This window comes from Pseudoalteromonas sp. NFXS39 (genome assembly GCF_040148775.1).
GTDB classification, from domain to species: domain Bacteria; phylum Pseudomonadota; class Gammaproteobacteria; order Enterobacterales; family Alteromonadaceae; genus Pseudoalteromonas; species Pseudoalteromonas apostichopi.
Genome location: NZ_JAGDEC010000014.1, coordinates 1 through 57,671 on the forward strand (window position 1 = coordinate 1; position 57,671 = coordinate 57,671).

The following is a 57,671-nucleotide window of genomic DNA, read 5'->3' on the forward strand; positions in this document are numbered from 1 at the left end:
GTTGGTCACTCAGTTCAATTGAGACTCTAAATTTGTTTGCGTCATCTAGCGAACTAGAATCTGCTGTTAGAACTCAATCTGTACGAGTGCCCACACAGATGATTGCTTTATATTGTTAAAGAACGTTGCGACGTTGTCGCTAGGGATGCGTATAATACATCCTTAATTTTTCGAGTCAACACTTAATTTCAAACTTTCTTTCGACAATTTGAAACCGAAGTTTCACTTAACTCTCTGCTACGTTGTTCAGCGTCTTTCGTTGCTGCCCGCCGTGTCAGTGGGGTCGCATTATAGGGAGATGGATTTTTTACGCAAGCACTTTTTTCAATAAAATTTAAAAAAATGTACTGTTCGCTCAGCTTTTGAACTAAACACCCTGAAACTGGGTGTTTTACAATCAAATTAGTGGCCTTTTGATGTATTTCTTTACTTCGCTGTTACACTAGACTGAGCGCATTTTTAAAATTTAAGGTGAATTTATGACTATCCGTTCTTATAAAGGGATCACTCCGACATTCGATAATAGTGTTTATATTGATGAGTCATCAGTTTTAGTAGGTGATATTTCGCTTGGCAAGGATTCAAGTGTTTGGCCTCTTGTTGCTGCGCGTGGTGATGTTAACTATATCCGTATTGGTGAGCGTACGAACATTCAAGACGGCAGTGTTTTACATTTAACTCGTGCCTCTAAGTCAAATCCAGATGGTTACCCTCTTATAATTGGAGATGATGTCACTGTTGGCCATAAAGTCATGCTACACGGCTGCCAACTTGGTAATCGTATTCTTGTGGGGATGGGTGCAATAGTGATGGACAATGCAATTGTTGAAGATGATGTGATCATTGGTGGTGGTTCATTGGTCCCACCTAATAAGCGTTTAGAGTCAGGTTACTTATATGTAGGTAGTCCGGTTAAACAGGCCCGCCCTTTAACAGAACAAGAGCGCGCCTTTTTAAAAATTTCTGCTGACAATTATGTTCAGCTTAAAGATGAATACTTAGCTGAGGGCTAAAACACCTCGGTTAATTCAATTTGTCCTGCCGAGTTATACTGTTCATCTTCGATCAGTTTCTCGGCGAGCTCTTCGTAATCGAAACGATAAGATTCAAAGTAATTAACTGCGCTGCTTTGGGCGGCAAAATCATACTTGCTGGTATCAATAATACACTCCACCATCAAGCCACTTACTTGAGCAAAGAACACCAACTGCTTTTCATCGGGCTTAAATTCAAGTCGGTCGATAAATTGGATAGCTTGATTCACGCAATTTCTCCTGCTTTAAGCGCGTTCACAATGGGAAGAATTTCTGGCATTTTATTGCGCCATACAAAATAAGCTTGTGCAGCTTGGCCAACCAGCATGCCACAACCATCGAGTGTTAAACATGTTGGGTTAATCGACTTAACCCATCTAATGAATGCCGTATCATCATTCGCGTAAAACATATCGTATGCGCACTGACACTTTGTAACGTGCTGCTGTGCTATACCTGGCAAGTCTCCAGTTACACTACTTGATGTAGAATTGATAACCACATTATAGTTACTTGCTGGGATATCATTTAAACCACAACCTTGCACATCTATCTCCCCCTTAAAATGACTTGCAAGTGCTTGCGCTTTTTCAACGGTACGGTTGGCTATTGTTAAGCTTTCGATTTGTTCATTCAATAATGGTTGAATGACACCTCTCGCCGCACCACCCGCTCCAATAAGAAGTACTCGCTGACCTTTTAAAGTGACATTATTGGCTAAAAGGTCTTTAACCAGCCCTACACCATCGGTGTTATCACCGAGTAAGCGGCCATCTTCGAGTTGTTTAATGGTATTAACGGCCTCGGCTATTTTTGCTTGTTCTGTTAGTTCATCTACCATGGCAAAAGCCTGCTCTTTAAATGGCAAAGTGACATTAGCCCCTTTACCACCAGCAGCGAAAAACCCAGTGACAGTTTTTTCAAATGCATCTGTTGGTGCTAAAATGGCGCTGTATTCGATTTGCTCGTTTAATGATGCAGCAAATTGTGCGTGTATTGCGGGTGATTTCGAATGTTTGATTGGATTTCCAAAAACCGCGTATTTGTCCATAGTGAAGCAACCTCTTCGCCCTGTAGAGCTTTATTAATATTATGATTAAACGACTTTTTTCTAGATCGAAACCAATGCCTGAAACGCCTACCCCAGAAAAAACACCTTATGAAATTATTGGTGGTGAAGCAGGAGCTCGAGCAATTGCAAATCGATTTTACGACATAATGGCCACTGATGAATACGCCAAACCATTATATGATATGCATCCTCAGCCTTTAGATAGAATTCGCCAAGTATTCTTTGAGTTTTTATCTGGCTGGCTGGGCGGCCCCGACCTATTTGTTGAAAAATATGGTCACCCGATGCTAAGAAAGCGTCACATGCCTTTCCCTATTGATCAAGACTTACGTGACCAATGGATGCATTGTATGAATAAAACGCTCGATATCGAAATTGATAACCCACTACTTCGCGAAGGGTTAAGACAATCTTTATCGCAACTCGCCAGCCATATGATCAATCAAAACTAACTAAGCTTTGCGCTATATCAATGTACGCTTTTTTTAAATAAAGATAATAAATTTTCCTTAATTTAGAAAAAGCGTCGTCGCATGAAATCAATCCAATTTAAAATTTATGCCCTGTTGGCACTGACAGGCGTATTGGTATTATTTGCCAGTATATTCAGCAGCGCCCAGCAACAACATGAATTAGCGCAAGATACCGTTGAAAGTAACATAAAACTGCTTGCCGATAATTACTTTGATTCTATTAACACCATGATGCTAACTGGCACTATGGCTAATCGTGAAATTCTGAGTACTAAATTAAGAAGCCACCCTAATATTGAAGATGCCCATATCATACGTAGTCCAATCGTTAATAAAATTTATGGGTCAGGAAATGCCAACCAGGTTGCGACTAACGATACTGAGCGAAAAGCACTGACAGGTACTGAAGCATTATTTATTGATAATCAAAATAGCACGATGACCTATCTGAAGCCTATGTTTGCTCGCAGTGATTATAAAGGCACTAATTGCTTAGGCTGCCATCAAGCGCAGGAAGGTGATGTATTAGGAGTAGTAAAAATTAGTTATTCGTTGGCTGATATTGAGCAAGAAGTATCACAAAACACCTTAATGAATACACTGCTATTAACTGCTATTTTCATTTCTGCATTTTCACTGCTGGCAGTGATGTTTAGAAAAGTATTTATTAAACGCTTGAAAGTCATTAGTCATACTATGCACTTAGCAACCACCAATAAAGATTTAAGCCTCACTGTAGACGACAGCAATAATGACGAACTGAGCTCACTTGCCACCAGCTTTAATCACATGATTGGCGCCTTTAAGGATAATATTGCGCAGGTTTCCCACTCTTCTAAGGTATTGATCCATTCAGCCGAAAGCATTTATGCCTCAGCAGATGCCACGGAACAGGCTATCTTAAAGCAAAAGCAAGGAACAGACTCTGTCGCTGCCGCCATCAATGAACTCGAAAGTTCATCAAGCGAAGTTAAAAACACCACGCATTTTGCTTCTGAGAAATCAGAACACAGTAACCAACTTGCACAGCAAAGCTTGCATGTTGCAGAACACACTGAGCAAAGTATCAATCAACTTGCGGCTGATGTTAGAGCGGCCGCCGAGCAAGTAACTCAATTACAAACCCAAACGTTAGACGTTGGTAAAGTACTTGAGGTGATCAGTAGTATTGCTGAACAAACTAACTTACTTGCGCTCAATGCGGCTATTGAAGCCGCCCGTGCTGGAGAAGCTGGTCGAGGATTTGCCGTTGTGGCCGATGAAGTGCGCACTTTGGCAACCCGCACCCATGACTCAACCGACGAAATTCGCCGCACTATAGACAAATTACAAAGTGAAGCGGCACACACCGTTAATACTATGAATAACTCTTGTGAAGAAGCAGACGAGCGTGCAGTCCAAGTTAAGCAAGTAGCTAAAGCATTACGTGATATTTCTTCACAAATGAGTGAGATAAATCAGCTTAACGTGCAAATTGCTGATGCCACTGAACAGCAAAATTTGGCGGCTGAAGAAATTAACCAAAGCGTTATAGCAATTAGTGATAATGCCGAGCACTCATTAGTCGATGCGCATGAAAACCAAAAAGTCAGTGAAGAGCTGTTGTCGTTAGCACGTTCACTGGATGAGCAAGTAAGGCGCTTTAAATTAAGCTAAATTGCACGTTTTTTATGCAACTGCTAGAGTTGTTATGAGTATTTCATAGTAAATAAGGATGTTTAAATGAAATTTATAACAACTCTTTTAGTCTGCATTGGTATTAGTGCGGCGCTACTATTGACCTATCAGTACAGCGTGAATGATTCCGCTAATCAAATAAGCACTATTAATGAATATATTTATCATGACGATATTCAGCAAATTGCTCAATCACTTCTCAGCCAAGGTAAAACGTCACAAAGCGATAAGCTTGAACAAAGTATTGTTGATGGTTTTGATAAGCTTATTCAGCACCCTGAATATTTTGAAGTGAAACTTGATTTCTATGCCTGTGATATCAGTCAGTGCTTAACACAGGTTAGCGCACCTATTGATACAACATCTGATCAGCTAGAGATATTAAAAGCAGAAGTGCTATTTAGTGTATTGGCAGAGCTGCCTAACAGTGACAGTGTTGCCACCCTAGTTGAGGGTGACAACATAATGTTGATTAGAGTGGTTTCAATACTTGATTAAAGCTGCCACTGGCGTGCAACTAGATCAGATTCTTTGCTATTTAACCAGTCTTGAGGGCGTAAATAGTACTGATACAGCTTAGCCTCTGGGCTGTCTGCAGCTGGTACATAGTTATATTCCCAACGTGCTAGTGGTGGCATCGACATTAAGATAGACTCAGTGCGTCCACCTGTTTGTAAGCCAAATAATGTTCCGCGGTCCCAAACAAGATTAAACTCAACATAACGACCACGACGATACAATTGGAAGTCGCGTTGTTGCTCAGCTATTGGCGTGTCTTTACGGCGCTCAATAATAGGTAGGTAAGCATCTAAATAACCATTTCCTACCGCCTGCATGAAAGCAAAGCTTTGTTCAAAGCCAAGCTCATTTAAATCATCAAAAAATAAGCCACCAACACCACGTGTTTCGTCGCGGTGTTTTAAATAAAAGTAATCATCACACCAGTTTTTATATTTGTCGTAAACCTCTGCACCAAATGGCTGGCATAAATCGCTTGCCACCTGATGCCAATGTTGTACATCTTCAAATACAGGGTAAAAAGGCGTTAAATCAAAACCGCCACCAAACCACCAAATTGGCTCTTCGCCTTCTTTTTCGGCAATAAAGAAACGCACGTTGGCATGGCTAGTTGGAATATGTGGGTTATTAGGATGGATCACTAATGACACACCGCATGCATGAAAGCTACGACCAGCGAGCTCTGGACGATGCGCTGTTGCTGATGCTGGCATTGAAGCACCAAACACATGCGAGTAATTCACCCCACCCTGTTCAATGACATTGCCACCTTGGATAACACGAGTACGGCCACCGCCGCCTTCTGCACGTTGCCAATTATCTTCAACAAACTTTGCTTTGCCGTCGGCACTTTCAAGGCCCTGACAAATTGTATCTTGCAAGGCCATTAAATAGGTTTTAACTTGTTCGAGTAGCTCGCTTTGCATGTTTATCCTCTAAATACTTTTCCGGTCGCTGCGTCTTTGATCACACTTGGTTGGCTGTTGCCACCTAACGGCTCATCAACATAAAAATCTACCGTATCAGCAAATTCGCTTTTCGCTTGTGCGATAGTCATTACCGTTTCTTGACCAGTTAAGTTTGCACTTGTTGAAACCAAAGGCTTACCAAATTGCTGACACAAAGCTTTTACCGTCGGATGATCAGTAACACGCACAGCAATAGTATCAAACTGACCTGTTAACCACTTTGGCGTTTCTTTTGCAGCTGGCATCACCCAAGTGATAGCTCCTGGCCATTGTGAAAAGATATCAGCACGTTTATCCATTGGGATTTTGGCATCATCTACATACTTTAATAACTGGCCATAATTGTCAGCAATTAAAATTAAGCCTTTTTCTACAGGGCGTTGTTTGATGGCTAAAAGCTTTTCAACCGCAGCTTGGTTATCAGGATCGCAACCAAGACCAAAAACAGCTTCGGTTGGATAAACAATCACGCCACCTTGCTGCAAAGCATCAATTGCATTGGTTGGTTGTGCAACAGGATCAGACAAAGAAACTCTCCTAAAAAACGAATTACAAGTACATTAAGACTCGACTAACTTATGCATACACGACTTCTGAGGGCATTGTAACACAACACCTGAAGCTGTTTTCTTTTCGGTCATAATTGGCCAATGACAGGCCGGACACTCGGTCGCCACGGGTTTATAATTAAGTGTATATTTACAACGCGGATAGCTATCACAAGAATAAAAGGTTTTGCCAAACTTATTACTACGCGCAACCAGCTGACCTTTTTTGCATTTAGGGCAAGTAGGTAATTTAGGGGCATCGTCAGGCTCTTCATCATGAGCAATATAATGGCATTCTGGGTAACCAGTACAACCGATAAACATGCCATAACGGCCATTTTTAATTACCAATGGTTTGCCACACTCAGGACAGGCACTGTCTTCGAGAACTTTTATTTGTTGGCTATCATGATGTGCTAAAGAACGGATGTAGTCACACTTGGGGTAACTGGCACAGCCTAAAAATGGGCCTGACTTTGAGTTGCGCATAACCAATTCAGAACCGCATTTAGGGCAAACCTCATACTCTTTTTCGAGTGCATGTTTATCTGCAGAAAAAAGAGAATGGTCGATTTTACTCATAAGATTCCTTTGGGGTTGGCTAATTTTCGCCTAATATACCCAAACTCAACAAAGATACAAGCAAAGTCGAACTAATGTAATACATCCGCTGGTTCGTCAAATATTAAGTCTTCCATTTGCGCGTAAGCTTGCTCTGAGCCCGGCACATTAAATAACACCATAAGGACCACCCACTTTAGATCTTCCAAAGAAATATACGGTTTATCCAAAGCACACAGTCTGTCTATAACCATTTCACGAGTTACGGTGTTAATTACACCAATTTGCTCGATAAACATTAAAAAACCACGACACTCAACACTCAGCATTTGGCATTCACTATCGGTGTAAATACGCATGGCATGTTGTGGCTGGGCATTAAGGTATGGATAGATGTCGCTTTGTTGCAAATCAGCCAGTTGCTCTAACCAATCAAGGGCTTTGTAGATTTCAGGTTTATTGAAGCCAGCACGAACTAACTCATCGGTAAGCTCATTCTCTTCAGTAAAGATTTCAGCTTCACTATGGATATAGTTTTCAAAAAGATACATGAGGATGTCAAACATGTTTATGTCCTCCTAGTCTTATATAACCATCGAGTACTCGTTCGATTTTATCTGCGAGCTCTAAGTCGAGTAACCGAGCTTGTACTTCGTTTACTGGTAATTGGCTTCGCTGTGTTATTTGATCAACACTTGTAACCTCATACCCTATACTTTTGAACACTGGGCAGTCGGGTTCATCTGCAATAGGCTGTTCTATACTATATAGACTGTTTTCACAGAAAAAGCTCACTTCATCAAGAATATCACTAATATTTTCTGTCAATTTAGCGCCTTGCTTAATTAAAAAATGACTTGCTTCTGAAAGTGGACTTTTTATCGAGCCTGGCACTGCAAACACCTCTTTATTCTGCTCAAGCGCATAGCGTACCGTTACCAGTGAGCCACTTTTAATTTGCGCCTCAACAATCAGTACTCCTAATGACAACCCAGAGATAATACGGTTTCGGCGCGGAAAGTTCGCTGCATTAGCAGCCGTGCCAGGTAGGAATTCAGAAACCAACAAGCCCCGCTCTGCAACTTGTTTGATAAGTAAGCTATGGCGTCTTGGATAAGCAATATCGATACCCGTGCCAAGTACAGCTATGGTATTGCCTGAGCCCGCTAATGCGCCTTTATGAGCAGCGCCATCAATCCCCATAGCCATACCTGATGTAACTGTCATTCCAACAGAACAAAGTTGATGGGCAAACTCGGCGGCTACTTCAATTCCTGTAGGTGTTGCATTACGGCTACCAACAATAGCTATTTGCGGTGACAGTAATAGTTCCGTGTTACCTAAACAAAACAATAATATAGGAGCGCTGGCTATTTGCTTGAGTAACGGCGGATAGCTGTCATCAAAATAACTAATGACCTTGATTTGCAGCTTAGCTATCTGCGCTTGATAGTGTGCAACTAACTGCCAGTCAGTATTAACTAAATTATCGGCTTGGCTCTTTGATAAGCCGAGCTGCTGCAGCTCTGAGGTAGTTAATGTAAATAACTCTCCCAGCGGCTGTTTTTGACTTAATGCAAGAAGGCTTTTGATCCCAAGCCCTTTACATAAATAAAAGGCAAGCCAATGGGATAGCTTGCCTGAAACCTGTGCCATGCTCCCTCCTTAGAGCGCCCAATTTGTGAGTTAGTTTATAACTGCATAATCTCCAACTCGGATCGGATGCTGATTTTTCACTATCAGTGCATAGCTAACGTTGTCATATACCTTAAACACCATTAGCTCACCGACTTTTTCCTTTGGCATATGCCATACATTACTGTCTTCATCACTTTCAATACCGAAAAGCTCATTTGCATCAGTCATGAACTTCTCTAGGCTGTTAGAATCTTCGCGGTAACGCGGACCATTGCGACCGTCATACACTTCTGGTGATTGACGTTGAATATCAAGTACAAAACCTGGCTTCACTTGGTCAGCACCTAAGTTTAGTACAACAATATCCATGGTACTAAATTCACGCATTTCATTAGCTGCGGCGATAATAGTGCCATCTAAAGCAACTTCTGGGCGCTTCATAGTGAAATAGGCAGGCATCATTTGACCTTCCATTGCTGGCATTAAGAAGTCATTAGGCTTGATCTCTTGTTTTACCAACTCAACCTTGACAGAGGCAGGTACACCGTTTTCCGCATCACCGCTTCTAAATGCTCGAACAATCGCCACAAGCTCCGCTTTGTTCGCCAGTACTTCATTTGTATTTGGATCGACAAGGTCATTACCTTTACGGTATACACCATAAGCCTCGTTTAGTGTTAAATCACCTTTAACGTAAAGAGTGTGACCAATAGTGTTCATTTTGGTATTAACGCTGGCACCTAAAATATACGGCTTTTGTGCAATAATATCGGCGCTAATTGCTTGCTCATAAGTCAAATATGGGCGTAACAACTCCAAAGGCAACGTTGGCACAGCTTGCTTACCCTTTGGTGTAATTCGCCCTTCAGGAGAGAGCTTTTTATAACGCGGATTTTTAACTAAACGTGGATTTCCGTCTTTATCGTAAATTAAACTGAGCGCATCACCCGGGTATATTAAATGCGGATTCGCGATTTGCGGGTTCATCTGCCACAAATCAGGCCATTGCCAAGGCTGGTCAAGATACACGCCAGAGATATCCCAAAGCGTGTCACCTTTTTTTACAACATATTGTTTTGGCGCATCTTTTTTAATTGTTAAGACATCAGCAGCTACCGAAAAAGCACAGCTAAAGGCTAACAAAGCCGCAACTAGTGGGTATCTCATTTGGCTTCCTTGAGTTGTTTTTAGATTATTATCGACCAAAACCTGTTAAAGGTGAACACGAATGGCTAAAATAAGAGCATACAATACCCTAAATGAATCACAAGTGTAAAAGGTAACTATGGCTAGGTTAGAAGTTTTGAGATTTCCGGATGAGCGTTTGCGTACAATCGCGAAAGAAGTACCAGAAGTAAACGATGAAGTTCGTCAAATCGTCAAAGACATGCTTGAAACTATGTATGACGAAAACGGTATCGGCTTAGCAGCAACGCAAGTAGATATCCACCAGCGAATTGTGGTGATCGACGTATCTGAAGAGCGCGACCAACCGTTAGTATTAATCAACCCAGAAATCACTAAGAAAGATGGCTCAACAGTCAGTGAAGAAGGCTGTTTATCAGTCCCTTATTCATACGCAAAAGTTGACCGCGCAGAAACTGTTACTGTTAAAGCGCTTAATGAAAATGGTGAAGAATTCAGCTTAGACGCTGACGAGCTATTAGCGATTTGTATTCAGCATGAGCTTGATCACCTTAAAGGCACTCTTTTTATTGATTATCTATCGCCTTTAAAGCGCCAACGTATCCGTAAAAAGCTTGAAAAAGAAGCTAAGCTGGCTGCTAAATCATAAGTTCATCAATAGGAATATCTGTGACACAACCATTACGCATTATTTTTGCTGGTACGCCGGACTTCGCTGCGCGCCATTTACAAGCACTGATTGACTCAGAGCACGACGTTGTTGGTGTTTATAGCCAACCAGATCGCCCTGCGGGCCGAGGTAAAAAGCTAAAAGCCAGTGAAGTTAAAGAGCTAGCACTTGCCCATGACTTACCTGTATTTCAACCGCAATCACTAAAATCTGATGAAGCGCTTGCAGAACTTACAAGCCTAAACGCAGATATCATGATTGTGGTGGCATACGGCTTATTATTACCAAAAGCTATTTTAGATGCTCCGCGCTTAGGGTGCTTAAATGTGCATGGTTCTATTTTACCTCGCTGGCGTGGTGCAGCGCCTATTCAGCGTGCTATTTGGGCTGGCGACCGTGAAACAGGTGTAACAATAATGCAAATGGATGAAGGCTTAGATACAGGCGACATGCTGCATATCAGCCGCTGTCCGATTGATAGCACAGAAACCAGTAGCTCTTTATACAATAAACTAGCTGCGCTAGGTCCTGATGCACTGATTAGTACTATTAATCGCCTTGCTGCAGGTGAAATCACGCCAGAAAAGCAAGATGACACGCAAGCAAATTACGCGAAAAAGTTATCTAAAGATGAAGCCAATATTGATTGGTCAATGGATGCTGAGCAAATTGAGCGTAATATCCGAGCCTTTAACCCATGGCCTGTTTGCTTTACCGAAATGGCAGGACAAACAGTAAAAATTTGGCAGGCAGAAGTTGTATCGCAAAGTGCGCAAGCAGGTGAAATCATTGCTGCTGATAAGCAAGGTATCTTAGTCGCCTGTGGGCAAGGTGCACTTAAAATCACCCTTCTCCAACCACAAGGTAAAAAACCAATGGCTGTTAGTGACTTTCTAAATGGTCGCAGTGATTGGGTTGAACCTGGCTCAGTATTAGGTCAAAGCAATGAGTAATGTAAGAGCACTTGCTGCTGAAACCCTCTACAACGTAGTCGATAAAGGTGCATCACTTAATCAAGAACTACCTTTTGCAAGCCAAGGATTATCACCTAAAGATAAAGCCCTGCTGCAACAGATTTGTTACGGTGTGCTGCGCTATTTACCTAGCCTAGAAAATTATTGCCAGCAACTTTTAGATCAACCGCTAAAAGGCAAGCGCCGTATTTTTCAATTCTTGTTGTATGTGGGTATTTACCAACTTCAACACATGCGTGTACCGCCTCATGCGGCAATCAGCGAAACGGTTAATGCGCTTCAGCAAATGCGCGCTCTTGGTTTAAAAGGCCTGATTAACGCTATTTTACGCAGTTTCCAACGTGAACAAGCTGAGCTTGAAGAAAAAGCACAGCAAATTCCTGTTTGCAAATTTAACCACCCAGGTTGGTTTATCAAACAAGTAACCGCTGCCTATCCTGATAATTGGCAAGAAATCCTTGAGGCGAATCAGCTTCAAGCTCCTATGTGGTTACGAGTAAATCAAGCGCAATACAGCACCCAAGAATACAGTGAGATGCTTAAAGCGAATGATATTGAGCATACCCTCAATGCGAATTTTCCTGATGGTATTAAGCTAGCAAAACCTTGTGATGTATACGCATTACCAGAGTTTGATACTGGCGCCTGCTCAGTACAAGATGCCGCGGCACAATTAGCTGCGCGTTTCCTAGCACCAGAAAATGATGATGTCATTTTAGATGCATGTGCAGCGCCAGGTGGTAAAACGTGCCATATTCTAGAGCTTGCTGATGCCGACGTATTAGCACTTGATAGCGACAGCGAACGCCTAGAACGCGTTAAACAAAACTTAGTGCGTATTGGCTTAACTGCTGATCTACAATGTGCAGATGCATCACAGCCACATATTTGGTGGGATGAACAGCAATTCGACCGTATTTTGCTTGATGTGCCCTGCTCAGCAACGGGCGTAATCCGTCGCCACCCTGATATAAAATGGCTACGTCGTGCATCTGATATTGAAGACCTCGCTAATTTACAAGGCGATATACTAAATAGTATCTGGCCTCTACTTAAGCCTGGTGGTACGTTAGTTTATGCAACCTGCTCTGTATTACCGCAAGAGAACCAACAACAAGTTGCTAAGTTCCTTGCCAATAATCAAAGTGCTGAACACATACCTTTGCATGAAAACGACACCCCTACTTTACCTGGCCTACAATTACTGCCTGGTGAAAGTGATGGTTTCTACTACGCAAAGCTAGTTAAAAAACACTAATAAGAACAAGCTATGAAAATAATCATACTCGGTGCCGGACAAGTTGGTGGCACATTGGCAGAAAACCTCGTCGGTGAGCAAAATGAGATAACCGTTGTCGATATCGACGGTAACCGTTTGCGAGAGTTACAAGATAAGTATGACTTACAAGGTGTTACTGGCCACAGTGCTCATCCCGATGTATTGCGTCGTGCAGGTGCCGAAGACGCCGATATGATTATTGCCGTAACCAGTTCTGACGAAGTGAACATGGTTGCTTGCCAAGTGGCCTATAGTATTTTTAATACACCAACCAAAATTGCCCGTATTCGCTCAGAGCAATACTTAAAGTATCGTGAGAAGCTATTCCATAACGATGACTTACCTGTTGATCACTACATTGCTCCTGAAGCGTTGGTGACTAAATATATTCGTCGCTTAATCGATTATCCGGGTGCTTTACAAGTATTACAATTCGCTGATGGCATGTTATCGCTGGTTGCGGTGAAAGCGTATTACGGTGGCTTGCTGGTTGGTTATGCACTTTCGGCCTTGAAAGAACATATTCCGAATGTCGAAACCCGTGTAGCGGCTATTTATCGTCAAGGTAAAGCTATAAAGCCGCTTGGCACAACCGTTATTGAAGCTGACGATGAAGTATTCTTTATCGCAGCAACCAAGCACATTCGAGCAGTAATGAATGAACTTCAAAAACTCGAACGTTCATACAAAAAGATCATGATTGCCGGTGGTGGTAATATCGGTGCGGGTCTTGCTCGTTCACTTGAGAAGAACCACAGCGTTAAACTGCTTGAGCGCAATAAAGAGCGTGCTGCGCAGCTATCTGAAATGCTTGATAACACCGTGGTGTTTTGTGGCGATGCCTCTGATCAAGAGCTGTTATCTGAAGAACATATTGAACAAGTTGATGTATTCATCGCAGTCACTAACGACGATGAAGCAAACATTATGTCTGCGATGCTGGCAAAGCGTATGGGCGCACAAAAGACCATGGTGCTTATTCAGCGTGGCGCTTATGTTGATTTAGTTCAAGGTGGTGAGATTGATATTGCTATATCGCCCCAACAAGCAACAATCTCGGCGCTATTAACACATGTTCGCCGTGGTGACATTGTTAATGTTTATTCGTTACGTAAAGGTGCAGCAGAAGCAATTGAAGCTGTCGCTCATGGTGATGAGCATACTTCTAAAGTTGTTGGCCGAGCAATTGCAGATATCAAGCTACCAGCAGGAACAACTATTGGTGCTATTGTGCGTAACGATGATGTACTGATTGCCCATGACGATACCGTTATTCAGTCTGGTGACCACGTAATCATGTTTTTGATTGATAAAAAGCATATTACGGTTGTTGAAAAGCTGTTTCAGGTAAGTGCGATCTTCTTGTAAACGAGAGCTTATAAACGAAAAAAGCAGCCATAACGGCTGCTTTACGACTCTTGAAGTGAAAGTACCTAACTTTTCAAAAAGATTCTATTGAATCTGTGCGAACTCTTCTTTCGAAAGCTCGCCATTACCATCGCTATCTAGCTTTGGAAATAACTTTTCAAGCTGCATATTTGCAGACGCTTCTTCTTTACTGATCACGCCATCACCGTCGGTGTCAAAAGTTGCAAAGCTTACACCTTGTGCAAAAGCTGCCGATGATGTTGCTAGTGCTAAAATTGCGATTGTTGTGCTTAACTGTTTCATAATAATTACCTTAAAATTTGAAAAGAGTGAAATCCGTTTCTGAGATCCTTGTTTAGTGGAAACTGGTTTATTACGAGTTAATTACGTTACTCTGCTTCTGAAAATTCTGCTTCAGTAAGAACACCGTCACCATTCACGTCTAAGGTTTTAAACTGCGACATAATTTTTGCATCAACGGCCGCTTCACTTTTACTGATCACGCCGTTACCGTCTACGTCTAAGGTGTCAAAGTCAGTTGCTGCAAAAGCCGCTGAAGAAGATGCAAGTGCGATTAAAGCTAATGTTTTGTTTACTGTTTTCATAATGATATTCCTTCAATATTAAGAGTGTTAGCTGATCGCACTTCCAGTGTTGTCCTCTTTCATGGATTCCCTTATCCACTTAGGCTGTCTTTGGCAGCTCAGAACTAATCAGCTAGATAAACTGGTTTTGCTTAATCACATTAAGCTTTAGAAAATTCTTGTTTCGATAACTCACCGTTACCGTCAGTGTCTAATTCACTGAATTTGCTCATTAGCTCTGCATCAACAGACGCTTCGCTTTGGCTGATAACACCGTTGCCGTCAACATCTAGGGTATCGAAATCACTCATTGCAAATGCTGCTGATGAAGATACAAGTGCCATAAGTGCTAATGTTTTATTTACTGTGTTCATAATGTCATTCCTTCAAAGTGTGTAGTCTTGAGTTAGGAAGTCCTTTTCAATGTGTCCTTACAATGAAATTAAGCTTTAGAGTACTCTTGTTTAGACAGCTCACCATTGCCGTCTGTATCAAGCTCTTTAAATTGGCTCATTAACGTTTCGCTTACTGATGCTTCGCTTTTGCTGATAGCGCCATCGCCATTCACATCGAGTGTGTCAAAATCAGCGGCAAACGCTGCTGATGAGGTTGCAAGAGCTACAAGTGCTAAAGTTTTGTGTAACGTTTTCATAATCACTATTCCTTCAATGTTGTCTCAACTGTGATAGAGGAAATTTTCCTGAATCAGTTTTTCTCTGTGTTCGCTTAGACTATTTCAACTTCAATGCCAAAGTTAAAAAGAATAATAAAATCAGTATCTTGAATTGAAATTTCGAGAATTTATGATGAATAGAGCGATTTATTTGTTGCTGTTTTGCAACAGGCTCAGTGATTGGTTTTACGCTCCCTTTAAAATCAATAAGTTATAAAGATTAAAATGGAGACAATAACGATTAACTCGGATTAGAAAACAAAAAAATGAGGTGTTCGAAAATAAACTCTATCTGAACAACGAAATTTAAAGAAAAAAATCGAAATTAATTTAACTCATAACACATTGATTTTATTGATTGTTTGAATTTATTTATAAATTAATTTTGATATTTATAGGGTTAAATCGGGGAAAATAGCCATTTTGTTGCAAAATGGCGAATTGGTAGCCGGAATTAGCTGTCTAATACCGAAAGGTCAATTAAGTGCTCTTTCATAAACGCTTTCATCTCATCTTCACTTGTATCAAGCTGCACACCCAGCATAAAACCACCCGCTCTTTTGCGAACGCTACATACTGTGCCACTAAACTCTCGTTTACTGAGTGTGATTTGACAGCTTTGTCCTTTAAAAGCGGTTAAGTCGTTACTGCTATTAATATCAAACTGCACGCCCGTAAGTGAAATATCTTTAATAAGTCCCGCCAGTGTTTGCTCTGCAATCACTAAGTTTGCAGGGAATAACGTAGGAATACGCGCTTCACTACGCAAGCTATAAAGCTGTACTTGCTGAGGAAAGTCGAGAAAAATTAAGCGATGTGGATGCGATGCCAAGGCGTTTATTTGCTGACGAAAAGCAATCACTTGCCCACCTCCCGCTTCAAGTACGGCGCGTATAACGACCATTACACCGTCTTTAATGACATCACTACTATTCGCTAAACGCTTTGCTGATGGATAGTTAAGAATGATGTACTGATCATTCATCAAACCAATAAATTCTGTTTTTACCCGTTTACTGTCGGTTGGTGTGGTAATTTCAACATCCACCAAGCTACCTGCAGGGATACAGGTTAGTTTCTCAAGATTGCGTTGTTTTTGAGTTTTTGGCACAGTAATGCCTCCACTTCTTGATAATCACCTTGCTTTGGTTAGCCTCGCCAGAAGGTAGGCGTAAACAGTACTAGTAGGGTGAATATTTCTAAACGACCAAATACCATTGCAATAGTAAGTAGCCATTTTGCCGTATCTGAAATCGCCCCGTAATGAGCAGCGACTTCACCTAAACCTGGGCCTAAGTTATTTAAGCAAGCAGCTGTAGCAGAGAATGCACTGATGTTATCCATACCAGTGCCCATCAGCGCCAACATGATAATGACAAACACCAAAGCATACGCAGAGAAGAACCCCCAAACCGCTTCGACAACTTTATCTGGCAGTGCCTTTCGGCCTAATTTAATTGAGTAGATAGCACGAGGATGCACAAGGCGGTTAAGCTCTCGAATGCCTTGCAAGTATAACAAGAACACGCGAACTACTTTCATACCGCCACCGGTAGAACCTGCACAGCCGCCAATAAAGCTTGAAAAGATAAGTAAAATTGGTAAGAACAGTGGCCATGCCGAAAAGTTATCGGTCGCAAAGCCTGCTGTTGTACTCATTGACACAGCTTGAAACATGGCTTGATCAAGAGTCTCATCACCATCCGCATAAATATTATTTGATGACAACACTGTAAAGCAGACAATTACCAATGCTAATTGAATCAATAAAAACACTTTAAATTCCGGGTCTCGTAAATAGGCCCGAATGCTGCGTGACGATACCGCCGCATAGTGAAGCGAGAAGTTAATTGCCGCAATAAGCAAAAACACCACACAAATAAAATTAATTACAGGGCTATCGAACTGCCCCATTGATGCGTCATAAGTAGAAAATCCACCAATCGCGATAGTAGAGAAGGCATGACAAATTGCATCAAACCAATCCATTCCTGCAGCCCAATATGCCAGCGTACAAGCAATGGTAAGCGACACATAGATATACCAAAGATGCTTTGCCGTATCAGCAATACGCGGCGTCATTTTCGAGTCTTTAACCGGACCCGGTGTTTCTGCACGGTATAGCTGCATGCCACCGACGCCTAGCATAGGCAGGACCGCCACCGCGAGTACGATGATCCCCATACCACCTAACCATTGTAATTGTTGGCGGTAAAATAGGACTGATTTAGGTAGGTATTCAATGCCTGTAAGTACGGTGGCCCCTGTGGTTGTTAGCCCTGAGAAAGCTTCAAATACAGAGTCCGCTAGCGAAAGATTAGGTTCTTGTAAGAACACTAAAGGTACCGCTGCGAAGGTGCCTAGTACCAACCAGAACAATACGACAATCAGGAAGCCTTCACGAGCTTTTAAATCACCATGCTCATGGCGGTTTGGATAATAAGCCGCTAAACCAATCACTACACTAAAAATGAAAGCGAGAACAAATGGCACACCACCACCGTCTTTGTAGATCAAAGACACGAGTGCCGGTGGCACCATAGTGATACTAAATAACGCCACCAGCTGGCCGAGAATTTTTATTATGGTACGAAATTGCATCTAGGCGTATCGCTTTCTTATTAATTGTTTAGCTAATACAGTTTATTGTCTTACAGCCTTAATTGTAAGTAAACGCAATGTATTATTTTTAGATTTCAAACTTTTCTGACTTTTAGGCTAACTGCACCGTGAGTCAGTTCATGAATATCATCAACCGCTTGCTCCGCCTGACGACTATCGATTTCGATTTGCCAAGTGATGTTTTCTGCAAACTGTTTTTCGATATGAAGCACCTGATACTGATTTTTTAATAGCTGCTCTATAGCCCCTTGTACGCTGTAATCACTTTGGCCTATCAGCTCAACACTAGGTACTTTGGTAATAGTTTTAAGCTCACGCATCGCATTATTTAAACTACCACCGTAGGCGCGCACAAGCCCACCAGTACCGAGCTTAATGCCACCGAAATAACGGGTTACAACCGCTGTAATTTCACCAATACCAGATCCAGTTAGTACATTTAGCATTGGCTTGCCGGCAGTGCCATTAGGCTCCCCATCATCCGAAAAGCCATATACATGGCTACCACCGGGGTTCCCTGCAACATGCGCCCAGCAATTATGACGAGCATCGCTGTATTTATCTTGAATCTCTTTGATAAAGGCTTTTGCTGCCGCAAGATCTGGGGTGTGGGCAATATGCACAATAAAGGTGCTTTTTTTGATTTCTTCTTGGTAAAAAACCGGCTCAGCCGGATATTGGTATTCAGACATAATTGCTTATCTAAAAAAATGGGGCCTAATGGCCCCGATATTCACTAACCTAAATCGTTAATCTAAGTGTAGATCACGGGTCATGTTTTCTAGGCTATCTTCATGAACGATGATGTTATCTTCAATACGGATACCACCGAATGGCTTAAGCGCTTCAACTTTTTCCCAGTTTATGAACTGCTTGTTGTCTGTTTGCGCAAGGTCACCTAATAATGAGTCGATAAAGTATAAACCAGGTTCAATAGTAAATACTTGGTTCTTTTCAATTAATCGAGTACAACGAAGGAATGGATGACCTTCTGGCGGAGCTTGGTGTGCACCAGTATCATCAGCCATAAAGCCACCCATATCGTGTACTTGTAAGCCAAGGTGATGACCAAGACCATGCGGGAAGAAAGTAGAAGTAATACCACGTTCAACAATTTCAGCTGCTGGTAATTTCACAATATTAAAGTCGCTTAGCACTTGCGCTACACGCTGGTGGCAATCTAAATGCAATTCACCATATAACAAGCCAGGCTTTAATGCTTTACCTAAAGCAATTTGATGCTCTGTCATTACTTTAATTAAATCGCTAAATACACCCGACTTTTTAAAGTCATAAGTACGCGTGATATCAGCCGCATAGCCATTAAAGTTCGCACCAGCATCAATAAGAAAAGAATGATGTGAATGCGGCGCTTTAGGCTCAAAATGCGTGTAGTGTAAAATTGCACAGTTTTCATTTAGCGCAACGATATTACCGTAAGGCATTTCGTTTTCACTCTGACGCGTTGCCATGAGGTAAGCTTGCTGAATATCAAACTCTGAACCACCAGCAAAAAAAGTATCACGTGCAGCTTTGTGGCCATCTACCGCGATTCGGTTAGCTTGACGTAAACACTCAAGCTCGTACTGGGTTTTATAAGCGCGATGAAAGTGTAGGTAATTCATTACTGGCTCTGGGTTCATAATGCTAAAGCCCAGCGCTTGTGCTACTTCTAGGTATTCACCGATATAGGCAAATTTTTCTTTATCATAAGGAAGCAGCTTTTCGACCTGATCTGGCTGTACTAATAATTCAATATCAAAATACTCAGCCCAAAAATCACGCGGTTCGTCAGGCACTTTATGCCAAAAGTCCACAGGACGATAAAAAATCAGTTTTGGCTTAGATGCACCATCAACCACAATCCAGCAATGTGGGTTGTCGATTACTGGTAACCAAGCTTTAAATTGCGGATTCACCTTAAACGGATAATACATGTCATCTAAAAACTGACGTTTAGCCTGACCTGAGTGAATTACTAACCCTTCTAAACCTTCACGCTCTGTGATTGTACGAGTGCGTTGTTGCAAGGTTGCAATATGTTCGGCGTATAACACCGCTAATTTATCCATAGTAAACCCATCTTTAGTAAATTTAACTTGTTAGCAGTCTAACATAGCCAGCACTATCCCCCAACTGAGGGAGGATAGTGTGACACATCTTGTTTAACCACCCATCGACATATCTAGGATCGGTGCCAATACATTGCCGTCACGACCTAATCGAGTGTGATAAACCTGTCTGTAGGCAAACACATTCTTAACGTAGTTTCGTGTTTCGGTATAAGGAATTAACTCTATCCACAGTTCAGCTGGCATTGCTTGCTCTGGGATCCAGCGTTTAATGCGATGATAACCTGCATTGTAAGAAGCCGTAGCAAGGATTTCATTGCCATGATTTTTCTTTTTCAAATACTGCAAATATTCACTACCTAGACGTATATTAGTACGAGGCTGATATAACTGCCTGCGTGACACTGTACTCTTATTCATATACTTAGCAGTACTTGGTAACAACTGCATCAAACCATGAGCATTGGCATGAGAGCGTGCATCTGGCGCAAAAGAGCTTTCTCGACGCGAGATAGCAATACTCCAAGCAACATCGATATGGCTGCGGTTGCTATAAGTGGCAAACACATCTTTAAACGCAAATGGGAAACGTAAATCGACATAGTCCCACTCTTTTATTTGCGCCAAGGTATAAATAGTGCTGTCGTACCAATCTAGCTCAGCAGCAAGTAAAGACGCAGCAAGCTTTTCTTCTTTAGTAGATGTATCCGTTAAATAATTCCATTCACGACGCGCAGATGTATAACGCTCAAGCTCATACAAGGCGCGAGCTCGCTTAAAACCAGGGGCATTTGCCACTTCAAGCTTAAGCTTATTACTAATATTGATATCTTTGTTATTTAAACTAACCGGAATACCCAAGCGTGCAGATGCTAAAAAGCCGTAATAATCACGCTCTTTAGCCACCGTTTGCCAAATTTCACGAGCTCGCTCGACGTCACCACGTTGATTTAAGCTATATGCCAACCAATATTGTTGACCCAAACTCAGGTTTTCTTTACCCGTGAAAAACGCCACAATGCCAGACCAATCTTGTCTCTCTAGCATGTTCCCTAGCTGCCATTGCATTAGTTTACGAGTTTGGCGCTCTTTAGGTACTTTGTTTAACCAAAAGCGTGCTTGTTGATGACCGCTCGAGGCAAGCGAAAGCGCAAAGCTGTAGTAAACATCGGCTTTTTGCTCGTCGGTGTAATCGAACATAGCTTCGAGCTTTTCCCAAGCTCGTAATGCCAAATCTTTATCTCGCCATACTAAGCGCTTAACCCCATAGAGTGCAATTTGCCCTTCTTTAGTCGACTTTTTCTTGTAGCGATAAAGACCCGCAGCAGCACTTGGGTCTCTTCGTACCTTTAAATATAAATCAGCTAAATATTGATCAGCCCGAGGCAATAATGTTTTTAAGTAAGGAATTAAGCTTGATGAGCCCCCTTCAGCAGCCAGACTAATACGCTGCCAAACTCGCTCTTGGGTTTGGTAACCCTTTTTCTTCCACAGCGAGAATAATCCATCACACTCTTTTGGCTGTGACTCCCCAACAACCCATAAATCAGTAACTTGGTTCATTATGGCTTTTTCAGGTGCCCCCAAGTCCAATTGAAAGCTTAAGTAAGGGCACGTTAATTCGTTATTGCTCGTTTCGCGATAATTTCGAATATATGCAGCTTTCTTGTTGTACTTTTTTAAGTAATTAAGCCATGCCTTTCGTACAGGCCATTCTAGTGGCGTGTTTTGATAAATATTAAGATAGTTCTCTATTTCCGTTTGGTGTTTAAGGCTTGGGTTGCGTTGCCAATATGCCTTTTCGACATAAGGTTTCAACGGATGATCAAGTCCATTTGCTGCCTCTTTCATGTCTTGATAATCACCGTAACGCGCCTTTTTTTCTGCTTTTAAAAAAGCGTCATGTTTATCGTTGGCTTCAGCTGCAAAAAAAGGAAAAAGTAATGCGGCAGCTGTCCAACCAAGGAGTTGTTTTTTCATGATGACCTTTAACAAAAATTAAAGAATTAATAACAAAAAACTTCTGCTACACCTTAGCACCAAACCAGCTATATTTTAACCAATCGCGATAAAGCGCAGTAAATTTTTCGTTGCATTTTCATTTTAAAGCAAGCACACTGATTGAAATGCAAACTCATCGTACCAGTCTTAGTTAATAAACTAGGGAGAATAATAATGTTATATAAAAGCGATTCATTTGAAGTTGCTTTCATCAAGGACAACATCGCCGAGTTTAAGTTCTGTGCAGACGGCTCAGTAAATAAACTTTCGCAGCAAACCTTGCAAGATTGCGCTTTAGCATTAAAAGAATTGGCAACAAACTCAGATATCAAAGGCATGGTGTTCACCAGCGATAAAGATCATTTCATTATCGGTGCCGATATTTTCGAATTTTTACCTACTTTCACTAAACCTCAAGAAGAACTAGTTGCATGGATCAAAAATGCAACTGATGTTTTTGACGCAATTGAAGATTTACCTTTCCCAACCCTAAGTGCGGTAAACGGCATGGCGCTTGGTGGTGGATGTGAGTGGGCACTTGCTACCGATTATCGCGTTGCAAGCTCTAACGCTAAAATTGGCCTACCAGAAGTTAAATTAGGCATTATGCCTGGTTTTGGTGGCACAGTTCGCCTGCCACGCCTTATTGGCGCTGATAATGCGATGACATGGATCACTACAGGTAAAGAAAACCGTGCTGCTGATGCCCTAAAAGTAGGTGCGTTTGACGCGGTAGTTAGTGCTGACAAACTTTTAGAGTCAAGTATTGCAACACTTGAGCAAGCAATTGCTGGCAAGCTAGATTGGCAAGCAAAACGACAAGTAAAATTACAGCCACTGAAAATGAACCGTGTTGAGCAAGGTATGAGCTTTGCTATGGCAGAAGGTATGGTAATGGGTCAGACAAAAGGTCATTACCCAGCACCTGTTATGGCTGTAAAAACAATCAAAGCTGCTGCAAACTGTGAACGCGCTGAAGCAATGGCTATTGAAAACGCTAACTTTGCTAAACTTGCAGCAACAAGCGAAGCTGCCGCGCAAACCGGTATTTTCTTAGCTGACCAATACATTAAAGGTAAAGCGAAGAAGCAAGCTAAACACAGTGGGCTTGAGATCAAACAAGCAGCTGTATTAGGTGCAGGTATTATGGGTGGCGGTATTGCTTACCAGTCTGCTTATAAAGGCACACCTATTATCATGAAAGACATCAACCAAGATGCACTTGATTTAGGTATGGGCGAAGCATCTAAGCTACTAGGTAAGAAAGTACAACGTGGCCATATGGCGATGGATAAGATGGTTGCCACCTTAGGCAAGATCAAACCAACGTTAAATGATGCAGACCTACAAAGTGCTGATATCGTTGTTGAAGCCGTGGTTGAAAACCCTAAAGTGAAGCAAGCTGTTCTTGCGGGTCTTGAAAAAGACTTACCAGCAGGCACTATCCTAACTTCAAATACGTCAACTATTCGTATTGACGAGTTAGCATCTGCACTTGAAAAACCAGAAAACTTCTGTGGTATGCACTTCTTTAACCCTGTGCCGAAAATGCCATTAGTAGAAATCATCCGTGGTGAAAAAACTTCAGAAGCAACAATTAATGCAGTTGTTGATTACGCATTAAAACTTGGTAAATCACCTATCGTTGTAAACGACTGCCCTGGTTTCTTTGTTAACCGCGTACTATTCCCTTACTTTGCAGGTTTCAGCAAACTTGTTGTTGAAGGTGCTGACTTCACTAAAGTTGATAAAGTAATGGAAAATGTATTTGGTTGGCCAATGGGTCCTGCATATCTACTTGATGTTGTAGGTATCGATACAGCTTACCACTGTACTGGTGTAATGGCTGACGGCTTCCCTGAGCGTATGGCTCGCCAAGATAAAGACCCTGTTACTGTATTTGCAAACGAAAAACGCTTTGGTCAGAAAAATGGTGCTGGTTTCTACCAATACGCGCCGGACCGTCGTGGTCGCCTGAAAAAAGCAAAAGATGCAACAGCAACTGAGCTACTAAGTGCTATCACTGATGCACCTAAAGATTTCGACAAACAAGAAATCATTGACCGTTGTATGATTCCTATGATCAACGAAGTACTACTTTGTTTACAAGAAGGTATCGTAGCGTCACCACAAGAAGCTGACATGGCGCTAATTTACGGCATTGGTTTCCCTCCATTTAGAGGCGGTGCATTCCGTTACTTAGATCAAACTGGTTTAGCGAACTTTGTTGCAACAGCAGACAAGTACGCTCACTTAGGTGCGATTTACCAAGTATCAGATGAAACTCGCAAGTGGGCCGAAGAAGGCCGTGTATTCTATAAGGTGGAAGGATAAGAAACATGAATAATCCAGTAATCGTAGATTGTATCCGCACACCAATGGGTCGTTCAAAGAACGGCGTATTCAAAAACAAGCGTGCGGAAGATTTAAGTGCTCACTTAATGAAAGGTTTGTTAGACCGTAACCCAGCCGTTGATCCAGCATCAATTGATGATATTTACTGGGGCTGTGTTCAACAAACGTTAGAGCAAGGTTTCAACATTGCTCGTAATGCGGCATTACTAGCCGGTATCCCTCACTCTGTACCAGCGGTAACGGTTAACCGTTTATGTGGTTCATCAATGCAAGCATTACATGATGCAGCACGCGCTATTATGACTGGCGCTGGCGATACCTACATCATTGGTGGTGTTGAACACATGGGTCACGTACCTATGACTCATGGTAATGATTTTCACCCAGGTTTATCAACGTCTGTAGCACAAGCTGCTGGCGTAATGGGTTTAACTGCTGAATACCTTGCAACGCTTCACGGCATTAGCCGTCAGCAGCAAGACGAATTTGCTTACCGTTCACACCAACGTGCACACGCTGCAACAGTTGAAGGTCGTTTCCGCCGTGAAATCCTAGCAATGGAAGGTCACGATGCAGATGGTTCTTTAATCTTAGTTGAAGACGATGAAGTAATTCGTCCTGAGACGACTGTTGAAGGCTTATCGCAACTACGCCCTGTATTCAATCCAGCATCAGGTAGCGTAACTGCAGGTACTTCATCTGCACTTTCTGACGGCGCGTCAGCAATGCTTGTAATGAGCGAAGAGAAAGCAAAAGAACTTGGTTTACCAATTCGTGCGCGTATTAAATCAATGGCTGTTGCAGGTTGCGATCCATCAATTATGGGTTATGGTCCTGTTCCGGCATCGCAAAAAGCACTTCAACAAGCAGGTATCACAATTGACGATATCGATGTTGCAGAGCTGAACGAAGCATTCGCAGCACAATCTCTACCAGTATTAAAAGACCTAGGTCTGATGGATGTGGTAGATGAAAAAGTTAACCTAAATGGTGGTGCAATTGCACTTGGTCACCCACTAGGTTGTTCTGGTTCACGTATTAGCACAACGCTTGTTCACCTAATGGAAGACAAGAACGCTAAATACGGTCTAGCAACTATGTGTATTGGTTTAGGTCAAGGTATTGCAACTGTATTTGAGCGCGTAGAGTAACGAGCTCACACCAAACATCTTGGTGATAAAAAGGCGCACTGATTTGCTCAGTGCGCCTTTTTTATTTGCTTTGCTTTAGGTTATTGAAACAGGCGGCAATAGAAAGTTAAAATAGCCGCTTATTAATTGTCTCTTTCATTCAAAAGGTCAGCCATGAGTTTTGATAATCCCGATCACCAATTAGATGCACTTGGCCTTCGTTGTCCAGAACCTGTCATGATGGTGCGTGGCGCAGTGCGTAAAATGAAAGATGGTGAAACATTACTTATCATCGCCGATGACCCATCAACTACCCGTGATATTCCAAGCTTTTGTACTTTTATGGATCACACACTTCTGGCTAAAGATGTAGAACAAGCACCGTATCGATACTTGGTAAAGAAAGGGTTGTAACGAGCTCGTAGGTTGGGTAGAGCGAAGCGAAACCCAACGTAACTGAAGGATGATAGCAACAAATTAAAGTTCGTGAAGTTCAACTTTTAATCGAAATTAAACTACTCTTATCATTTAACATTCAAGGATGAATGTATGCGATACAGAAGAGTATTAATCCCCGGGGGCACCTATTTCTTTACTCTAGCGATTGCGCAAAGAAACTCAGCACTTTTAACTTCAAACATCACTCTGCTACGTTCAGCTTATAAAAGTGTGGCAAAGTCACACCCTTTTAAAACGCTTGCCATTGTCATTCTTCCAGATCACTTACACGCTATTTGGCAACTACCCGTTGGGGATTGTGATTATTCAAAACGGTGGCGATTAATTAAGTCTAATTTTTCTAGACAACTAAATAATTGCGAGCATAAATCGCCTAGCCGCATTCAGAAATGTGAACGAGGTATTTGGCAGAGACGGTATTGGGAGCATTATATAAAGGACGAGCAAGACCTAATGAACCATATTAATTATATTTACTTCAACCCTGTAAAACATAAATACGTGAATCAAGTTGAAGACTGGCCATTTTCGTCTTATAGGAAATTGAGTAAGTCATCTGTTTTTAATTTGTCAGATGATGAGTTAGATATCGCACTTAATCTATATGAAGATTGATGAGAAGGCTGGCGCTTTGTTCTAACGCTAGCCTAATCAGTGTAGGTTGTGTTGAGAGCAACGAAACCCAACGTGATTGCTAGCAAATCCAACACTCCCGATAATTAATCCGTTGCAGAGTTAGATACGCCAGCTAATCTTCAAGGTGAGTGTATGCGTTGGGTTTCGCTCCGCTCTACCCAACCTACCAGCGCAGAGCTTTACTTCCGAGTTGCTGTCACTTTTGGTTGATTGCTATTGCGGTAATCGAAGCTCACTACATACTCGCCTTTTGCAGCGGGTTTGAGTACGTAGGTTGGGTTGAGAGCAACGAAACCCAACGTGATTGCTGGCAAATCAAACCCTCCCGATAGCTAATTCGTTGCAGTGTATGCGTTGGGTTTCGCTCCGCTCTACCCAACCTACCAGCACAGAGCTTTACTTTCGGGTTACCGTCACTTTTGGTTGATTACTGTTACGGTAATCAAAACTCACTACATACATACCTTTTGCAGCGGGTTTAAAGCTGAAATAATTGTAGATAGTATTACAGTCGGCATTGGCGGCTTGACCTAAAACCAATGATTGCCCTGCAGGGTCTATATCACTGTAACCGCAGTTATAGCCTTCGCTAAAATCAGCATCCGCTATTTTGAATTCATAAACCTTACCAGGTGTTGAAAACTTAACTTCGGTTTGGAATATACCTGGTGCAACTTGCTCTAATTGATACTGAGGTTCGGCATCCCACAAGGTAAAGTCACCACGTAAATACATAGTACGGTCAAGGTCTTTGCTTGGCAGAATATCATCGATGCTTGGCATTTGCATTTGGCTAGAACAGGCTGTTAATAAGCCTGCTAATGCTAAAGTAATTACACGTTTCATTACTATTCCTTATGCTACAAAAAAGCCAGCACTGAGCTGGCTTTTATTAATTGGCTACTGCTTACTTCTGAAGTACAGAGATATCAGCAATATCTAAAAACAGGCGGCTTAGTTGGCTTAACAATGCTAAACGGTTTTGTTTAACTGCTTCGTCATCGGCCATTACCATGACATTATCGAAGAAGTTATCAACACTCTCACGGATACCCGCAAGTTGTGACAATGCTTCTTGGTAATCACCATTTGCATATAGAGGTGCAAGCTCAGTTGCAAACTTCGCAACATGCGACGCTAATACTTTTTCTGCATCATCGCTTAATAGGCTCTCATTTACATCACCTTGTGTTGTGATGTCATTCTTAGCCAGAATATTGCTTACGCGTTTATTTGCTGCTGCAAGCGCTTCTGCAGCCTCTAATGTACGGAAGTGACTTACCGCTTTAACACGACGGTCAAAATCAACTGGTTTAGTTGGACGACGAGCTAGCACAGCTTGGATCACATCAACTTCGATACCTTCATCTTGGTACCATGCGCGGAAACGACCTAGCATAAACTCAAACACATCTGTTGATACGTTTAGGTTTGTTAGCTTCTCGCCGAATAGCGTTTGTGACTTAGCAACTAGATCTAAGATATCTAGCGGTAATGATTTTTCAACCATGATGCGTAATGCACCAATCGCTGCACGGCGAAGTGCAAATGGGTCTTTGTCGCCTTTTGGCGCTTGACCAATACCAAAAATACCCACCAGCGTATCAAACTTATCAGCAATTGCTACTGCACAGCTGATCACATTGGTTGGTAAATTATCACCCGCGAAGCGAGGCATATATTGTTCATTTTGCGCTAGTGCAACTTCTTCAGCTTCACCGTCGTGACGAGCATAATGCATACCCATTACACCTTGTACGTCGGTAAACTCCATCACCATTTCGGTCATTAAGTCTGTTTTACTTAATAAACCTGCACGCTTAGCCAGCTCGGCATCGGCACCTAATTGCTCCGCAATGTAACCTGCAAGTTCACTGATACGCTCAGATTTGTCTTTTAACGTACCCAATTGCTTTTGGAATAAAACAGTATCAAGCGATTCTAAACGGCTCTCTAGCGTTTTCTTCTTATCAGTTTCATAGAAGAATTGCGCATCAGCTAAACGTGGACGAACCACCTTTTCGTTACCAGCAATTACCACGCTTGGATCTTTACTTTCGATATTAGAAACAAATAGGAACTTGTTAAGTAAGTTGCCGTCTTGGTCTAATAACGGGAAGTATTTTTGGTCGTCCTTCATAGTATAGATAAGCGCTTCTGAAGGGACATCTAAGAAGGCTTCTTCAAATGTTGCTGTTAATGTTACTGGCCACTCAACAAGAGATGTTACTTCTTCCAGTAAGTCTTCATCCATCGCTACTTTTGCATTTACAGCTGTTGCTGCAGCTTCAATCTGTTCACGAATTTGTGCTTTACGTGTTTCGAAGTCAGCGACAACATAAGCAGATTTAAGAACATCAAACACGTCATCTGCGTGGTTAATTGTTACTTTTTCTGGATGATGGAAACGGTGACCTTGTAATTGGTTGCCAACTTGCTTACCAAGGATTTCACCTTCGATTAGCGTGCTACCAAATAAAATAGTCGCAGTGTGCACTGGGCGGATAAATTGTGTTTTATTTGCACCCCAACGCATTGGTTTAGGGATAGGTAATTTAGCAAGCGCTTTGTTTACAGCATCGCTCATAAGCGAGGTAGTTGCTTGACCTTCAACCTGTGCTTTGTGTAATAACCAAGCACCTTTATCTGTTTCTAGCGTTTGTGCGTCGCTTACATCGATGCCACAACCACGAGCCCAACCCATTGCGGCTTTAGTTGGGTTGCCATCTGCGTCAAAAGCCGCTGCTACTGCAGGGCCGCGTTTTTCTACAACCTTATCACTTTGTTTAGCTTCAAGTGCAGTAACACGTAAACCTAAACGACGTGGTGATGCGTACCAATTAACGCCTTGATGAGCTAATTCTAAGCTTGCAAGCTCAGCTGCTAAGTTCTCAGCAAACGACTCAGCAAGTTTACGAAGTGCTTTCGGTGGCAACTCTTCAGTGCCAATTTCTACTAATAAATTTTCTGCTGACATGCTAATTCTTAATCCTTACAAAGCGGGAAACCAAGAGCTTCACGGGCATCATAGTAACTTTGCGCACATGCTTTAGATAAAGCACGAACACGTAAGATATAACGTTGACGTTCTGTTACTGAGATAGCGTGACGAGCGTCTAATAAGTTAAACGCATGTGATGCTTTCATTACTTGCTCATAAGCTGGTAATGGTAAGCCTGCTTCAATTAGCTTTTCGCTTTCTTTTTCACAGTGATCAAACTGTGCAAATAAGAACTCAACATCCGCTTGTTCGAAGTTATAAGCCGATTGCTCTACTTCATTTTGATGGAATACATCACCGTATGTGACACGACCCATAGGACCATCTGCCCATACAAGATCATAGATGCTATCTACGCCCTGAATGTACATTGCTAAACGCTCAAGACCATACGTGATCTCACCTGTTACTGGTGAGCACTCTAGGCCACCTACTTGTTGGAAGTAAGTGAACTGCGTCACTTCCATGCCGTTCAACCAGATTTCCCAACCTAGACCCCAAGCACCTAATGTAGGCGACTCCCAGTTGTCTTCTACGAAGCGAACTTCGTCAGTTAGCGTATCGATACCTACCGCAGCTAAAGAGCCTAAATAGAGCTCTTGGATGTTCTCTGGTGATGGTTTTAATACTACTTGGAATTGGTAGTAATGTTGTAAGCGGTTTGGGTTTTCACCATAACGACCATCAGTTGGACGACGGCATGGTTGAACATACGCGCTCGACATTGGCTCTGGACCAATCGACTTTAAGAAAGTTAACGGATGAAATGTCCCTGCTCCCACTTCCATATCGAGTGGTTGAGCAATCACACAGCCTTGCTGTGCCCAATAGTCCTGTAAAGCCAGGATCAAACCTTGGAAGGTTTTAACGTCATATTTTTGCATATTTGGCTTATAGTATCTGGTGCGTTTAGTCTGAAAATTGCTCTCAGTATACCTTGTGTGCAGTAAGGTTTTAAGCAGTTTGTGCTTTTTCAGCAATAAAAAAAGGAGCCAGTTGGCTCCTTTTTAAATCTCAATTCTAACTTTACACGTCTAAGTTAACTACACGTAGTGCATTCGTTTCAATGAAGTCACGACGAGGTTCAACTTGGTCACCCATTAATGTCGCGAACAATTGGTCAGCTGCAACCGCATCTTCAATTGTTACTTTCAACATACGACGTGCGCCTGGGTCCATGGTGGTTTCCCAAAGTTGATCTGGGTTCATCTCACCTAGTCCTTTATAGCGTTGGATATAAAGGCCACGTTTCGATTCACTAATTAACCACTCTAATGCATCAACAAAGTTATCAACAGCATGAGTTTTCTCACCACGTTGAATATATGCGCCTTCTTCAAGTAAGTTAGCAATGTTAACACCTGTCGCTGCAATGCGTTTGTAGTCACGAGATGTAATGAAGTCGAAGTTCAATACATGCGCTTTGTCCACACCATGTTGGCGAATATTCACAACAGGATAATACATGTTGCGTTCTGTATCGTGCTCAGTGCTCGCGTGGAAAATAGTTGCATCTTCATCGCGTGCAATTAAGTCTTCAACAAGCGTGTTAGTCCACTCTTTTACTTTTGCTTCATTTGCTAAATCAGCTTCTGTAATTTCGCTTTGATAGATTAAACGTTCCATAACCGAATTTGGATATTTACGTTTTAAACGTTCAATTACTTTTACTGTATTTTGATAATCGTGAACAATTCTTTCTAATTCTTCACCTTCAAGTGCAGTTGCACCTTCACTCGTATACAGTGCAGCATTGTTCAATGCTAATGACGTTAGGTAATCAACAAGCGCTGGATCATCTTTAATGTAGCGTTCTTGCTTACCTTTTTTCACTTTATAAAGTGGTGGTTGCGCAATATAGATAAAGCCTTTTTCTACAATCTCTGGCATTTGACGGTAGAAGAAAGTCAGTAGCAAGGTACGAATGTGAGAACCATCCACGTCCGCATCGGTCATAATGATGATACGATGATAACGAAGCTTTTCTGGGTCATATTCATCACGACCAATACCACAACCTAATGCTGTGATTAATGTCGCTACTTCTTGCGAAGAAAGCATCTTATCAAAGCGTGCTTTTTCAACGTTAAGAATCTTACCTTTAAGTGGCAAGATAGCTTGATTTTTGCGGTTACGACCCTGCTTAGCTGAACCACCTGCAGAGTCACCCTCCACTATGTATAGTTCTGAAAGTGCTGGATCTTTTTCTTGGCAATCAGCCAATTTACCTGGTAAACCGGCTAAATCCATTGCGCCTTTACGACGTGTCATTTCACGCGCTTTACGAGCTGCTTCACGTGCACGTGCTGCATCAATGATTTTGCCAACAACAGTTTTAGCATCAACAGGATTTTCTAATAAGAACTCTGTTAGTTTTTCTGCCATTGCTTGCTCTACAGCAGATTTCACTTCACTTGATACTAGTTTATCTTTAGTTTGTGATGAGAACTTAGGATCAGGTACTTTAACACTTACAACTGCAGTTAAGCCTTCACGAGCGTCATCACCCGTTGCATTGCTTGTTGTTTTCGCTTTTTTGTTAAAGCCTTCTTTTTCCATGTAGTTATTTAGCGTACGCGTTAATGCGGCTCTAAAGCCAGCTAAGTGCGTACCACCATCACGTTGTGGAATGTTGTTTGTAAAACAATAAATGCTTTCTTGGAAACCATCGTTCCACTGCATTGATACTTCTACACTAATACCGTCTTCTTCACGCTCATGAGTAAAGTGGAAAACACTTTTATGTACAGGTGTTTTGTTACGGTTTAGATATTCTACGAATGCCTGAATACCACCTTCATATTTAAAGTGGTCATTTTTAGCTTCTTCACGCTCATCGGTAAGAATGATACTTACACCAGAGTTTAAGAACGAAAGCTCACGTAAACGCTTTGCTAAAATATCGTAGTGGAAGTTTAAGTCAGTGAATGTTTCACCGCTTGGCCAAAAACGTAATTCAGTACCGGTGTCAGTTGCATCACCAATTACAGCTAATGGTGCATCTGGTACACCCATAGTATAAGTTTGTTGGTGAATTTTGCCTTCACGACGAATTGTCAGTTGTAGTTTTTCAGATAGCGCATTTACAACCGAAACACCTACACCGTGTAAGCCACCCGATACTTTATATGAGTTATCATCGAACTTACCACCAGCGTGAAGTACCGTCATGATAACTTCAGCCGCAGAAACACCTTCTTCTTCGTGAATAGATGTAGGAATACCACGACCGTTATCTCTAACAGAGACTGAACCGTCTAAGTGAATCGTTACAAAAATATCATCACAATGACCAGCTAAGGCTTCATCGATAGAGTTATCAACAACCTCAAACACCATGTGGTGTAGGCCTGTACCGTCATCGGTGTCCCCTATATACATTCCTGGACGCTTTCTTACTGCGTCTAATCCTTTAAGTACTTTAATACTCGACGAATCGTAATTCTCAGACATGGTTAATCCCACTTATCTTGTTATTAGGTTGCCATGTTTCACGTGGAACATTTTTAGTTCTCGTTGCATGGGTTCCACCACAGCAGAAATACTTTCAGATAAAATTGATGAGATAAAAAGTTGCGAATCGCAATGAGTCAAAAGCTGACCCACTTTTTCTTTTGTATCTTCACCCAGTTCTGAAGGTAAGTCATCTATTAGCAATATAGATTGCTTATCTGTTTCTGACTCAATTAAGCTATTTTGCGTTACTTTTAACGCATAAAGCAAGAGCTTCAATTGACCACGAGAAAATGTATTTTCTACACTGTTGCCAGAAACACTAAAACTAAAATCAGCTTTATGCGGTCCCTTACTTGTGAAACCTTGTTTGGCATCACGTTCAAAGCTTTGCTCAAGCGCCTCTGAGAGCGTTTCACTCTCTTTCCAGCCCGCATGAAAGTTAATTTCTAAATCGCTTACAAGCGTTAATTCTGCACACATTTTATCAAAAAACTGCTGCTTAAACCTACTTATATACGCGATTCTTAAATTATTTATTTGTTCAGCTAGTCTAACAAATTCTTTATCCCAAAACTTGATCTGTTCGAAATAATCTCGAGGTTTACTTTTTAATAAAGCATTACGTTGTTTCAGTACTTTATTAAAGGACTGCCATAAATAAAAAAAGTCATGTTCCACGTGGAACAATCCTAAATCGAGAAATTTTCTACGCTCTTTTGGGCCACCAAAAAACAATGAATAGCTTTCAGGTGTAATAACTTGCACCGGTACTAGCTGCGCTAATTCAGAAATTTTTCGGCTCGTTTTTCCCTGAATCTTTAAAGATGTTTCACCCGCTTGGTTTTTACTAATACCAATTGGGATAGACAAGTCGTGTAGTGCTTTTCGACCATGTATCACAAACTTGTCTTGTTGATGCTGAATGATATTTTTATGTTTGGCGGTACGAAATGATTTACCGTGAGAAAGGAAATAAATCGCCTCAAGGAGACTAGTTTTTCCGCTGCCATTTTCGCCGTAGATAATGTTTATGCCATTAACCGGCTCAAGTGTCAGCGCCTCAATATTCCGAAAATTATTGAGGCTTAAATGACTTAAACTCATATAAGCTTATAGGCGCATCGGCATAACAACGTACATAGCTTCTTCGTCACCCGCACCTTCAATTAGCGCACTGCTATTAGAATCTGCAAGCGTAAACGTAACATCTTCTGTTTTTAATGTATTAAGTACATCAAGGACATAAGAAACGTTAAAGCCAATTTCAAGTTCGCCACCTTGGTACATTACTTCAACGACCTCTTCAGCTTGTTCTTGCTCAGGGTTGTTTGCTGTAATTTTTAATAAACCTTCAGACAGGTTTAAACGTACGCCACGGAACTTTTCATTCGATAAAATAGACACTCGCTGAAAAGCACTACGTAGCCATTCACGGTTAGCAGTAATCACCTTGTCACCACCACGCGGCAATACTCGACGATAATCAGGGAAACGACCATCAACTAGTTTACTGGTAAACGTAAATTCAGTATCAATAATACGAATATGATTAGCACCGAATTGAATGGTAACTAGCTCATCATCAGCCACCATTAGGCGCATAATTTCTTGTACACCTTTACGTGGAATAATTAACTGACGTTGCGTATTTAATGATTGCGGTAATTGCTTTTGTGCAATCGCCAAACGGTGACCATCTGTAGCCACTGTTTTAATATCTGCGTTATCAACTTCAAATGACATACCGTTTAAATAATAACGTACGTCTTGATTCGCCATAGAAAAATGCGTGCTTTCTAAAAGCTTGCGTAACTCTAAACGCGTTAGTTGAAATTCAACTTCACCATCCCACTGCTCAAGATTCGGAAAATCTTCAGCGGCAAGCGTTGTTAAAGAAAAACGGCTTTTACCACTGGTTAGTAGTAACTGATGATCTTGGCTACTTAACGTAAGGTCTGAGCCATCAGGTAAACTTTTACAAATATCGAGTAACTTTTTAGCTGGTAAAGTGAGTTGCGTATCAGTGGTATCTTCACCTACAAACACACTCGCCACTAACTCAATTTCAAGATCGGTACCCGTCATCGAAAGTTGTCCGTTTTCAACAACTAAAAGTACGTTCGATAAAATAGGTAAGGTGTGCTTACGCTCAATCGCACCAGACACTTGAACTAAAGGTTTTAAAAATTGCTCTCTTGATATTGTTATTTGCATAATAAAGTCGGCCTTAAGATGACAAGGTTCTTATTAAGTTTTGATAATCTTCTTTCACTTCGTGGCTTTCATCACGTAGTGATTTAACTTTACGACAAGCGTGTAATACAGTTGTGTGATCGCGACCACCAAAAGCGTCGCCAATCTCAGGTAAACTGTGATTTGTAAGTTCTTTTGATAATGCCATGGCCACTTGACGTGGTCTTGCTACTGAACGGCTTCGACGTTTAGATAATAAGTCTGACACACGAATGCGGTAATACTCAGCAACTGTACGTTGGATATTATCTATCGTTACCAGTTTATCTTGCAGAGCAAGTAAGTCTCGCAGGGCTTCTTTTACAAAGTCGATCGAAATCGGACGACCAGTAAAGTTTGCATTAGCAATAACGCGGTTTAACGCCCCTTCTAATTCACGCACATTTGAACGCAATTTTTTAGCGATAAAAAAGGCCACTTCATGGGGTAAATTAATTTTACTTTGCTGCGCTTTTTTCATCAAAATGGCAACGCGCGTTTCAAGTTCTGGCGGCTCAATAGCAATTGTTAAACCCCAACCAAAACGTGATTTAAGGCGATCTTCAACCCCTTCTATCTCTTTGGGATAGCGGTCTGAAGTTAATATAATCTGTTGATTTCCTTCAAGTAAAGCGTTGAATGTATGGAAAAACTCTTCTTGTGAGCGCTCTTTATTAGCGAAAAATTGAATATCATCGATCATCAATGCATCAACACTTCGGTAATAACGTTTAAATTCTTCAATGGCATTATTTTGCAGCGCTTTAACCATATCTTGCACAAATCGCTCTGAGTGCATATAGACAATTTTAGCGTCTGGCTTATTTGCCATAATACCGTTACCAACAGCATGTAATAAGTGAGTTTTACCTAAGCCCGTACCACCATATATAAATACAGGGTTAAATGCTGAACCTGGGTTATCTGCAACTTGAGTCGCTGCAGCTTTTGCTAATTGGTTTGATTTACCTTCAACAAAGCTATCAAAAGTATAATTTTCTTTAATGTTTGATTTATAACCTGATTTTGGTGCAGGTTCTACCGCTGCTTTTTCAGGCTTTGGCTGTTGCTTTTCGGCAGCTTGTTGTGGAACAGATGCGCTAGCTTCTGAAGCAGCCGGTGCTGATGCCACTTGGGCATTTAAAATTGGTTTACTACCAACATCAAAACGTAGCTCAGGTGCTTCATCACCACAAATTTCAACGAGTAGTTCATTAATACGGTTTAAATACTTTTCTCTCACCCAATCCAAAACGAAACGGTTAGGTGCATATATAGTCAACGTATCTTCGGTACTTTCTGCTTGAAGTGGTCTTACCCACATACTGAATTGCTGTGAAGGCAATTCATCTTGCAATACATATAAACAACTTTGCCAAACCGACAGATACACAGTTAAACTCCCAGAGATTTAATTTTTATTCCCGTTCATCTTTAATGATGGAAAATCAAACATTTATTGCTAATCTTTGACCAACTTTCTTGGCCCAGACCGACTATTATGAAGGTACTTTATCCACAAGTACAAGATTGATTTTTATGAAAAATATGATCTCAGCAACATAAAAGAATAAAACACTGATTTTTAAGAAATTTATTTTTTAAGCTCGAACAGTGATCATAACAAATTTGCAGGCAGATCGCGATCAAATTCTACGATCGAATTGGCTTTTCCCAAGCTTTTATTCACTTTTTATACAGAGGCTGTGGAAAACTTCTTATTTATGATGATCCTATATGATCACGAAAAAGGATCCTTTATAATTACTACCTCTGCAGCGTTTTAATGATTGACTTTTATTGTCTTCATCTATAATATCTCGCGCTCGCAATGGCACCTGTGCCAGGATCGCGACCTGCATAGGATGTTTTAACCTTAACCGATCGGATGGAATTGTTATGAAAAGAACTTTTCAACCTAGCGTTTTAAAACGCAAACGTACACACGGTTTCCGTGCTCGTATGGCATCAGCAAATGGCCGTAAAGTATTAGCTCGTCGTCGTGCTAAAGGCCGTAAAGTTCTTTCTGCTTAATATAAGTGGAAGACTTTAGCTTCAGCAGGGAGTTACGTCTGTTAACTCCCTCGCATTACTCTCGAATCTTTAATGAACCAGCACGCGCTGCGACTCCTTTCTTTACTCTATTAGCTAAACGCAATGACCAAACTAATCCTCGATTAGGTCTTACGGTCGCAAAAAAACACGTTAAAAAAGCCTGTCAACGTAATCGAATTAAACGACTTGCTCGCGAAAGTTTCCGTTTAAATCAACATAAAATCGATAACATTGATATTGTGCTTATGGTTAAAAGTGGTATTGATGAACAGTCCAACGAAGAGCTAACAAAGCAACTAAATAAATTGTGGCGAAAAATTAACGAACGCTGCAAGCCTGGTGCACCTAAACCACCACCATTTAAAAAACGCCCGAATAAATCAGCTAAATCTAATAAACAAGCCTGATAGCAATAGAATTACAGGCTTAATTAAGGTATCTTTAGCTCACCTTTTAATCATGCATTTAAAATTCTACGATGGGAATTTAAATTCATGGTATCCATTGACTAAATTAACGCAGGGGCAGACACATCATGAGGTTACTTAAACCACTTGTTGCTATTCCAAAGCGCTGTTTAGTCATGCTAATACGCGGCTATCAAAAATGGATAAGCCCACTATTAGGCCCGCATTGTCGTTTTAATCCAACCTGCTCTAGTTACGCTATTCAAGCAATTAATTTGCATGGAAGTGTAAAAGGCAGTTGGTTAGCTGTTAAACGCATATTAAAATGCCACCCTTTACATGCTGGTGGGGATGATCCCGTACCGGCAAAAAATCATATTAACCACCAACACGAGAAATAAGAGCTGTTATGGAATCGCAACGCACGTTTTTATTAATCGGCTTGATGCTTGTGTCGTTTTTATTATTTCAAGAATGGAATAACGACTACAACGCACCAAAAGCTGATCCAAGTGCCACAACACAAACACTAGGCGCAACTACACCGGAATCTGATGACTTTATTCCAGCATCATCTGACGGTGAAGTTCCAGCTGCTACTACAGCAAAGCGCTCAGTTATCGATGTAACAACTGATGTATTCACTGTTAAGATTGACACCCGTGGTGGTGACATCATTGAGACAGACTTACTTCAGTACGAAGAAGATAAAGGCAGTAACACACCTTATATGCTATTAGGTGAGTTTGATGGTAAACAATACTTCTCACAAAGTGGCTTAATTGGTTTAAATGGCCCAGATGCAACTGTTGAAGGCCGCCCTGTTTATAAAACCACACAAAAAGCATTTACTTTAACGGGTGATGAACTACGTGTACCACTAGAGTTTACTGACAGTAAAGGTGTGACGTTTACTAAAACTTATATCTTCAAAAAAGGCGACTACGCTGTAGATTTAGAGTACACAGTAAACAACGTAACAGCTGATCCAATTCAAGTGCAGTTATACACACAAGTAAAACGCACAGTACAAGAAAAAGGTAGTCTAGTAGATCAAAACTACTTAGGCGGCGCATATGGTACTGAAGAAGAGCCATATGAAAAATACAGCTTCTCAGATATGGCTGATAAGAACCTTAATATCACTACATCTGGCGGCTACATTGCATTTATTCAACACTACTTTGTAAGTGCATGGGTACCTAAGCAAGACCAACAAAACACTCTTTACACTAAGCTTGTATCTGGTAATGCGGCAATTATTGGTACTAAAGGTGAAGCAGTTAACGTACAAGCGGGTACGCAAGCAACACTTAGCTCAACTTACTACATGGGTCCGAAAGAGTCTGACGTACTAGAAGCAATTCACCCAGACTTAGATTTAACCGTAGACTACGGTTGGTTATGGTTTATCTCACAACCACTATTCGTATTACTTAAGTGGTTACACAGCATCCTAGGTAACTGGGGTCTAGCTATCATTGCAATCACTGTTATCGTTAAGACAGCAATGTACCCGCTAACAAAAGCACAATACACGTCAATGGCGAAGATGCGTGCATTACAGCCTAAAATGGCTGCGCTAAAAGAGAAGTATGGTGATGACCGTCAAAAATTCGGTCAAGCTATGATGGAAATGTACCGCAAAGAAAAAGTGAACCCTATGGGTGGCTGTTTCCCGCTGTTACTACAAATGCCAATCTTCTTAGCATTATTCTACGTATTCTTAGAGTCAACTGAGCTACGTCATGCTGAATTCATTTTATGGCTAAATGACTTATCAGCAATGGACCCATACTACGTATTACCTGTTTTATTTGGTTTAAGTATGTTCATCACTCAAAAGCTGCAACCTATGACGGTTACTGACCCTATGCAGCAAAAAATGATGACCTTTATGCCAGTAGTATTCTCTATTTTCTTCTTATGGTTCCCATCTGGCCTAGTACTTTACTGGTTAGTATCGAACCTTATCTCAATCGCACAGATGCTAATCATCTACCGCGGTATGGAGAAAAAAGGTATTAAGGTAAGAGGCTAAACTCTCTACCCAACAAAAAGGCGCAAACTGCGCCTTTTTTAATGCCTGAAAATAGCTAACCGAGAATAGGTGAATAAACCTGATTGGGCACACTTCGCTCAGTAAAGCTCAAACTCGTAGTTAGCAGCGAAGCAACCACCAAACCAATTGCAATTCCCCCAGATAATCCAAGCCACTTTCCAGCTGTTGTTTTACGCTTAACCCTAAGCCAACTCATATAGATGCCTGCAGCGCTTACAAAGCTCATCAATGCACCAAATAGCGCCCAAATAAGCTTGGTACCAATTCCTGCAAAGTTACCAAAGTGCAGCGGATCTGCGGTGTCTTTAATTCGAGGTAGCAGATGTAATTCTTCTCCTTTTTGTATACCAAGTACCTCACCTGAAATTGGTTTTACATAAACACGGTTGGCACGTAGACGCAGTAAAATATCATCGTTATAACCGCGCACTTCAATAGGCTGATTTGCTTCATTAGGATAACGAATATAGCGAATATCAAGGCTACTAAATGCCTGTTGAGCTGCTTCATAAGCAGCAGCTAAACTAATTGGCGATAGACCTTTGCGAGGACTTTGTTTTTTAAACTCACTCAAGGCTTGTGGACTAGATACATAGTGAGGTACCTTCGCGGTTTGCAGTCCATGTTCTATCAGATACCAAACCCCTGTGATGGCCATCACAGCAATAAACCATAAACTCCAAAGCCCTAACAGCTTATGCCAATCAGACCAACTACTGCGCTTATCAAGGCTAAGCGCAGCAGGTTTTTTTATAAAACCTTGCCACCAGCGCCGATACACATAAATACTCGAGACCAATAAAATAACAAGTAAAATACTCAAACTGGTGACGATTAATTTACCCGTCCAGCCCATCGACAAATTCATATGCCAGTTACGTAAAAACCGCGATATCCGCGCCCACTCTCCTTCACCGAGTAAGCGACCCGTTGCTGCATCTAAATACACAAAACGAAATGAATCACCGACTTTAAGGGCCGCTTCAGTGGCTAGGTAATCTTGCTTATGACGTTGTATATAGAGTAACTGAGCTTGCGGATAATGCTTATTAAGGGTGTTTTCGAGAGCTTGGTAGTTAGTAGAGGCAGAAGAAGTTAAAGCACGGTACTTAGCGTCTGTTAAGTATTCGAGTTCATGACTTAACGTAGCGAGTGTGCCCGATACGCAGGTAACAAAAAGCAGGACTCCAACAAAGAGTCCTGCCCATGAATGTAAGTTAAACCAACTTTTAGCGTTCACACGCCACCATTAAAAGTTGTATTTAGCACTTAAATAGACACGGCGTGGTTCACCAGGAAAGTGCCCTGTTCGCTCGATAAAGCCACTGCTTGCGTATTCTTTATCAAACAAGTTCTTAACTGATAGCTGCCATTGCCAGTTATCAACGGTTGTTTGCCACGCCATGTTGTAAATAGTGTAAGGTTTAACGCGTTGACCACCTAAACTAAGCTGTTCATCAACATAATCTAAACCAGCAGAAATAGATGACGATAAACTAGCTAGCTCATAGCGTGTCCATATACCTAAAGTATTTTGCGGTGCGTTGGCAAATTTATCGCTATCAGGAATTTGGTTACGAATACTGTCATTTGCTTCAGTAATACGGGCATCATTATAGGCGTAGCTTGCAGTAACCACCCAGCGCTCAGTGATATCACCAACCACTTCTAGTTCAAAACCTTTACTTTGAACTTCACCCACCGCAACTAAGTCATCAACGCCGTCGCCTGCAACATCACCCAATAAACTAGGCTGCAGAATGTTTTTACGTACGATATCGTACACAGCCATATTAACAGCAAGTGTGTCTTCTAATAATTTGGTTCTTAAACCTAACTCATTAATACGGCTAGTCTCTGGCGAGAATGGTCCGCCTTTTGCTGTTTCTTGATCACTGGCACCCTGTGGTACAAAGCCAGTACCATGAAGCGCATAAGGAAAGAACATATTGTTAATGTTATAGCTGGTACCAATACGGTAGGTTAAGTCGCTATCAGAAAACTCGGTTTGATTTAACAGATCTTTATCTTCAAAACGGTCATATCTTAAGCCAGCAGTAACACTCCAATTTGCAGTTATATCAAGCTGATCTTGCAAGTACGCACCAAAGCGAGTGCTATTTGTTTTACCTAACCTTGGTTTAATACTATCAAGATCATAATCATCAGCAGAGGTTAAACCATATTCAGGATCGTTAAGAGCAAGACCTGGTACAGGGCCTCCTTTACTCTGTTGCTTTGCTGTGCGGTAAGCACTTTCAAAGTCATGCTCATACCAGTCACTACCAAGCAGCACTTGATGTTGCATGTCTGCAATTATAAATTCTGCAATCGCATTAGCAGTTAAACTAAAGCCTTCGTTTTCACGTACTTGATCACGAAACTCACGATGGCTCCAATCTACAATACCGTCGTCATCAGTATCTACAAGCCCTCTTGGCTCATGGTAGTTTTGTACTTCTTTGTTATCAAAATAGCGTGTTGTGACATCTGTTCGCCAAATATCATTAAACTCATGTTTTAAAGTAGCCTGATAGACATGGGCTTCAACATTTTGAAAGTCTGTCGCCTCGTTATGATTCCAGCTAATATCAGTTAAAAAATTGCCATTATCATCAGCAGGGACTCCACGTAAACGTGCCCCACCCAACTCTTGCTCTATATAGGTATACTGAGTGGTCAATTCGGTTGCACTGTTAATAAGCCACGTATAACCAAGATCAACAATAGTATTATCGCTGCTAGTGTTAGCACGGAATGGCTTTTCAGTATCACGGTAAAGACCAACACGGTAAGCATGATTATCAAGTGATTCACTCAATGTTCCAGTGCTTTCTAATGCACCACTGAAGAAGTCATCATTACCTACTTCAACTTCAATACTGTGTTCACTGGTGAATTTAGGCTTCTTAGTTACATAGTTAATAATACCGCCTGGATTACCACTACCATATATAGCGCCAGCAGGCCCTTTTAAAACCGCAACTTGTTCAATATTAAATAATTGCGGTACAGCAAAACCATTGAAAGGGTCGCCCTTTACGCCATCATATAAAATCTCATCTTGGCGGAAACCACGGAATGTCACGCCCGAATAACTAAAAGCATTAACGCCAGCAATATTGCTATAAAGGTCGGTAATTTGACGAGCAGCCTGATCGCTGATCAGCTCCTGCGGCAGAATTTGGATTGACTGAGGAATTTTCTCTAAAGGTGTATTTGTACGAGTTGCAAAGCTTGACTCGGTTGGGCGATATAAAGAAAACGCACGGCCAACAACTTCTATTTTTTCGATCTCTTTAGAATTGGTTTGATCAGAAGTAGTAACTTCTGTTTGAGCATGGACAATGGTCGAAAAACCAGCAGCAAGTGCAATAAAAACAACAGAAAGACGCATAATAAAAAGGGACAAAATGAATAATGCGCAACATGTTAATGAATATAATTATCATTTGCAATGCCGTTTTTTATTAATCGGAGCTAAATAAAGTATTACTTACAATGCGCTTTTAACACTTCATTGGTTAAACAGCTATTCGCATGAAATTAAGCCATAGGTTACAATAGAGCCAGCATTCATTCTTTTATTGGCATTTTTCATCGCATGATTAATCAAGACACAATTGCAGCACAAGCGACCGCACCAGGACGTGGTGGGGTTGGTATTATTCGCGTCTCTGGCAGCTTAGCTAAAACAGTGGCAGAGCACATTATTGGCCGTTGTCCTAAAACACGTTACGCAGACTATGTGCCATTTAAAAGCTTGAGCGGTGAGCAGCTTGACCAAGGTATTGCTATATACTTCCAAGGACCAAATTCATTTACCGGTGAAGACGTACTTGAGCTGCAAGGTCATGGCGGTCCTGTTGTACTTGATATGCTATTAAAAGAAATTAGCCAAATTGACGGTGTTCGTTTAGCAAAGCCGGGGGAGTTCTCTGAGCGCGCATTTATGAATGACAAGCTTGATTTAACTCAAGCTGAGGCAATTGCCGATCTCATCAATGCAACCAGTGAACAGGCAGCAAAAAGTGCCCTCCAATCTCTGCAAGGTGAATTTTCTAAGCACATCGAAACGCTGGTGGAAAAAGTCATTCACCTACGTATGTACGTTGAAGCCGCTATTGACTTTCCAGATGAAGAAATCGATTTCCTATCAGACGGTAAAGTATCAGCAGATCTCAATGCCATTATTGATCAATTAGAAAATGTAACTCAGCAAGCAAAACAAGGTAGCATCATGCGTGAAGGTATGCGTGTTGTTATTGCAGGTCGCCCTAACGCTGGTAAATCAAGCCTATTAAATGCATTAGCTGGCCGAGATGCAGCTATTGTTACCGAAATAGCCGGTACAACACGTGACGTATTGCGTGAACATATCCACATTGATGGTATGCCACTGCATATTATCGATACCGCAGGCCTACGCGAAAGCCCTGATAAAGTAGAACAAATTGGTATAGAGCGCGCATGGGAAGAAATTAACCAAGCCGATCGCGTACTATTTATGTTAGACGGCACAGACACATCAGCCACTGACCCTCATGATATTTGGCCGGAATTTATGGCCAAGTTACCAGAGGGTATGGGCGTTACTGTGATCCGAAATAAAGCCGATATTTCAGGTGAAAATGTCGGAATGGATGAACATGAACAATATCCGGTGATCCGTTTAAGTGCCAAAAATGCAGAAGGTATAGAGTTAGTTCGTACTCACTTAAAGGCATGTATAGGTTTCCAAGGGGCAACTGAAGGTGGATTTATGGCACGCCGTCGTCACTTAGATGCACTTGATCACGCAGCCTATCATTTAAACACAGGCAAAGAGCAATTAGAGATGCATATTGCTGGTGAGATCCTGGCTGAAGAGTTACGCCTAACACAACAGTTCTTAAATGAGATAACGGGTGAATTTACTTCTGATGACTTGCTAGGAAAAATCTTTAGTTCGTTCTGTATAGGTAAATAAATTCCGGTCATCAATATTATAAAAAAAGAGTCTTGCGACTCTTTTTTGTTTTTAATTCGTAATCAATTATCGGTTCAGGGCCGAAACCAGCCAGTAATTAAACCCAAATCAATTAGTCTAGCGATGTCATTAAACGGAGGACGTCATGGACAAATATCAACTCTTTCATCAATTACACCACCAGCAAATAGGCTTTGTACTCGCTAATGCGTGGGATCTTAGTTCAGCACAATTCATTCAGGCCGCAGGAGCTAAAGCTGTAGCAACAACCAGCTGGGGCATTGCTGAAAGTTTAGGTTTAGCTGATGGTGAGAACATCTCTTTTCAAACTCAGTTAGCGCTGGTTAAAAGCTTGACCAAATACATACATATTCCACTCTCTGTCGATATAGAATCAGGATACAGTAACGATCCGCTGCAAATTAGCCAAAACGTTCTTGCGTTAGCAAAATTGGGGGTTGCAGGTATCAACATTGAAGACTCAGACAAAGACACGAATGCACTGAGATCTACCGAGCAGCAATGCACTATTATTAGTGAGATAAAGAAAGTACTTAACGAAAATGGCTTCGGCAGTTTATTTATTAACGCCAGAACCGATACCTACTTTGTTAGTGACAGCCCTTTTAAAGTCACATTGAAGCGCGCAAAAGCTTATCAAGATGCAGGTGCAGATGGTCTTTTTGTACCTGGCTTAACTAATATAGAGCACATAACCAGCTTAGCTAACGCGATAGATATGCCACTAAATGTGATGGCTATGAACAATTTTAACTCAGCAAAAGCCGCTTTCGCTGGTGGCGCAAAACGATTTTCATTGGGTAATTCGCTCTATGATCTAGTCGGGAATACGATAAAAAACAGTTTAACTCAGATCGAAAACTAACTTAGCGAGCAAAAAAATCAGATCAAAACAGCTTTTAAGATCGAATTTAGCTAAAAATGTTATCCACATTTGAGGCTTTTTTAGATCTAAAGGCTGATTTGATCATAAAAAAACGCTGAAATTTGAACTTATTTACAAACAACAGCCCTTTTTGATAATTAATTTTCTAAAAAGCAGCCTTTATTTGCCCATATTTAAGTTTTTTTCGATCTATTTTATTGATCGCAAATTACAAACCGATCGTTATCAACAAGCGATCTATCCACAAAACGATCATACTCTCCATTTTAATCCGATCTAAAAACTAAAGCGCTTACACTCAATTAAAGATCAACAACTTAGCAAAGTTATACAGTTTCTAAATTCTAGCTTGATCAGAACTTTCCCCAAATTTATTAACAGCTTGATCAAAGGGTTTAATTTACGAATAAATATAAAAAACCATTAAAAACAGTAAATTATAAAAAACATTGAATTTAAGCCGTTATTTTAGGCAGAAAAACTTATTCAGATCGTAATTCAACGCTTTACTCACACCCTAACTTAGTTATCATGTGGCCACTTATTTCTATACATGATCAATCACATGCAATCAGTAAATATCATCGTTGGCAGCCAAATGGGATCTGCTGAATACGTGGCAGAGCAACTAACAGAAGCCCTTGAACAACAAGGGATCCAAGTGCAGCTTCATGAACAGCCTGTATTTGATGATATTGATCAGCAAGATACTATTTGGTTGTTATGTACTTCTACATATGGCGCGGGAGACTACCCAGAGAACCTACTGCCATTTGTTGAATCTATTAACCAACAGGCTGATCTTAAAGGATTAAACTACAGTGTGATCGGATTAGGCGACACTAGCTACGACACCTATAACTATGCAGGCCGTAATCTAGATGAGTTATTAGCAAATAAAGGTGCAAACCGCGTGGCAGAACGCTTAGAGCTAAATATTCTTGATGAAGCGTTACCAGAAGACACAGCTTTAGCTTGGTTACCAAGCTGGATCGAGGCTGTAGGACTCAATTAAGCCGATCGGTGTTGATCATTGTAATAAAAGTTACCCACAATTTACTGATAATTTAGATCGGATTGTGGATAAACACTGATCTAACTGCGATTTTAACCTAGTTTATCCCTTGGATAAGATCCAACCGATATTGCCCTGTGTATAAATAGCCCTTTTGATCAAAGCTTTTACGCCGGAAGATCCGATCATACTAACACCTTTAGATCTGCCTTAAAGCAATGTTTTAAAAAGCAAATTGAACATTATCAACAGATCTAGCCCTCACTAGTAGTAAGAGTAATAAAAGATCTCTTTAAAAGATCCTTTATATTATTAGAGATCACCCACTTAGATCTTGAGCACTGTTTAATCATTTATCTTCTCTAAATTTCTAGGTAGAATACGCTCCCTTTACAAAGTTTTGCTGGTTGATTAGTAGGATCCCATAAATGATTTTTCACGAACGTTTTGATGTTATTGTTGTAGGTGGTGGGCATGCAGGTACTGAGGCTGCATTAGCATCTGCTCGCATGGGCATGAATACCCTATTGCTAACTCATAATATGGATACTCTTGGTCAAATGTCTTGTAATCCGGCAATTGGCGGTATTGGTAAAGGCCATTTACTTAAAGAGATCGATGCACTTGGTGGTGCAATGGCTCAGGCTATCGATAAAGGTGGTATTCAATTTCGTACTTTAAACTCATCTAAAGGCCCTGCAGTACGTGCTACACGTGCGCAAGCTGACCGTGCTTTGTATAAAGCCGCTATTCAACACACTTTACAACATCAAGAAAATTTAAAGATCTTCCAGCAGTCATGTGACGATCTAATCGTTGAAGGCGATCGAGTAATCGGTGTTGTAACTCAAATGGGTCTTCGTTTTAGTGCGCCTTCAGTGGTTCTTACTGTGGGTACTTTCTTAGGTGGTCAGATCCATATTGGTTTAGAGAACTTCAAAGGGGGTCGTGCTGGTGATCCACCTTCAATTGCACTTGCAGAGCGTTTACGTGAATTACCGTTCCGTGTTGATCGTTTAAAAACAGGCACGCCTCCTCGTATTGATGCGCGTACTGTTGATTTTAGCAAGATGCAAGAACAGCCTGGTGATACTCCTACTCCAGTATTCTCATTTATGGGTAAACAATCGGATCACCCACAGCAGATCCCGTGTTACATCACTTATACAAATGAAAAAACACATGATGTGATCCGTAATAACCTACATCGTTCACCTATGTACTCTGGTGTTATTGAAGGTATTGGTCCACGTTACTGCCCATCAATTGAAGATAAGATCGTACGTTTTGCTGATAAAGATAAACATCAAATCTTTGTTGAGCCAGAAGGCTTAACATCATACGAATTATATCCAAATGGTATCTCGACGAGTTTACCATTTGATGTGCAACTTGAAATTGTGCAATCAATTACTGGCTTTGAAAATGCACATATCTGTCGTCCTGGTTATGCCATTGAGTATGATTTCTTTGATCCACGAGACTTAAAACAATCATTAGAAACTAAGTTTATTAATGGTTTATTCTTCGCAGGCCAGATCAATGGCACAACAGGCTACGAAGAAGCTGGTGCGCAAGGTTTAATTGCTGGTATGAACGCAGCATTACAAGTACAAGGTAAAGAACCTTGGACACCTCGTCGTGATGAAGCATATACAGGTGTACTGATTGATGACTTAGCAACATTAGGTACTAAAGAACCGTACCGTATGTTTACCAGCCGTGCTGAATACCGTTTATTACTTCGTGAAGATAATGCCGACATTCGTTTAACTGCTAAAGGCCGTGAACTTGGCTTAGTTGACGATGCTCGTTGGGCTGCCTTCAACGAAAAAATGGAAATCATTGAAAAAGAAACACAACGCTTAAAAGAAACCTGGATCCATAAAGATCACGTGGCTGTTGATCAAGTAAATGCGTTATTAAAAACACCACTGACTCGTGAAGCGAGCCTTGAAGATCTGATCCGTCGTCCTGAAGTTCGTTATAACGACCTAATGGCGATCGATGGTTTAGGCTCTGAGTTCGATAACCAAGCTGCACTTGAGCAAGTTGAGATCCATACTAAGTACGCAGGCTATATTGCTCGTCAACAAGATGAGATCAATAAGCAGCTACGTCATGAACAAACTGTATTACCAAAAGACTTTGATTATTCAACTGTTTCTGGTTTATCAAATGAGGTTATCGCGAAACTTACTGATAGTCGTCCAGATACAATTGGCCAAGCATCACGTATTTCAGGTATCACCCCTGCAGCTATTTCGCTATTATTAGTCTATCTGAAAAAGCAAGGCTTACTGCGCAAGACTGCGTAGTTGGTGAGGAATACAGTGTTACAACAACAATTAACTTCACTGTTAGCGCAAACTGATATTGCGCTAACAGAAAAGCAGCAACAACAACTTGTACAATATGTTGAATTATTAGACAAGTGGAACAAAGCATATAACTTAACCTCTGTTCGTTTACCTGAAGAAATGATGGTTAAACATATCATGGATAGCTTAGTTGTTGCGCCACACCTTAAAGGCAAACATTACATTGATGTTGGTACGGGTCCTGGTTTACCGGGTATCGTATTAGCCATCGCTTTACCTGATACACAATTTGTATTGTTAGATAGTTTAGGTAAACGCGTGCGCTTTTTGATGCAGGTAAAACATGCACTTGGCCTTGAAAATGTAACCCCAGTGCAGTCTAGAGTTGAAGAATATCAACCAAGTGTTAAATTAGATGGTGTATTAAGTCGTGCATTTGCCTCTTTACAAGATATGGTTGACTGGTGTGCGCACTTGATTGATCATTCAGGTAAATTTATCGCCTTAAAAGGCGTATTTCCGAGCGAAGAACTAGACTCATTACCTAAAGGTATTAAGTTTGATGAAAAAATCAGCTTGGAAGTACCTGAGTTAGATGCGCAAAGACATCTAATCATTCTTTCTAAAGACTAGGGATCAGAGCACTGTGGCAAAAGTCATCGCATTAGCAAACCAAAAAGGTGGTGTTGGTAAAACAACCACCGCTGTGAATCTTGCGGCATCGATGGCCGCGACGAAGCGTAAAGTGTTATTAATCGATCTTGATCCGCAAGGAAACGCTACCATGGGTAGTGGTGTCGATAAATACGGTGATGTTGCGACTATTTACGATTTATTGATTGAAGAAACACCAATCGATGAAGTTATCAATAAAGAAACCTCAGGTGAGTATCACTTAATTGCTGCTAATGGCGATGTGACTGCCGCTGAAGTTAAACTAATGGAATTGTTTGCTCGTGAAGTGCGTTTACGTAATGCGCTTGAACAAATTCAAGACCAATACGATTTCATTTTTATCGACTGCCCGCCTTCACTTAACATGCTCACTGTTAATGCAATGGCTGCCGCAGATTCGATTTTAGTTCCGATGCAATGTGAGTATTATGCCCTTGAAGGTTTAACGGCATTAATGGATACCATTACTCAGCTATCTAAGCTAGTAAATCCAGCGTTAACAATTGAAGGGATTTTGCGCACCATGTATGATCCGCGCAATCGCCTTGCAAATGATGTATCAGAACAACTAAAACAACATTTTGGCGATAAAGTATATCGTACCGTTATCCCACGTAATGTCCGTTTAGCAGAAGCGCCGAGTTTTGGTGCCCCTGCCATGTATTATGACCGTGCATCAAGTGGTGCGAAAGCTTACTTAGCCCTAGCCGGCGAAATGTTACGTAGAAAAGAGAAAACATCTTCAGCAGTAGCCTAACTTCGAGGTAAAAAAATAACATGTCTGCTAAAAAACGCGGTTTAGGCCGAGGACTCGACGCTTTATTAAGTTCATCAAAACCTGCCCCAAGTGCAAATAATCAGCAACAAGCGACTGCAACACAAGAGCAAGTCTCTGAGGTCGTTGCAGAGCAAAGTAAAGGTGAGCTGCAAAAGTTAGCGATTGAGTTTTTACAATCGGGTAAATATCAACCGCGTAAAGACATGTCTGAAGAAGCGCTTGAAGAGTTAGCTAACTCAATACGTGCTCAAGGCATCATTCAGCCGATTGTTGTGCGCCAAATTGGTGCAGAAAAATATGAGATTATCGCCGGTGAGCGTCGTTGGCGTGCTGCTCAACTTGCAAAATTAGATGCTGTTCCATGTATCATCAAAGATGTACCTGATGAAGCGGCCGTTGCTATCGCGCTTATAGAAAATATTCAACGTGAAGATCTAAATGCGATGGAAGAAGCGATTGCGTTAAATCGTTTACTTAACGAATTTGAACTAACTCATCAACAAGTCGCCGAGGCAGTTGGTAAATCTCGTACTACTGTGACTAATTTACTACGCCTAAATAATCTCAATGAAGATGTTAAAATTTTGTTAGAGCATGGCGACATTGAAATGGGTCATGCACGTTGTTTATTAGCACTTGAAGGCGAATCGCAATCAGATGCTGCTCGATTAGCCGTTGCTAAAGCTTTAACTGTTCGTGAAACTGAAAAGCTTGTGCGTTCTATTTTAGAACCAGCCCCAAAGAAAGAAGTGCAAGAAAAAGATCCTGATGTCAAACAGTTAGAACAAAAGCTTGCTGAAAATTTAGGCGCTAAAGTAGAAATAAACTACAATAAAAAAGGCAAAGGCAAACTGGTTATCTCTTATACAACTCTTGATGAGTTAGATGGCATTTTAAGCCGTATAAATTAAGACTATTCCCGTCATTAATTAATAACATGTCCAAAAAGAGACATTTGTGGTGTTTTTGCACTACAAAGGGTCGACTCAAGTTGCAAAACTGGTAGGAATCAGTATAATTTCGCCAGTTTTCATACCCTGACAATTTAACGTTCTAAAGGTTAACAAAACGTGACTAATAGGTTAGCAAAGCCGTATAGGCTTGCCGCATTTAAATTAATTTGTCTTCAGGGTATCGTAGCATTTATCGCTGCAGTAATTGTTTTTATAGGTTGGGGAGTCAATGCCGGCCAGTCAGCGCTTGCTGGCGGAGCTGTTGCACTACTCCCTAATTTTGTATTTGCTGTCTATGCATTCCGTTATATGGGTGCAAGTCGAGTAAATCAAGTGTATGCCTCGCTAAAGCGCGGCAACGGATTAAAATTTATGCTAACAATCGTTTTGTTTGCACTGATACTGAAGTCTTATACGGTCGTTTTATTACCGTTTTTCTGTGTGTATGTATTGGTGTTATTTAGCGGATTGTTTGCGCCCGTTTTTTTTAATCATTAACTTTTGGGATATAACATGGCTGCAGAAGAAGTAACTCTATCAAGCCATATTCAGCACCACTTAACTAACGCTAAGATGTGCTCGACCGACGCTGGTCTTGCCTTCAACAAAGCGTGTGCAGACAGTGGTTTCTGGACATGGAATATAGATACCCTCGCATGGTCAATCGGTTTAGGTCTGGTATTTTTATGGATCTTCCGTGGTGCCGCTAAAAAAGCAAATACCGGTGTACCGGGTAAATTTCAGTGTTTCATTGAAATGATTGTTGAGTTCGTTGGCGACAACGTACGTGACACATACCATGGTAAAAGCGCATTAATCGCTCCATTAGCTCTAACGATTTTCGTTTGGGTGTTCTTAATGAACTTAATGGACTTGATTCCGGTTGATTTCCTACCTGCATTAGCTGGCTTTGTTGGCGAGCAAGCATTTGGTATGGATTCTCACGACGTTTACATGAAGATTGTACCTACAACAGACATCAATATGACTGCTGCACTTGCTATTGGTGTATTCATTCTGATGATCGGTTATGCAATCAAAATCAAAGGGATTGGCGGATTTTTAGCTGAATTAACGCTTCACCCGTTCAGCTCTAAAAACAAGCTAGCGATGGTGTTCTTAATCCCATGTAACTTATTACTAGAAACAATCGCTTTAGTTGCTAAGCCGTTCTCGTTAGCATTGCGTTTATTCGGTAACTTATATGCTGGTGAGTTGATTTTCATCTTGATCGGCGCAGTTGGTTTAATGCAACTACCGTTGCACTTTATTTGGGCTGTATTCCACATCTTAGTAATCGTACTGCAAGCATTCGTATTTATGATGCTTACAATCGTTTACCTAAGCATGGCAAGCTCAGATAATCACTAATTTTTTACACTTTTAAATTTTAACTTTAATTTACAATTGAAACTTTGGAGAAAAAAATGGAACTAATGATTGGTCTTAAGTACATCGCTGTTGCTCTACTTATCGGCTTCGGTGCAATCGGTACTGCTATCGGCTTCGGTAACATGGGTGGTAAATTCCTAGAAGCTTGTGCACGTCAACCTGAGCTTGCACCTTCATTACAAGTTAAGATGTTCATCCTTGCTGGTCTAATCGATGCCGTAGCTATGATCGGTGTTGGTATCGCAATGGTATTGTTGTTCGTACTTTAATATTATTTTTTGAACAGCTTACTATTTTAAGGAGGAGCGGTCGTGAACTTAACAGCCACTCTTATCGGTGAATTAATTGCATTTACGGTTTTCGTACTTTTCTGTATGAAATACGTATGGCCACCACTAAATGGTGCAATTGAAGCTCGCCAGAAGAAAATCGAAGATGGTTTAGCTGCCTCTGATAGAGCCGAAAAAGACTTAGAACTTGCGCAAAAGAAAGCTGCTGAGCAGCTTAAAGAGGCAAAAGCTCAAGCGGCTGATATCATTGAACAAGCTAAAAAGCGTGCCACGCTAATCGTTGACGAAGAAACTGTTCGTGGTCAACAAGAGCGTGAAAAAATTATTGCTCAAGGGCACTCTGAAATCGAAGCAGAGCGTAACCGTGTAACAGAAGAACTACGTAAACAAGTAGCGACGCTGGCCGTGGTTGGTGCTGAGAAGATTTTAGAGCGCGAAATCAATCAAGCCGCACACAGTGACATCGTTGAAAAACTTGTCGCTGAGCTGTAATTAGGAGGGTATGAGCATGTCTGAATTGGCTACTATCGCTCGCCCATACGCTAAAGCGGCTTTTGAACTTGCCGTTGAAAAAGGCACTGTTGAAAGTTGGAACGACATGCTGTTCTTTGCTGGCCATGTTGCCAGCAATGAGCAAGCCGCTGCCGCGCTAGCTGGATTGCCTACTGCTACTGAAAAAGCAGATCTGTTTATCAAGATTTGTGCAGAGCAGCTCAACGAACAAGGTCAGAACCTAATCAAGGTGATGGCTGAAAATGGACGTTTAGTTGCACTGCCTGCTGTTGCAGAGTTATTCGCTGAATTTAAAGCGGACTACGACAAAGAAATCGACGTTGATGTGGTTTCTGCAACACCGCTAGCTGCTGAGCAGCAAGCATCATTGGTAGCGGCACTTGAAAAACGTTTCGCACGCAAAGTTAAGCTGAATTGTAGTGAAGATACTACAGTTGTTGGCGGTCTTATCATTAAGGCGGGTGACACTGTAATTGACGGCTCAGTACGTGGCAAATTAGCCCGCTTAGCTACATCACTACAATCGTAATTGGGAAAAAGAGCATGCAACTTAATTCCACTGAAATTTCAGATCTGATCAAACAACGTATTGAGCAGTTCGAAGTTGTAAGTGAAGCTCGTAACGAAGGTACTATCGTATCTGTTACTGACGGTATCATCCGCATCCACGGTCTTGCTGACTGTATGCAAGGTGAGATGATCGAGCTTCCTGGCAACCGTTATGCTATCGCACTAAACCTTGAGCGTGACTCAGTAGGTGCTGTAGTAATGGGTCCTTACGCTGACCTTAAAGAAGGCGTAAAAGTTAAATCAACTGGTCGTATCCTAGAGGTTCCTGTTGGTCGTGGTCTACTTGGTCGTGTTGTAAACACACTAGGTGCACCTATCGACGGTAAAGGCGCTTTAGATAACGACGGTTTTGAACCTGTTGAGAAAATCGCACCAGGCGTTATCGAACGTCAATCAGTAGATGAGCCAGTACAAACTGGTTATAAATCTATCGATGCGATGATCCCAGTAGGTCGTGGTCAACGTGAGCTTGTTATCGGTGACCGCCAAACTGGTAAAACTGCATTAGCAATCGATGCAATCATCAACCAAAAAGGTACAGGCGTTAAGTGTGTGTACGTTGCAGTTGGTCAAAAAGCATCTACAATCGCTAACGTAGTACGTAAATTAGAAGAGCACGGTGCACTTGAAAACACTATCGTTGTTGTTGCATCTGCTTCTGAATCTGCGGCACTTCAGTACCTAGCACCATTCTCTGGTTGTACTATGGGTGAATACTTCCGTGACCGTGGTGAAGACGCGCTAATCGTATATGATGATTTATCTAAGCAAGCTGTTGCTTACCGTCAAATCTCATTACTACTTAAGCGTCCACCAGGCCGTGAAGCATACCCAGGTGACGTATTCTACCTTCACTCACGTCTTCTAGAGCGTGCATCACGTGTAAACGCTGATTACGTTGAGAAGTTCACTAATGGTGAAGTGAAAGGTAAAACAGGTTCACTGACGGCATTGCCAATCATTGAAACTCAAGGCGGCGACGTTTCTGCGTTCGTACCGACAAACGTTATCTCTATCACCGATGGTCAGATCTTCTTAGAAACTGACTTATTCAACTCAGGTATCCGTCCAGCTGTTAACGCTGGTATCTCGGTATCTCGTGTTGGTGGTGCAGCGCAAACTAAAATCGTTAAGAAACTAGGTGGTGGTATCCGTCTAGCGTTAGCTCAGTACCGTGAATTAGCTGCGTTCTCGCAGTTCGCGTCTGACCTTGACGATGCAACACGTGCTCAATTAGAGCATGGTGAGCGCGTAACAGAGCTAATGAAGCAGAAACAGTACGCACCAATGTCTGTTGCTGAAATGTCTCTGTCGCTATTTGCTGCTGAAAAGGGCTACCTAAAAGACATCGAAATCGCGAAAATCATGGATTTCGAAGCTGGCCTAATTTCTTATGCAAACAGCACATACGCAGAGCTAATGGCTCAAATCAATGAAACTGGTAACTACAACGCTGAGATTGAAGCTCAACTTAAAGAACTTCTAGAGAAGTTCAAGTCGACGCAAACTTGGTAATTTAGTTATGAATGGTGAGCTTTAGGTAACTAAAGCCCACCTGATTCGGAGAGAGAGTCATGGCCAGCGGAAAAGAGATTAAAAGCAAGATCGGGAGTATCAAGAATACTCAGAAGATCACCAGCGCGATGGAAATGGTTGCTGCGTCTAAAATGAAAAAAGCGCAGGAACGTGTGGCGTCAAGCCGTCCATACGCTGAAAACTTACGCCAAGTGATTGGTCGTGTTGCTCAAGCAAATCTTGATTTTACTCACCCTTTCTTAGAAGAGCGTGAAGTAAAACGAGTTGGTTATATTGTTATCTCTACTGACCGTGGTCTATGTGGTGGCTTGAACTCAAACGAGTTCAAAAAAGTTGCCCTAGACGTGAAAGCGTGGAAAGAAAAAGGCGTTGAAGCTGAGTTTACTACTTTAGGTAGCAAAGCAGCTGGCTTTTTCCAACGTTTTGGCGGTAAGTTAGTCGCTAAAAAAGCGAACTTAGGAGATACACCTTCATTACAAGACGTTATTGGTCCTGTAAAGACAATGCTAGATGCATACTCTGAAGGTAAAATTGACCGCTTATACGTAGTATTTAACAAGTTCGTTAATACTATGAAGCAAGAGCCAACAATCGATCAGTTACTCCCTTTGCCAAAAGCTGAAGAAGAAGTATCTCAACATTCTTGGGATTACTTATATGAGCCAAACCCAGATGCGATTTTAGAAGCTCTGTTAGTACGCTTTATTGAGTCTCAAGTATACCAAGGTGTAGTTGAGAACGCTGCCTCTGAACAGGCTGCCCGTATGGTTGCAATGAAAGCTGCAACAGATAACGCAGGCGACCTTATGGATGAGTTACAGCTTGTTTATAACAAGGCTCGTCAAGCTGCAATCACACAAGAAATTAGTGAGATTGTTGGCGGCTCGGCAGCAGTTTAACGCTTCGGCAAAGTTTAATGAGAGGAATAGACATGAGTTTAGGTAAGGTCGTCCAAATTATCGGCGCCGTTGTGGATATCGAATTTCCACAAGACAACGTGCCAGCCGTATATGACGCACTAAAAGTAACAGATGGCGACTTAGCTGGTTTAACTTTAGAAGTTCAACAACAGCTAGGTGGCGGTGTGGTACGTGGTATCGCACTTGGTACTACTGACGGTTTACGTCGTGGTACTGCAGTAGAAGGTACAGGTCAGCCAATCCACGTTCCTGTAGGTACGAAGACACTAGGTCGTATCATGGACGTATTAGGTAACCCTATTGATGAAGCTGGTCCAATTGGTGAAGAAGAGCGTATGTCTATTCACCGTGCAGCACCTTCTTATGAAGAACAATCAAGTTCAGTAGAACTTTTAGAGACTGGTATCAAGGTAATCGACCTTGTATGTCCATTCGCTAAAGGTGGTAAAGTTGGTCTATTCGGTGGTGCCGGTGTTGGTAAAACCGTAAACATGATGGAACTTATCCGTAACATCGCAATCGAGCACAGCGGTTACTCAGTATTCGCAGGTGTTGGTGAGCGTACTCGTGAGGGTAATGACTTCTACCATGAGATGAACGACTCAAACGTACTAGATAAAGTATCTCTAGTATACGGTCAAATGAATGAGCCACCGGGTAACCGTTTACGCGTAGCGTTAACTGGTCTTACTATGGCTGAGAAGTTCCGTGACGAAGGTCGTGACGTACTTTTCTTCGTTGATAACATCTACCGTTATACTCTAGCGGGTACAGAGGTATCAGCACTTCTAGGTCGTATGCCTTCAGCAGTAGGTTACCAACCAACTCTTGCTGAAGAAATGGGTGTACTTCAAGAGCGTATCGCATCTACTAAGACGGGTTCAATCACTTCAATCCAAGCGGTATACGTACCTGCGGATGACTTAACTGACCCATCTCCAGCAACAACGTTTGCTCACTTAGATGCAACAGTAGTACTTTCTCGTGATATCGCTTCACTTGGTATCTACCCTGCGGTAGACCCACTTGATTCATCTTCACGTCAACTTGACCCATTAGTAATCGGTCAAGAGCACTACGATACTGCGCGTGGCGTTCAAACAGTTCTTCAACGTTATAAAGAGCTTAAAGACATCATCGCAATCCTAGGTATGGACGAG

General features: G+C 41.5%; 57 protein-coding genes (1 of these 57 running past the window's edge). 31 read left to right on the forward strand and 26 right to left on the reverse strand.

Translation table 11 applies throughout. The features are described 5' to 3' along the window. Positions 1 to 479 precede the first annotated feature (479 nt). On the forward strand, positions 480 to 1,013 hold the full coding sequence (locus J3455_RS18955; protein ID WP_130050099.1) for a gamma carbonic anhydrase family protein: 534 nt from the start codon (positions 480 to 482) through the stop codon (positions 1,011 to 1,013). Here J3455_RS18955 and J3455_RS18960 read toward each other — a convergent pair. Beyond that, positions 1,010 to 1,264: a DUF1488 family protein gene (locus J3455_RS18960; RefSeq protein ID WP_167659046.1), complete on the reverse strand. Its 255-nt coding sequence runs from the start codon at positions 1,262 to 1,264 to the stop codon at positions 1,010 to 1,012. The genes J3455_RS18955 and J3455_RS18960 overlap by 4 nt on opposite strands. Beyond that, complete coding sequence (gene aroE / locus J3455_RS18965) at positions 1,261 to 2,085, reverse strand: shikimate dehydrogenase (RefSeq protein WP_178926446.1); 825 nt, start codon at positions 2,083 to 2,085, stop codon at positions 1,261 to 1,263. The genes J3455_RS18960 and aroE overlap by 4 nt, the downstream gene beginning before the upstream one ends. A 41-nt stretch (positions 2,086 to 2,126) precedes the next feature. Between aroE and J3455_RS18970 the strand changes: the two genes are divergently transcribed. From J3455_RS18970 to J3455_RS18980, 3 genes are all read left to right on the forward strand, one after another. Continuing rightward, the gene (locus tag J3455_RS18970) at positions 2,127 to 2,558 is read left to right on the forward strand and encodes a group II truncated hemoglobin (RefSeq protein ID WP_349562174.1); all 432 of its coding nucleotides are present in this window, start codon (positions 2,127 to 2,129) and stop codon (positions 2,556 to 2,558) included. Between the two features lie 81 nt (positions 2,559 to 2,639). After that, positions 2,640 to 4,235 carry a methyl-accepting chemotaxis protein gene (locus tag J3455_RS18975; protein ID WP_349562175.1) on the forward strand — a complete coding sequence of 532 codons (1,596 nt, stop codon included), beginning with the start codon at positions 2,640 to 2,642 and terminating at the stop codon, positions 4,233 to 4,235. A gap of 66 nt (positions 4,236 to 4,301) precedes the next feature. Beyond that, positions 4,302 to 4,754 carry a hypothetical protein gene (locus J3455_RS18980; protein WP_130050104.1) on the forward strand — a complete coding sequence of 151 codons (453 nt, stop codon included), beginning with the start codon at positions 4,302 to 4,304 and terminating at the stop codon, positions 4,752 to 4,754. On the opposite strand, the gene hemF is transcribed toward J3455_RS18980, so the two are convergent. The 6 genes from hemF to J3455_RS19010 all read right to left on the reverse strand — a co-directional run bounded on the left by hemF (position 4,751) and on the right by J3455_RS19010 (position 9,657). Further along, positions 4,751 to 5,701, reverse strand: coding sequence for an oxygen-dependent coproporphyrinogen oxidase (gene hemF / locus J3455_RS18985; RefSeq protein WP_349562176.1), 951 nt, complete (start codon positions 5,699 to 5,701; stop codon positions 4,751 to 4,753). The genes J3455_RS18980 and hemF overlap by 4 nt on opposite strands. Positions 5,702 to 5,703: 2 nt before the next feature. Further along, positions 5,704 to 6,270 (reverse strand): L-threonylcarbamoyladenylate synthase type 1 TsaC, encoded by a 567-nt coding sequence (tsaC, locus tag J3455_RS18990; protein WP_130050106.1) that lies wholly within the window; start codon positions 6,268 to 6,270, stop codon positions 5,704 to 5,706. 33 nt (positions 6,271 to 6,303) lie between these two features. Next, positions 6,304 to 6,873, reverse strand: a complete 570-nt coding sequence (locus J3455_RS18995) for a DNA topoisomerase family protein (RefSeq protein ID WP_178926444.1) — start codon at positions 6,871 to 6,873, stop codon at positions 6,304 to 6,306. Between the two features lie 71 nt (positions 6,874 to 6,944). Continuing rightward, a complete protein-coding gene (locus J3455_RS19000; protein ID WP_130050108.1) occupies positions 6,945 to 7,418 on the reverse strand; it encodes a DUF494 family protein in 474 nt (157 codons plus the stop codon). Next, positions 7,411 to 8,508, reverse strand: coding sequence for a DNA-processing protein DprA (gene dprA / locus J3455_RS19005; RefSeq protein WP_239977895.1), 1,098 nt, complete (start codon positions 8,506 to 8,508; stop codon positions 7,411 to 7,413). The genes J3455_RS19000 and dprA overlap by 8 nt, the downstream gene beginning before the upstream one ends. 30 nt (positions 8,509 to 8,538) lie before the next feature. Continuing rightward, positions 8,539 to 9,657, reverse strand: coding sequence for a LysM peptidoglycan-binding domain-containing protein (locus J3455_RS19010; RefSeq protein ID WP_167659039.1), 1,119 nt, complete (start codon positions 9,655 to 9,657; stop codon positions 8,539 to 8,541). A 118-nt stretch (positions 9,658 to 9,775) separates the two neighbouring features. Between J3455_RS19010 and def the strand changes: the two genes are divergently transcribed. The 4 genes from def to trkA are packed head-to-tail and all read left to right on the forward strand — an operon-like array spanning position 9,776 to position 13,927. Beyond that, positions 9,776 to 10,285: a peptide deformylase gene (gene def, locus J3455_RS19015; protein ID WP_054554770.1), complete on the forward strand. Its 510-nt coding sequence runs from the start codon at positions 9,776 to 9,778 to the stop codon at positions 10,283 to 10,285. Positions 10,286 to 10,305: 20 nt separating this feature from the next. Beyond that, complete coding sequence (fmt, locus tag J3455_RS19020; RefSeq protein WP_130050111.1) at positions 10,306 to 11,259, forward strand: methionyl-tRNA formyltransferase; 954 nt, start codon at positions 10,306 to 10,308, stop codon at positions 11,257 to 11,259. Continuing rightward, positions 11,252 to 12,538 carry a 16S rRNA (cytosine(967)-C(5))-methyltransferase RsmB gene (gene rsmB, locus J3455_RS19025; protein WP_348708717.1) on the forward strand — a complete coding sequence of 429 codons (1,287 nt, stop codon included), beginning with the start codon at positions 11,252 to 11,254 and terminating at the stop codon, positions 12,536 to 12,538. Before fmt ends, rsmB begins: the two co-directional genes overlap by 8 nt. A gap of 12 nt (positions 12,539 to 12,550) precedes the next feature. Next, positions 12,551 to 13,927 (forward strand): Trk system potassium transporter TrkA, encoded by a 1,377-nt coding sequence (gene trkA / locus J3455_RS19030; protein WP_054563775.1) that lies wholly within the window; start codon positions 12,551 to 12,553, stop codon positions 13,925 to 13,927. Positions 13,928 to 14,011: 84 nt separating this feature from the next. Here the strand turns inward: trkA and J3455_RS19035 are convergent, their stop codons facing one another. The 9 genes from J3455_RS19035 to J3455_RS19075 all read right to left on the reverse strand — a co-directional run bounded on the left by J3455_RS19035 (position 14,012) and on the right by J3455_RS19075 (position 21,858). Beyond that, the gene (locus J3455_RS19035) at positions 14,012 to 14,230 is read right to left on the reverse strand and encodes an EF-hand domain-containing protein (RefSeq protein WP_167659037.1); all 219 of its coding nucleotides are present in this window, start codon (positions 14,228 to 14,230) and stop codon (positions 14,012 to 14,014) included. A gap of 86 nt (positions 14,231 to 14,316) precedes the next feature. Then, complete coding sequence (locus J3455_RS19040) at positions 14,317 to 14,532, reverse strand: EF-hand domain-containing protein (protein ID WP_130050114.1); 216 nt, start codon at positions 14,530 to 14,532, stop codon at positions 14,317 to 14,319. 140 nt (positions 14,533 to 14,672) lie between these two features. Next, positions 14,673 to 14,885 (reverse strand): EF-hand domain-containing protein, encoded by a 213-nt coding sequence (locus J3455_RS19045; RefSeq protein WP_054554776.1) that lies wholly within the window; start codon positions 14,883 to 14,885, stop codon positions 14,673 to 14,675. Between the two features lie 68 nt (positions 14,886 to 14,953). Then, the gene (locus J3455_RS19050) at positions 14,954 to 15,163 is read right to left on the reverse strand and encodes an EF-hand domain-containing protein (protein ID WP_054563772.1); all 210 of its coding nucleotides are present in this window, start codon (positions 15,161 to 15,163) and stop codon (positions 14,954 to 14,956) included. Between the two features lie 475 nt (positions 15,164 to 15,638). Next, on the reverse strand, positions 15,639 to 16,295 hold the full coding sequence (locus J3455_RS19055; RefSeq protein ID WP_130050115.1) for a flagellar brake domain-containing protein: 657 nt from the start codon (positions 16,293 to 16,295) through the stop codon (positions 15,639 to 15,641). Positions 16,296 to 16,333: 38 nt separating this feature from the next. After that, positions 16,334 to 17,785, reverse strand: coding sequence for a TrkH family potassium uptake protein (locus J3455_RS19060; protein WP_130050116.1), 1,452 nt, complete (start codon positions 17,783 to 17,785; stop codon positions 16,334 to 16,336). 95 nt (positions 17,786 to 17,880) lie between these two features. Next, on the reverse strand, positions 17,881 to 18,498 hold the full coding sequence (locus tag J3455_RS19065) for a YigZ family protein (RefSeq protein WP_130050117.1): 618 nt from the start codon (positions 18,496 to 18,498) through the stop codon (positions 17,881 to 17,883). 57 nt (positions 18,499 to 18,555) lie between these two features. Next, positions 18,556 to 19,878: a Xaa-Pro dipeptidase gene (gene pepQ, locus J3455_RS19070; RefSeq protein WP_349562177.1), complete on the reverse strand. Its 1,323-nt coding sequence runs from the start codon at positions 19,876 to 19,878 to the stop codon at positions 18,556 to 18,558. Between the two features lie 93 nt (positions 19,879 to 19,971). Continuing rightward, positions 19,972 to 21,858: a transglycosylase SLT domain-containing protein gene (locus J3455_RS19075; RefSeq protein WP_130050119.1), complete on the reverse strand. Its 1,887-nt coding sequence runs from the start codon at positions 21,856 to 21,858 to the stop codon at positions 19,972 to 19,974. Between the two features lie 195 nt (positions 21,859 to 22,053). On the opposite strand from J3455_RS19075, the gene fadB reads away from it, so the two are divergent. The 4 genes from fadB (at position 22,054) to J3455_RS19095 (ending at position 26,438) form a co-directional block, all read left to right on the forward strand. After that, positions 22,054 to 24,213: a fatty acid oxidation complex subunit alpha FadB gene (gene fadB / locus J3455_RS19080; RefSeq protein WP_130050120.1), complete on the forward strand. Its 2,160-nt coding sequence runs from the start codon at positions 22,054 to 22,056 to the stop codon at positions 24,211 to 24,213. Positions 24,214 to 24,218: 5 nt separating this feature from the next. Beyond that, a complete protein-coding gene (gene fadA / locus J3455_RS19085; protein WP_130050121.1) occupies positions 24,219 to 25,385 on the forward strand; it encodes an acetyl-CoA C-acyltransferase FadA in 1,167 nt (388 codons plus the stop codon). A 153-nt stretch (positions 25,386 to 25,538) separates the two neighbouring features. Further along, complete coding sequence (gene tusA / locus J3455_RS19090) at positions 25,539 to 25,778, forward strand: sulfurtransferase TusA (RefSeq protein ID WP_130050122.1); 240 nt, start codon at positions 25,539 to 25,541, stop codon at positions 25,776 to 25,778. A gap of 135 nt (positions 25,779 to 25,913) precedes the next feature. Further along, positions 25,914 to 26,438: an REP-associated tyrosine transposase gene (locus tag J3455_RS19095; protein ID WP_167659035.1), complete on the forward strand. Its 525-nt coding sequence runs from the start codon at positions 25,914 to 25,916 to the stop codon at positions 26,436 to 26,438. A gap of 417 nt (positions 26,439 to 26,855) precedes the next feature. On the opposite strand, the gene J3455_RS19100 is transcribed toward J3455_RS19095, so the two are convergent. The 7 genes from J3455_RS19100 to dnaA form a co-directional block, all read right to left on the reverse strand. Next, a complete protein-coding gene (locus tag J3455_RS19100) occupies positions 26,856 to 27,305 on the reverse strand; it encodes an early set domain-containing protein (RefSeq protein ID WP_294091798.1) in 450 nt (149 codons plus the stop codon). A gap of 61 nt (positions 27,306 to 27,366) precedes the next feature. After that, complete coding sequence (glyS, locus tag J3455_RS19105; RefSeq protein WP_167659033.1) at positions 27,367 to 29,436, reverse strand: glycine--tRNA ligase subunit beta; 2,070 nt, start codon at positions 29,434 to 29,436, stop codon at positions 27,367 to 27,369. A gap of 8 nt (positions 29,437 to 29,444) precedes the next feature. After that, positions 29,445 to 30,344: a glycine--tRNA ligase subunit alpha gene (gene glyQ, locus J3455_RS19110; RefSeq protein WP_054554789.1), complete on the reverse strand. Its 900-nt coding sequence runs from the start codon at positions 30,342 to 30,344 to the stop codon at positions 29,445 to 29,447. Positions 30,345 to 30,486: 142 nt separating this feature from the next. Further along, positions 30,487 to 32,913: a DNA topoisomerase (ATP-hydrolyzing) subunit B gene (gene gyrB / locus J3455_RS19115; RefSeq protein ID WP_130050124.1), complete on the reverse strand. Its 2,427-nt coding sequence runs from the start codon at positions 32,911 to 32,913 to the stop codon at positions 30,487 to 30,489. Positions 32,914 to 32,925: 12 nt separating this feature from the next. After that, positions 32,926 to 34,020 (reverse strand): DNA replication/repair protein RecF, encoded by a 1,095-nt coding sequence (recF, locus tag J3455_RS19120; RefSeq protein WP_054563761.1) that lies wholly within the window; start codon positions 34,018 to 34,020, stop codon positions 32,926 to 32,928. A 6-nt stretch (positions 34,021 to 34,026) separates the two neighbouring features. Then, positions 34,027 to 35,130: a DNA polymerase III subunit beta gene (gene dnaN / locus J3455_RS19125; RefSeq protein WP_054563760.1), complete on the reverse strand. Its 1,104-nt coding sequence runs from the start codon at positions 35,128 to 35,130 to the stop codon at positions 34,027 to 34,029. A 13-nt stretch (positions 35,131 to 35,143) separates the two neighbouring features. Continuing rightward, a complete protein-coding gene (gene dnaA / locus J3455_RS19130; RefSeq protein WP_130050125.1) occupies positions 35,144 to 36,541 on the reverse strand; it encodes a chromosomal replication initiator protein DnaA in 1,398 nt (465 codons plus the stop codon). A gap of 506 nt (positions 36,542 to 37,047) precedes the next feature. On the opposite strand from dnaA, the gene rpmH reads away from it, so the two are divergent. The 4 genes from rpmH (at position 37,048) to yidC (ending at position 39,651) form a co-directional block, all read left to right on the forward strand. Then, entirely contained in the window at positions 37,048 to 37,182 is a 135-nt protein-coding gene (gene rpmH, locus J3455_RS19135) for a 50S ribosomal protein L34 (RefSeq protein WP_045980711.1), read from the forward strand. 5 nt (positions 37,183 to 37,187) lie between these two features. After that, the gene (rnpA, locus tag J3455_RS19140; protein WP_349562184.1) at positions 37,188 to 37,610 is read left to right on the forward strand and encodes a ribonuclease P protein component; all 423 of its coding nucleotides are present in this window, start codon (positions 37,188 to 37,190) and stop codon (positions 37,608 to 37,610) included. A 128-nt stretch (positions 37,611 to 37,738) separates the two neighbouring features. Continuing rightward, positions 37,739 to 38,011, forward strand: coding sequence for a membrane protein insertion efficiency factor YidD (yidD, locus tag J3455_RS19145; protein ID WP_054563758.1), 273 nt, complete (start codon positions 37,739 to 37,741; stop codon positions 38,009 to 38,011). 8 nt (positions 38,012 to 38,019) lie between these two features. Continuing rightward, positions 38,020 to 39,651 (forward strand): membrane protein insertase YidC, encoded by a 1,632-nt coding sequence (gene yidC, locus J3455_RS19150; protein ID WP_178926439.1) that lies wholly within the window; start codon positions 38,020 to 38,022, stop codon positions 39,649 to 39,651. Positions 39,652 to 39,706: 55 nt separating this feature from the next. Here the strand turns inward: yidC and J3455_RS19155 are convergent, their stop codons facing one another. Both J3455_RS19155 and J3455_RS19160 read right to left on the reverse strand, forming a co-directional pair. After that, positions 39,707 to 40,912, reverse strand: a complete 1,206-nt coding sequence (locus J3455_RS19155) for a PepSY-associated TM helix domain-containing protein (RefSeq protein ID WP_256855207.1) — start codon at positions 40,910 to 40,912, stop codon at positions 39,707 to 39,709. 9 nt (positions 40,913 to 40,921) lie between these two features. Next, positions 40,922 to 43,069, reverse strand: a complete 2,148-nt coding sequence (locus J3455_RS19160) for a TonB-dependent siderophore receptor (protein ID WP_349562187.1) — start codon at positions 43,067 to 43,069, stop codon at positions 40,922 to 40,924. A gap of 207 nt (positions 43,070 to 43,276) precedes the next feature. Here J3455_RS19160 and mnmE point away from each other — a divergent pair, with 207 nt between their 5' ends. The 15 genes from mnmE to atpD form a co-directional block, all read left to right on the forward strand. Further along, a complete protein-coding gene (mnmE, locus tag J3455_RS19165) occupies positions 43,277 to 44,641 on the forward strand; it encodes a tRNA uridine-5-carboxymethylaminomethyl(34) synthesis GTPase MnmE (RefSeq protein ID WP_130050130.1) in 1,365 nt (454 codons plus the stop codon). A 145-nt stretch (positions 44,642 to 44,786) separates the two neighbouring features. Beyond that, the gene (locus J3455_RS19170) at positions 44,787 to 45,527 is read left to right on the forward strand and encodes an isocitrate lyase/PEP mutase family protein (RefSeq protein WP_349562189.1); all 741 of its coding nucleotides are present in this window, start codon (positions 44,787 to 44,789) and stop codon (positions 45,525 to 45,527) included. A 586-nt stretch (positions 45,528 to 46,113) separates the two neighbouring features. Continuing rightward, entirely contained in the window at positions 46,114 to 46,563 is a 450-nt protein-coding gene (gene mioC / locus J3455_RS19175) for an FMN-binding protein MioC (RefSeq protein WP_250661487.1), read from the forward strand. A gap of 428 nt (positions 46,564 to 46,991) precedes the next feature. After that, a complete protein-coding gene (gene mnmG, locus J3455_RS19180) occupies positions 46,992 to 48,881 on the forward strand; it encodes a tRNA uridine-5-carboxymethylaminomethyl(34) synthesis enzyme MnmG (protein ID WP_349562192.1) in 1,890 nt (629 codons plus the stop codon). 15 nt (positions 48,882 to 48,896) lie between these two features. Beyond that, positions 48,897 to 49,517 carry a 16S rRNA (guanine(527)-N(7))-methyltransferase RsmG gene (gene rsmG, locus J3455_RS19185; protein WP_054554802.1) on the forward strand — a complete coding sequence of 207 codons (621 nt, stop codon included), beginning with the start codon at positions 48,897 to 48,899 and terminating at the stop codon, positions 49,515 to 49,517. A gap of 13 nt (positions 49,518 to 49,530) precedes the next feature. Further along, positions 49,531 to 50,316, forward strand: coding sequence for a ParA family protein (locus J3455_RS19190; RefSeq protein ID WP_054554803.1), 786 nt, complete (start codon positions 49,531 to 49,533; stop codon positions 50,314 to 50,316). A 20-nt stretch (positions 50,317 to 50,336) separates the two neighbouring features. Next, complete coding sequence (locus tag J3455_RS19195; protein ID WP_349562195.1) at positions 50,337 to 51,248, forward strand: ParB/RepB/Spo0J family partition protein; 912 nt, start codon at positions 50,337 to 50,339, stop codon at positions 51,246 to 51,248. 159 nt (positions 51,249 to 51,407) lie between these two features. Then, positions 51,408 to 51,788: an ATP synthase subunit I gene (locus J3455_RS19200; RefSeq protein ID WP_130050135.1), complete on the forward strand. Its 381-nt coding sequence runs from the start codon at positions 51,408 to 51,410 to the stop codon at positions 51,786 to 51,788. Between the two features lie 15 nt (positions 51,789 to 51,803). Next, positions 51,804 to 52,661: a F0F1 ATP synthase subunit A gene (gene atpB / locus J3455_RS19205; protein ID WP_130050136.1), complete on the forward strand. Its 858-nt coding sequence runs from the start codon at positions 51,804 to 51,806 to the stop codon at positions 52,659 to 52,661. Between the two features lie 56 nt (positions 52,662 to 52,717). Further along, the gene (atpE, locus tag J3455_RS19210) at positions 52,718 to 52,951 is read left to right on the forward strand and encodes a F0F1 ATP synthase subunit C (RefSeq protein WP_010561330.1); all 234 of its coding nucleotides are present in this window, start codon (positions 52,718 to 52,720) and stop codon (positions 52,949 to 52,951) included. A 42-nt stretch (positions 52,952 to 52,993) separates the two neighbouring features. Further along, a complete protein-coding gene (atpF, locus tag J3455_RS19215) occupies positions 52,994 to 53,464 on the forward strand; it encodes a F0F1 ATP synthase subunit B (protein ID WP_054554807.1) in 471 nt (156 codons plus the stop codon). 16 nt (positions 53,465 to 53,480) lie between these two features. After that, entirely contained in the window at positions 53,481 to 54,014 is a 534-nt protein-coding gene (gene atpH / locus J3455_RS19220) for a F0F1 ATP synthase subunit delta (RefSeq protein ID WP_167659027.1), read from the forward strand. Between the two features lie 14 nt (positions 54,015 to 54,028). Continuing rightward, complete coding sequence (gene atpA / locus J3455_RS19225; RefSeq protein ID WP_054554809.1) at positions 54,029 to 55,570, forward strand: F0F1 ATP synthase subunit alpha; 1,542 nt, start codon at positions 54,029 to 54,031, stop codon at positions 55,568 to 55,570. 59 nt (positions 55,571 to 55,629) lie between these two features. Then, entirely contained in the window at positions 55,630 to 56,490 is an 861-nt protein-coding gene (atpG, locus tag J3455_RS19230) for a F0F1 ATP synthase subunit gamma (protein ID WP_062568484.1), read from the forward strand. A gap of 32 nt (positions 56,491 to 56,522) precedes the next feature. Continuing rightward, positions 56,523 to 57,671: the 5' portion of a F0F1 ATP synthase subunit beta gene (gene atpD / locus J3455_RS19235; RefSeq protein WP_054554811.1), read on the forward strand. It continues 237 nt past the right edge of the window; only the first 1,149 of its 1,386 coding nucleotides appear in the window; the start codon lies at positions 56,523 to 56,525; its stop codon lies off the right edge, out of view.

What these genes read in the sequence shown, in the direction of transcription:
- J3455_RS19195 (WP_349562195.1), top strand. Translation starts at nt 50,337, where the DNA reads ATGTCTGCTAAAAAACGCGGTTTAGGCCGAGGACTCGACGCTTTATTA.
- J3455_RS19000 (WP_130050108.1), bottom strand. Translation starts at nt 7,418, where the DNA reads ATGTTTGACATCCTCATGTATCTTTTTGAAAACTATATCCATAGTGAA.
- yidD (WP_054563758.1), top strand. Translation starts at nt 37,739, where the DNA reads ATGAGGTTACTTAAACCACTTGTTGCTATTCCAAAGCGCTGTTTAGTC.
- J3455_RS18975 (WP_349562175.1), top strand. Translation starts at nt 2,640, where the DNA reads ATGAAATCAATCCAATTTAAAATTTATGCCCTGTTGGCACTGACAGGC.
- gyrB (WP_130050124.1), bottom strand. Translation starts at nt 32,913, where the DNA reads ATGTCTGAGAATTACGATTCGTCGAGTATTAAAGTACTTAAAGGATTA.
- glyS (WP_167659033.1), bottom strand. Translation starts at nt 29,436, where the DNA reads ATGTCAGCAGAAAATTTATTAGTAGAAATTGGCACTGAAGAGTTGCCA.
- J3455_RS19095 (WP_167659035.1), top strand. Translation starts at nt 25,914, where the DNA reads ATGCGATACAGAAGAGTATTAATCCCCGGGGGCACCTATTTCTTTACT.
- J3455_RS18955 (WP_130050099.1), top strand. Translation starts at nt 480, where the DNA reads ATGACTATCCGTTCTTATAAAGGGATCACTCCGACATTCGATAATAGT.
- J3455_RS19160 (WP_349562187.1), bottom strand. Translation starts at nt 43,069, where the DNA reads ATGCGTCTTTCTGTTGTTTTTATTGCACTTGCTGCTGGTTTTTCGACC.
- J3455_RS19170 (WP_349562189.1), top strand. Translation starts at nt 44,787, where the DNA reads ATGGACAAATATCAACTCTTTCATCAATTACACCACCAGCAAATAGGC.
- tusA (WP_130050122.1), top strand. Translation starts at nt 25,539, where the DNA reads ATGAGTTTTGATAATCCCGATCACCAATTAGATGCACTTGGCCTTCGT.
- aroE (WP_178926446.1), bottom strand. Translation starts at nt 2,085, where the DNA reads ATGGACAAATACGCGGTTTTTGGAAATCCAATCAAACATTCGAAATCA.
- J3455_RS19050 (WP_054563772.1), bottom strand. Translation starts at nt 15,163, where the DNA reads ATGAAAACGTTACACAAAACTTTAGCACTTGTAGCTCTTGCAACCTCA.
- J3455_RS18980 (WP_130050104.1), top strand. Translation starts at nt 4,302, where the DNA reads ATGAAATTTATAACAACTCTTTTAGTCTGCATTGGTATTAGTGCGGCG.
- fadB (WP_130050120.1), top strand. Translation starts at nt 22,054, where the DNA reads ATGTTATATAAAAGCGATTCATTTGAAGTTGCTTTCATCAAGGACAAC.
- dprA (WP_239977895.1), bottom strand. Translation starts at nt 8,508, where the DNA reads ATGGCACAGGTTTCAGGCAAGCTATCCCATTGGCTTGCCTTTTATTTA.
- def (WP_054554770.1), top strand. Translation starts at nt 9,776, where the DNA reads ATGGCTAGGTTAGAAGTTTTGAGATTTCCGGATGAGCGTTTGCGTACA.
- rsmB (WP_348708717.1), top strand. Translation starts at nt 11,252, where the DNA reads ATGAGTAATGTAAGAGCACTTGCTGCTGAAACCCTCTACAACGTAGTC.
- yidC (WP_178926439.1), top strand. Translation starts at nt 38,020, where the DNA reads ATGGAATCGCAACGCACGTTTTTATTAATCGGCTTGATGCTTGTGTCG.
- trkA (WP_054563775.1), top strand. Translation starts at nt 12,551, where the DNA reads ATGAAAATAATCATACTCGGTGCCGGACAAGTTGGTGGCACATTGGCA.
- rpmH (WP_045980711.1), top strand. Translation starts at nt 37,048, where the DNA reads ATGAAAAGAACTTTTCAACCTAGCGTTTTAAAACGCAAACGTACACAC.
- J3455_RS18970 (WP_349562174.1), top strand. Translation starts at nt 2,127, where the DNA reads ATGATTAAACGACTTTTTTCTAGATCGAAACCAATGCCTGAAACGCCT.
- atpG (WP_062568484.1), top strand. Translation starts at nt 55,630, where the DNA reads ATGGCCAGCGGAAAAGAGATTAAAAGCAAGATCGGGAGTATCAAGAAT.
- J3455_RS19010 (WP_167659039.1), bottom strand. Translation starts at nt 9,657, where the DNA reads ATGAGATACCCACTAGTTGCGGCTTTGTTAGCCTTTAGCTGTGCTTTT.
- glyQ (WP_054554789.1), bottom strand. Translation starts at nt 30,344, where the DNA reads ATGCAAAAATATGACGTTAAAACCTTCCAAGGTTTGATCCTGGCTTTA.
- dnaN (WP_054563760.1), bottom strand. Translation starts at nt 35,130, where the DNA reads ATGCAAATAACAATATCAAGAGAGCAATTTTTAAAACCTTTAGTTCAA.
- fadA (WP_130050121.1), top strand. Translation starts at nt 24,219, where the DNA reads ATGAATAATCCAGTAATCGTAGATTGTATCCGCACACCAATGGGTCGT.
- hemF (WP_349562176.1), bottom strand. Translation starts at nt 5,701, where the DNA reads ATGCAAAGCGAGCTACTCGAACAAGTTAAAACCTATTTAATGGCCTTG.
- J3455_RS19035 (WP_167659037.1), bottom strand. Translation starts at nt 14,230, where the DNA reads ATGAAACAGTTAAGCACAACAATCGCAATTTTAGCACTAGCAACATCA.
- J3455_RS19065 (WP_130050117.1), bottom strand. Translation starts at nt 18,498, where the DNA reads ATGTCTGAATACCAATATCCGGCTGAGCCGGTTTTTTACCAAGAAGAA.
- mnmG (WP_349562192.1), top strand. Translation starts at nt 46,992, where the DNA reads ATGATTTTTCACGAACGTTTTGATGTTATTGTTGTAGGTGGTGGGCAT.
- J3455_RS19045 (WP_054554776.1), bottom strand. Translation starts at nt 14,885, where the DNA reads ATGAACACAGTAAATAAAACATTAGCACTTATGGCACTTGTATCTTCA.
- pepQ (WP_349562177.1), bottom strand. Translation starts at nt 19,878, where the DNA reads ATGGATAAATTAGCGGTGTTATACGCCGAACATATTGCAACCTTGCAA.
- atpH (WP_167659027.1), top strand. Translation starts at nt 53,481, where the DNA reads ATGTCTGAATTGGCTACTATCGCTCGCCCATACGCTAAAGCGGCTTTT.
- mnmE (WP_130050130.1), top strand. Translation starts at nt 43,277, where the DNA reads ATGATTAATCAAGACACAATTGCAGCACAAGCGACCGCACCAGGACGT.
- atpA (WP_054554809.1), top strand. Translation starts at nt 54,029, where the DNA reads ATGCAACTTAATTCCACTGAAATTTCAGATCTGATCAAACAACGTATT.
- J3455_RS19075 (WP_130050119.1), bottom strand. Translation starts at nt 21,858, where the DNA reads ATGAAAAAACAACTCCTTGGTTGGACAGCTGCCGCATTACTTTTTCCT.
- J3455_RS19040 (WP_130050114.1), bottom strand. Translation starts at nt 14,532, where the DNA reads ATGAAAACAGTAAACAAAACATTAGCTTTAATCGCACTTGCATCTTCT.
- atpE (WP_010561330.1), top strand. Translation starts at nt 52,718, where the DNA reads ATGGAACTAATGATTGGTCTTAAGTACATCGCTGTTGCTCTACTTATC.
- J3455_RS19060 (WP_130050116.1), bottom strand. Translation starts at nt 17,785, where the DNA reads ATGCAATTTCGTACCATAATAAAAATTCTCGGCCAGCTGGTGGCGTTA.
- J3455_RS19100 (WP_294091798.1), bottom strand. Translation starts at nt 27,305, where the DNA reads ATGAAACGTGTAATTACTTTAGCATTAGCAGGCTTATTAACAGCCTGT.
- recF (WP_054563761.1), bottom strand. Translation starts at nt 34,020, where the DNA reads ATGAGTTTAAGTCATTTAAGCCTCAATAATTTTCGGAATATTGAGGCG.
- mioC (WP_250661487.1), top strand. Translation starts at nt 46,114, where the DNA reads ATGCAATCAGTAAATATCATCGTTGGCAGCCAAATGGGATCTGCTGAA.
- atpB (WP_130050136.1), top strand. Translation starts at nt 51,804, where the DNA reads ATGGCTGCAGAAGAAGTAACTCTATCAAGCCATATTCAGCACCACTTA.
- J3455_RS18995 (WP_178926444.1), bottom strand. Translation starts at nt 6,873, where the DNA reads ATGAGTAAAATCGACCATTCTCTTTTTTCTGCAGATAAACATGCACTC.